The organism is Actinoplanes sp. ATCC 53533, from assembly GCF_003947245.1.
In genome coordinates this window covers 57,370-112,764 of sequence record NZ_QHHV01000014.1, presented here as the reverse complement: position 1 = coordinate 112,764, position 55,395 = coordinate 57,370, and the positions used below count along the sequence as shown (strand labels likewise).

The 55,395-nt window shown below is 71.6% G+C and carries 60 protein-coding genes (2 of these 60 cut by a window edge); 27 read left to right on the top strand and 33 right to left on the bottom strand.

What is annotated here, in order from left to right:
- The 4 genes from DMB66_RS05510 to DMB66_RS05495 form a co-directional block, all read right to left on the bottom strand.
- Positions 1-29, bottom strand: partial view of a hypothetical protein gene (locus tag DMB66_RS05510; protein WP_125802906.1) — the 5' end (the start) only. Its footprint begins 271 nt before the window's first position; 29 of the gene's 300 nt are visible here — the first part of the coding sequence; the start codon lies at positions 27-29; its stop codon lies beyond the left edge, outside the window.
- A gap of 145 nt (positions 30-174) precedes the next feature.
- On the bottom strand, positions 175-720 hold the full coding sequence (locus DMB66_RS05505; protein ID WP_125802905.1) for a DUF4190 domain-containing protein: 546 nt from the start codon (positions 718-720) through the stop codon (positions 175-177).
- Between the two features lie 189 nt (positions 721-909).
- Entirely contained in the window at positions 910-1,413 is a 504-nt protein-coding gene (locus tag DMB66_RS05500; protein WP_125802904.1) for a hypothetical protein, read from the bottom strand.
- 89 nt (positions 1,414-1,502) lie between these two features.
- Positions 1,503-2,678, bottom strand: a complete 1,176-nt coding sequence (locus DMB66_RS05495; protein ID WP_233624325.1) for a CdaR family transcriptional regulator — start codon at positions 2,676-2,678, stop codon at positions 1,503-1,505.
- A gap of 95 nt (positions 2,679-2,773) precedes the next feature.
- Between DMB66_RS05495 and DMB66_RS05490 the strand changes: the two genes are divergently transcribed.
- Genes DMB66_RS05490 through DMB66_RS05480 form a run of 3 tightly spaced genes read left to right on the top strand, consistent with a single transcriptional unit; the run spans position 2,774 to position 6,351 of the window.
- On the top strand, positions 2,774-3,832 hold the full coding sequence (locus DMB66_RS05490; protein WP_125802902.1) for a ferredoxin reductase: 1,059 nt from the start codon (positions 2,774-2,776) through the stop codon (positions 3,830-3,832).
- Between the two features lie 42 nt (positions 3,833-3,874).
- A complete protein-coding gene (locus tag DMB66_RS05485; RefSeq protein ID WP_199752018.1) occupies positions 3,875-5,083 on the top strand; it encodes an acyl-CoA desaturase in 1,209 nt (402 codons plus the stop codon).
- Between the two features lie 23 nt (positions 5,084-5,106).
- Positions 5,107-6,351, top strand: coding sequence for a D-arabinono-1,4-lactone oxidase (locus DMB66_RS05480; protein ID WP_125802901.1), 1,245 nt, complete (start codon positions 5,107-5,109; stop codon positions 6,349-6,351).
- Between the two features lie 16 nt (positions 6,352-6,367).
- On the opposite strand, the gene DMB66_RS61025 is transcribed toward DMB66_RS05480, so the two are convergent.
- From DMB66_RS61025 to DMB66_RS05470, 3 genes are all read right to left on the bottom strand, one after another.
- The gene (locus tag DMB66_RS61025; RefSeq protein WP_158647146.1) at positions 6,368-6,538 is read right to left on the bottom strand and encodes a hypothetical protein; all 171 of its coding nucleotides are present in this window, start codon (positions 6,536-6,538) and stop codon (positions 6,368-6,370) included.
- Between the two features lie 51 nt (positions 6,539-6,589).
- On the bottom strand, positions 6,590-7,507 hold the full coding sequence (locus tag DMB66_RS05475) for a transporter substrate-binding domain-containing protein (RefSeq protein WP_125802900.1): 918 nt from the start codon (positions 7,505-7,507) through the stop codon (positions 6,590-6,592).
- A 91-nt stretch (positions 7,508-7,598) separates the two neighbouring features.
- On the bottom strand, positions 7,599-8,300 hold the full coding sequence (locus DMB66_RS05470) for an SDR family oxidoreductase (protein ID WP_125802899.1): 702 nt from the start codon (positions 8,298-8,300) through the stop codon (positions 7,599-7,601).
- Positions 8,301-8,377: 77 nt separating this feature from the next.
- Between DMB66_RS05470 and DMB66_RS05465 the strand changes: the two genes are divergently transcribed.
- Both DMB66_RS05465 and DMB66_RS05460 read left to right on the top strand, forming a co-directional pair.
- Positions 8,378-8,995: a TetR/AcrR family transcriptional regulator gene (locus DMB66_RS05465; RefSeq protein ID WP_125802898.1), complete on the top strand. Its 618-nt coding sequence runs from the start codon at positions 8,378-8,380 to the stop codon at positions 8,993-8,995.
- 186 nt (positions 8,996-9,181) lie between these two features.
- Positions 9,182-9,871 carry a uridine kinase gene (locus DMB66_RS05460; protein WP_125802897.1) on the top strand — a complete coding sequence of 230 codons (690 nt, stop codon included), beginning with the start codon at positions 9,182-9,184 and terminating at the stop codon, positions 9,869-9,871.
- Between the two features lie 53 nt (positions 9,872-9,924).
- On the opposite strand, the gene DMB66_RS05455 is transcribed toward DMB66_RS05460, so the two are convergent.
- The 3 genes from DMB66_RS05455 to DMB66_RS05445 form a co-directional block, all read right to left on the bottom strand.
- Positions 9,925-10,662 (bottom strand): hypothetical protein, encoded by a 738-nt coding sequence (locus DMB66_RS05455; protein ID WP_125802896.1) that lies wholly within the window; start codon positions 10,660-10,662, stop codon positions 9,925-9,927.
- Positions 10,663-10,894: 232 nt separating this feature from the next.
- Complete coding sequence (locus DMB66_RS05450; protein WP_125802895.1) at positions 10,895-11,224, bottom strand: hypothetical protein; 330 nt, start codon at positions 11,222-11,224, stop codon at positions 10,895-10,897.
- Positions 11,225-11,530: 306 nt separating this feature from the next.
- Positions 11,531-11,737 (bottom strand): hypothetical protein, encoded by a 207-nt coding sequence (locus DMB66_RS05445; protein ID WP_125802894.1) that lies wholly within the window; start codon positions 11,735-11,737, stop codon positions 11,531-11,533.
- 182 nt (positions 11,738-11,919) lie between these two features.
- Here DMB66_RS05445 and DMB66_RS05440 point away from each other — a divergent pair, with 182 nt between their 5' ends.
- From DMB66_RS05440 to DMB66_RS05430, 3 genes are all read left to right on the top strand, one after another.
- Positions 11,920-12,699, top strand: a complete 780-nt coding sequence (locus DMB66_RS05440; RefSeq protein WP_125802893.1) for a hypothetical protein — start codon at positions 11,920-11,922, stop codon at positions 12,697-12,699.
- 159 nt (positions 12,700-12,858) lie between these two features.
- Positions 12,859-13,308, top strand: coding sequence for an AAA family ATPase (locus DMB66_RS05435; RefSeq protein ID WP_233624324.1), 450 nt, complete (start codon positions 12,859-12,861; stop codon positions 13,306-13,308).
- Positions 13,309-13,603: 295 nt separating this feature from the next.
- Complete coding sequence (locus DMB66_RS05430; protein ID WP_125802892.1) at positions 13,604-14,089, top strand: hypothetical protein; 486 nt, start codon at positions 13,604-13,606, stop codon at positions 14,087-14,089.
- 50 nt (positions 14,090-14,139) lie between these two features.
- On the opposite strand, the gene DMB66_RS05425 is transcribed toward DMB66_RS05430, so the two are convergent.
- The 3 genes from DMB66_RS05425 to DMB66_RS05415 form a co-directional block, all read right to left on the bottom strand.
- Positions 14,140-15,009: a hypothetical protein gene (locus DMB66_RS05425; protein WP_125802891.1), complete on the bottom strand. Its 870-nt coding sequence runs from the start codon at positions 15,007-15,009 to the stop codon at positions 14,140-14,142.
- Positions 15,010-15,038: 29 nt separating this feature from the next.
- Positions 15,039-16,079, bottom strand: a complete 1,041-nt coding sequence (locus tag DMB66_RS05420) for a hypothetical protein (RefSeq protein ID WP_125802890.1) — start codon at positions 16,077-16,079, stop codon at positions 15,039-15,041.
- 224 nt (positions 16,080-16,303) lie between these two features.
- Positions 16,304-17,704, bottom strand: coding sequence for a cation:dicarboxylate symporter family transporter (locus tag DMB66_RS05415; protein WP_125802889.1), 1,401 nt, complete (start codon positions 17,702-17,704; stop codon positions 16,304-16,306).
- 110 nt (positions 17,705-17,814) lie between these two features.
- Between DMB66_RS05415 and DMB66_RS05410 the strand changes: the two genes are divergently transcribed.
- On the top strand, positions 17,815-19,389 hold the full coding sequence (locus tag DMB66_RS05410) for a sensor histidine kinase (RefSeq protein ID WP_125802888.1): 1,575 nt from the start codon (positions 17,815-17,817) through the stop codon (positions 19,387-19,389).
- Positions 19,390-19,474: 85 nt separating this feature from the next.
- Entirely contained in the window at positions 19,475-20,194 is a 720-nt protein-coding gene (locus DMB66_RS05405; RefSeq protein WP_125802887.1) for a response regulator, read from the top strand.
- 5 nt (positions 20,195-20,199) lie between these two features.
- Here DMB66_RS05405 and DMB66_RS05400 read toward each other — a convergent pair whose 3' ends face one another.
- Both DMB66_RS05400 and DMB66_RS05395 read right to left on the bottom strand, forming a co-directional pair.
- Positions 20,200-22,356: a transglycosylase domain-containing protein gene (locus DMB66_RS05400; RefSeq protein ID WP_125802886.1), complete on the bottom strand. Its 2,157-nt coding sequence runs from the start codon at positions 22,354-22,356 to the stop codon at positions 20,200-20,202.
- A 19-nt stretch (positions 22,357-22,375) separates the two neighbouring features.
- Positions 22,376-23,371: a chlorophyllase gene (locus tag DMB66_RS05395; protein ID WP_125802885.1), complete on the bottom strand. Its 996-nt coding sequence runs from the start codon at positions 23,369-23,371 to the stop codon at positions 22,376-22,378.
- Positions 23,372-23,458: 87 nt separating this feature from the next.
- Between DMB66_RS05395 and DMB66_RS05390 the strand changes: the two genes are divergently transcribed.
- Positions 23,459-24,247 carry an LLM class F420-dependent oxidoreductase gene (locus DMB66_RS05390; RefSeq protein WP_125802884.1) on the top strand — a complete coding sequence of 263 codons (789 nt, stop codon included), beginning with the start codon at positions 23,459-23,461 and terminating at the stop codon, positions 24,245-24,247.
- Between the two features lie 22 nt (positions 24,248-24,269).
- Here DMB66_RS05390 and DMB66_RS05385 read toward each other — a convergent pair whose 3' ends face one another.
- Positions 24,270-24,929, bottom strand: a complete 660-nt coding sequence (locus DMB66_RS05385) for a response regulator transcription factor (RefSeq protein ID WP_125802883.1) — start codon at positions 24,927-24,929, stop codon at positions 24,270-24,272.
- Entirely contained in the window at positions 24,917-26,161 is a 1,245-nt protein-coding gene (locus tag DMB66_RS05380; RefSeq protein WP_125802882.1) for a sensor histidine kinase, read from the bottom strand. Before DMB66_RS05380 ends, DMB66_RS05385 begins: the two co-directional genes overlap by 13 nt.
- 264 nt (positions 26,162-26,425) lie before the next feature.
- On the opposite strand from DMB66_RS05380, the gene DMB66_RS05375 reads away from it, so the two are divergent.
- Complete coding sequence (locus DMB66_RS05375) at positions 26,426-26,617, top strand: hypothetical protein (RefSeq protein WP_125802881.1); 192 nt, start codon at positions 26,426-26,428, stop codon at positions 26,615-26,617.
- 54 nt (positions 26,618-26,671) lie between these two features.
- On the opposite strand, the gene DMB66_RS05370 is transcribed toward DMB66_RS05375, so the two are convergent.
- Positions 26,672-27,112, bottom strand: coding sequence for a MarR family winged helix-turn-helix transcriptional regulator (locus tag DMB66_RS05370; protein ID WP_125802880.1), 441 nt, complete (start codon positions 27,110-27,112; stop codon positions 26,672-26,674).
- An 89-nt stretch (positions 27,113-27,201) separates the two neighbouring features.
- Between DMB66_RS05370 and DMB66_RS05365 the strand changes: the two genes are divergently transcribed.
- Entirely contained in the window at positions 27,202-27,831 is a 630-nt protein-coding gene (locus DMB66_RS05365; RefSeq protein WP_125802879.1) for an FMN-dependent NADH-azoreductase, read from the top strand.
- A gap of 216 nt (positions 27,832-28,047) precedes the next feature.
- On the opposite strand, the gene DMB66_RS05360 is transcribed toward DMB66_RS05365, so the two are convergent.
- Both DMB66_RS05360 and DMB66_RS05355 read right to left on the bottom strand, forming a co-directional pair.
- Positions 28,048-28,854 (bottom strand): alpha/beta fold hydrolase, encoded by an 807-nt coding sequence (locus DMB66_RS05360; protein ID WP_125802878.1) that lies wholly within the window; start codon positions 28,852-28,854, stop codon positions 28,048-28,050.
- A 13-nt stretch (positions 28,855-28,867) separates the two neighbouring features.
- Complete coding sequence (locus DMB66_RS05355) at positions 28,868-29,533, bottom strand: DUF4097 family beta strand repeat-containing protein (protein ID WP_125802877.1); 666 nt, start codon at positions 29,531-29,533, stop codon at positions 28,868-28,870.
- Between the two features lie 239 nt (positions 29,534-29,772).
- Between DMB66_RS05355 and DMB66_RS05350 the strand changes: the two genes are divergently transcribed.
- Positions 29,773-30,528 carry a helix-turn-helix domain-containing protein gene (locus DMB66_RS05350; RefSeq protein WP_125802876.1) on the top strand — a complete coding sequence of 252 codons (756 nt, stop codon included), beginning with the start codon at positions 29,773-29,775 and terminating at the stop codon, positions 30,526-30,528.
- Between the two features lie 125 nt (positions 30,529-30,653).
- Here DMB66_RS05350 and DMB66_RS05345 read toward each other — a convergent pair whose 3' ends face one another.
- Positions 30,654-31,337, bottom strand: coding sequence for an SDR family oxidoreductase (locus DMB66_RS05345; protein ID WP_125802875.1), 684 nt, complete (start codon positions 31,335-31,337; stop codon positions 30,654-30,656).
- Between the two features lie 106 nt (positions 31,338-31,443).
- Between DMB66_RS05345 and DMB66_RS05340 the strand changes: the two genes are divergently transcribed.
- On the top strand, positions 31,444-32,163 hold the full coding sequence (locus tag DMB66_RS05340) for a TetR/AcrR family transcriptional regulator (protein WP_125802874.1): 720 nt from the start codon (positions 31,444-31,446) through the stop codon (positions 32,161-32,163).
- A gap of 263 nt (positions 32,164-32,426) precedes the next feature.
- Positions 32,427-33,401: a right-handed parallel beta-helix repeat-containing protein gene (locus DMB66_RS05335; protein WP_370318335.1), complete on the top strand. Its 975-nt coding sequence runs from the start codon at positions 32,427-32,429 to the stop codon at positions 33,399-33,401.
- Between the two features lie 16 nt (positions 33,402-33,417).
- On the opposite strand, the gene DMB66_RS05330 is transcribed toward DMB66_RS05335, so the two are convergent.
- Positions 33,418-34,029: a TetR family transcriptional regulator gene (locus DMB66_RS05330; protein ID WP_125802873.1), complete on the bottom strand. Its 612-nt coding sequence runs from the start codon at positions 34,027-34,029 to the stop codon at positions 33,418-33,420.
- Positions 34,026-35,570 (bottom strand): DHA2 family efflux MFS transporter permease subunit, encoded by a 1,545-nt coding sequence (locus tag DMB66_RS05325; protein ID WP_125802872.1) that lies wholly within the window; start codon positions 35,568-35,570, stop codon positions 34,026-34,028. The genes DMB66_RS05330 and DMB66_RS05325 overlap by 4 nt, the downstream gene beginning before the upstream one ends.
- 3 nt (positions 35,571-35,573) lie before the next feature.
- Here DMB66_RS05325 and DMB66_RS05320 point away from each other — a divergent pair, with 3 nt between their 5' ends.
- The 3 genes from DMB66_RS05320 (at position 35,574) to DMB66_RS05315 (ending at position 37,702) form a co-directional block, all read left to right on the top strand.
- Positions 35,574-36,503: an amidohydrolase family protein gene (locus DMB66_RS05320; RefSeq protein ID WP_125802871.1), complete on the top strand. Its 930-nt coding sequence runs from the start codon at positions 35,574-35,576 to the stop codon at positions 36,501-36,503.
- Positions 36,504-36,570: 67 nt separating this feature from the next.
- Positions 36,571-36,726 (top strand): hypothetical protein, encoded by a 156-nt coding sequence (locus DMB66_RS62435; RefSeq protein ID WP_199751998.1) that lies wholly within the window; start codon positions 36,571-36,573, stop codon positions 36,724-36,726.
- A gap of 115 nt (positions 36,727-36,841) precedes the next feature.
- A complete protein-coding gene (locus tag DMB66_RS05315) occupies positions 36,842-37,702 on the top strand; it encodes a PfkB family carbohydrate kinase (RefSeq protein WP_233624320.1) in 861 nt (286 codons plus the stop codon).
- Positions 37,703-37,725: 23 nt separating this feature from the next.
- Here the strand turns inward: DMB66_RS05315 and DMB66_RS05310 are convergent, their stop codons facing one another.
- On the bottom strand, positions 37,726-39,165 hold the full coding sequence (locus DMB66_RS05310) for a serine/threonine-protein kinase (RefSeq protein ID WP_158647145.1): 1,440 nt from the start codon (positions 39,163-39,165) through the stop codon (positions 37,726-37,728).
- Between the two features lie 235 nt (positions 39,166-39,400).
- Here DMB66_RS05310 and DMB66_RS05305 point away from each other — a divergent pair, with 235 nt between their 5' ends.
- The 7 genes from DMB66_RS05305 to DMB66_RS05275 all read left to right on the top strand — a co-directional run bounded on the left by DMB66_RS05305 (position 39,401) and on the right by DMB66_RS05275 (position 46,393).
- Positions 39,401-40,711 (top strand): hypothetical protein, encoded by a 1,311-nt coding sequence (locus tag DMB66_RS05305; protein WP_233624319.1) that lies wholly within the window; start codon positions 39,401-39,403, stop codon positions 40,709-40,711.
- Between the two features lies 1 nt (position 40,712).
- Positions 40,713-41,339: a class F sortase gene (locus DMB66_RS05300; protein ID WP_125802869.1), complete on the top strand. Its 627-nt coding sequence runs from the start codon at positions 40,713-40,715 to the stop codon at positions 41,337-41,339.
- Positions 41,311-42,522: a VWA domain-containing protein gene (locus tag DMB66_RS05295; RefSeq protein WP_125802868.1), complete on the top strand. Its 1,212-nt coding sequence runs from the start codon at positions 41,311-41,313 to the stop codon at positions 42,520-42,522. Before DMB66_RS05300 ends, DMB66_RS05295 begins: the two co-directional genes overlap by 29 nt.
- Positions 42,523-42,664: 142 nt before the next feature.
- Positions 42,665-43,459, top strand: coding sequence for an alpha/beta hydrolase (locus DMB66_RS05290; RefSeq protein WP_125802867.1), 795 nt, complete (start codon positions 42,665-42,667; stop codon positions 43,457-43,459).
- Entirely contained in the window at positions 43,456-44,247 is a 792-nt protein-coding gene (locus tag DMB66_RS05285; RefSeq protein WP_125802866.1) for an MBL fold metallo-hydrolase, read from the top strand. The genes DMB66_RS05290 and DMB66_RS05285 overlap by 4 nt, the downstream gene beginning before the upstream one ends.
- A gap of 51 nt (positions 44,248-44,298) precedes the next feature.
- Positions 44,299-44,526, top strand: coding sequence for a hypothetical protein (locus DMB66_RS05280; protein WP_125802865.1), 228 nt, complete (start codon positions 44,299-44,301; stop codon positions 44,524-44,526).
- 34 nt (positions 44,527-44,560) lie between these two features.
- The gene (locus DMB66_RS05275; RefSeq protein ID WP_125802864.1) at positions 44,561-46,393 is read left to right on the top strand and encodes a hypothetical protein; all 1,833 of its coding nucleotides are present in this window, start codon (positions 44,561-44,563) and stop codon (positions 46,391-46,393) included.
- A 16-nt stretch (positions 46,394-46,409) separates the two neighbouring features.
- On the opposite strand, the gene DMB66_RS05270 is transcribed toward DMB66_RS05275, so the two are convergent.
- The 9 genes from DMB66_RS05270 to DMB66_RS05230 form a co-directional block, all read right to left on the bottom strand.
- Positions 46,410-47,243 carry an NAD(P)H-binding protein gene (locus tag DMB66_RS05270; RefSeq protein WP_125802863.1) on the bottom strand — a complete coding sequence of 278 codons (834 nt, stop codon included), beginning with the start codon at positions 47,241-47,243 and terminating at the stop codon, positions 46,410-46,412.
- Positions 47,244-47,254: 11 nt separating this feature from the next.
- Positions 47,255-48,166: an ROK family protein gene (locus tag DMB66_RS05265; protein WP_125802862.1), complete on the bottom strand. Its 912-nt coding sequence runs from the start codon at positions 48,164-48,166 to the stop codon at positions 47,255-47,257.
- A 25-nt stretch (positions 48,167-48,191) separates the two neighbouring features.
- Positions 48,192-49,649 carry a M81 family metallopeptidase gene (locus DMB66_RS05260; protein WP_125802861.1) on the bottom strand — a complete coding sequence of 486 codons (1,458 nt, stop codon included), beginning with the start codon at positions 49,647-49,649 and terminating at the stop codon, positions 48,192-48,194.
- On the bottom strand, positions 49,646-50,482 hold the full coding sequence (locus DMB66_RS05255) for a carbohydrate ABC transporter permease (protein ID WP_125802860.1): 837 nt from the start codon (positions 50,480-50,482) through the stop codon (positions 49,646-49,648). The genes DMB66_RS05260 and DMB66_RS05255 overlap by 4 nt, the downstream gene beginning before the upstream one ends.
- On the bottom strand, positions 50,472-51,356 hold the full coding sequence (locus DMB66_RS05250; RefSeq protein ID WP_199751995.1) for a carbohydrate ABC transporter permease: 885 nt from the start codon (positions 51,354-51,356) through the stop codon (positions 50,472-50,474). Before DMB66_RS05250 ends, DMB66_RS05255 begins: the two co-directional genes overlap by 11 nt.
- Positions 51,353-52,165 (bottom strand): alpha-L-fucosidase, encoded by an 813-nt coding sequence (locus DMB66_RS05245; RefSeq protein ID WP_199751992.1) that lies wholly within the window; start codon positions 52,163-52,165, stop codon positions 51,353-51,355. Before DMB66_RS05245 ends, DMB66_RS05250 begins: the two co-directional genes overlap by 4 nt.
- Before the next feature lies 1 nt (position 52,166).
- Positions 52,167-53,414 carry an ABC transporter substrate-binding protein gene (locus DMB66_RS05240; protein ID WP_158647144.1) on the bottom strand — a complete coding sequence of 416 codons (1,248 nt, stop codon included), beginning with the start codon at positions 53,412-53,414 and terminating at the stop codon, positions 52,167-52,169.
- Between the two features lie 112 nt (positions 53,415-53,526).
- A complete protein-coding gene (locus DMB66_RS05235; RefSeq protein WP_125802858.1) occupies positions 53,527-54,714 on the bottom strand; it encodes an ROK family transcriptional regulator in 1,188 nt (395 codons plus the stop codon).
- Between the two features lie 98 nt (positions 54,715-54,812).
- Positions 54,813-55,274 carry an anthrone oxygenase family protein gene (locus tag DMB66_RS05230; RefSeq protein ID WP_125802857.1) on the bottom strand — a complete coding sequence of 154 codons (462 nt, stop codon included), beginning with the start codon at positions 55,272-55,274 and terminating at the stop codon, positions 54,813-54,815.
- Between the two features lie 65 nt (positions 55,275-55,339).
- Here DMB66_RS05230 and DMB66_RS05225 point away from each other — a divergent pair, with 65 nt between their 5' ends.
- Positions 55,340-55,395, top strand: partial view of a MarR family winged helix-turn-helix transcriptional regulator gene (locus DMB66_RS05225; protein ID WP_125802856.1) — the 5' portion only. The gene runs 445 nt beyond the window's last position; only the first 56 of its 501 coding nucleotides appear in the window; it begins with the start codon at positions 55,340-55,342; its stop codon lies off the right edge, out of view.

Here is a 55,395-nt window from a genome sequence, read left to right as displayed (position 1 = left end):
GCCAATTCCCACTCTTGCTGCGCATTCATCGTTTCTCCCCTGGTGACGTGAGGTTGCCACCATATGGGGTGCGATCTTGCCCCGACCAGGGACAAATGTCCCGGCTCGCCCGGTCACCGCCCGCCCACGGCCATGGGGGCGGGCGGTGACCGGGCGGCGGTCAGCCGCGCTTGCTCAGCCGCCGATGGTGCACAGCGAGTCGATGGTCGCGCCGTCCGCGGCGATCTTCTCCTGGAGGCCCGCCGGCAGCTTGCCGGTCGCGATGCCGTCCCGCATCTGCGCGTAGTCGTCGGCGAGGGCCGTCATCGCCGCGCGCACGTCGTCGTGCTTGGCCTTCGCCGCGGCTGCGTTGAGGCCGTCGATCGTGGTCTTCAGCGAGGCGGGGTCGACGCTGGTGCCACCGCTGACGATCGCTGCCTTGCCGGCGACGCAGCCCGGGTCGGCCAGCGTCGAGTTGGCGGCGAGGACGACGGCCGTCGTGGCGCCGCCGATGATGAGCGTCGAGACGATCAAGCCGGCGACCGCCAGGCCGCGGCCCTTGCTGCGGCCCTTGCCGGTCTTGAAGACGGCGATCAGGCTCAGGATGAAACCGACCGGCGCCATCAGGAAGGCGAGGATGAGTCCGGCGATGGCCAGGCCGCTGGTGCCCCGCGGCGGTGGCGGCGGGGCCTGATAGCCCTGCTGGTCATAGGGGTGGGGACGCTGCTCGTCGAGCGACATTGTCTATAGTCCAATCCGAGAAATTCGAGCGTTCTGCGCCACGCGACCATAGTGGTTGCGCGGTCGGATTTCCGCCCCGTTTCTCCATCGTTATTTGAGGGCGGATAGCTCGATGACCTGGCACTCCGCTCCCCCGTTGGACTCATAGGTACCGCAATCGGCGACCCGGCGCCCGGCGGCTGTCAGGGATCAGACGACTCGATGGGCGTTCGGTGGACGGCGCTGCCGGGGCAGGTGGCCGGCGGCCAGGGCGGCGACCACCGCGGCGGCGAACGCCTCCCGGTCGCCGCGGGAATACCCGTGGTCGGTGGCCGCGTTGGTCGCCGCCGTCCACACCTCGCGCAACTGCACATGGTCGAAGGCCGGCACCGGGGTGTCCGGCACCTGCGCCAGCGCGTCGATGCGGGGCCGGCGCCACAGGTCCAGCAGCGCCGCGATCCGGCCCCGCCCGGCGGGCGCGGGCCTGGCCGCCGATTCCCCGGCGGCCAGCGAGACCACCGTCTCGGCGACGAAGCCGAGCACGAACGGCGCCCAGGTGCCCTGCCGGCCGCCGGGCGGCTCACCCGTCAGGGTCCAGGGCGCGATCCGGTACGCCTCCAGCACCGAAGCCACGTACGGCAGCTCGCCGGGCGCCAGCGCCGCCAGCACCTCCCGCACGACGTCCTGCCCGGTCCGCAACGAGTCGTCATCCACGGCACGCCCCCGTTCGTCGAGTTAGCGCTGACCATAGGCAGGCCGCGCGGGTCGGGACCACGGTGGTCATTCGTTCGAAGGACACCTGCTCACGCGGGGTCGGTGGTGGCCAGGGCCACGGTCAGCTGCAGCAGCCACTTGGGGTCGCGCAGGCGGTCGCCGTACAGCTCGCGCAGCCGGGTCATCCGGTAGCGGACCGTCTGGGGATGCACGAACAGCGCCGCCGCGACCTCGTCGCGCCGGCCCTGGTGCTGCAGCCAGGCGCGCAGCGTGTCGACCAGCTTGGCCGCCGACGGTTCCTTCTCGCCCGCGAGCGGGGCCAGCGCCTTGGCCCGCAGGTCGGCCAGGGCCTGCGGGTCGGCGGTCACCACCAGGGTGACCAGGTGATCCTCGGTGTCGACCACCGCCGACCCGGTGCCCGGCGCGAACCGGGAGGTCCGCACGGCCCGGGCCAGCGAGTCGCGGGCCTGCAGCCAGGGCCGGACCGGGCCGACGATCGCACCGCGCCCGGCCAGCAGGCGCATGAGATGCGCCCGGGACGGGCCCGCGGCGTCCGGGACCAGCAGCACCGATGTCTCGTCCGGGCCGGCCTCGGCGACCTGCAGGGTGCGGGCGTCGAGCAGGTCGAGCACCGAGCGGGCGAACGGCTCGGGCACCAGCACCGCGGTGAGCGTCCGCGGCGGCACCCATTCCGCCCGTTCGGCCGCCGCGGTGACCACGTGCGCGGGCTCGCCGGCGAGCAGGTCCTGGGCGAGGCGGTCCAGGTGCCGGCGGCGGGCCCGGCCCGAGGTCGCCAGCTCGTCCGCGTGCCCGGCCACGCTGGCCGCGGAGAGCTCGTCGATGTACGCGAAGACCTGCTCGGCGAAGTGCGCGATGGTGGCGGAGCCCTGCCCGGCCCCGACGCTGATCGCCGCCAGCTCCCGCCAGGCGACCCGCGCCCCGAGCCGGTACGCCGCCAGCAGCGCGTCCAGGCTGCGCCCGTTGCGCGCCTCGCCCCGGCCCAGCGCGTACGCGGCCTCCAGCGCGGGGGTCAGCGGCGAGCCCCGGCCCTTGCCGGCCGAGCGGGACACCAGGTTCAGGAAGGTGGCCAGCGCCGCCCGGACCGCCTTCTCGATCTGCGGGCCGAGCTCTCCGGCGTAGGCCTTCGCGTACGCCGGCACGCCCTCGGTGATCGCCTCGACGGTCTGCGCGGCGACCGCCGGCAGGGCGTGCCGCAGCGGCGCGACCGCCTCTGCGGACAGGCGGAACTCTTTCACATCGCTCACTTCGACCCCTTTTTGTTCGCTTCGAACAATACCTCGCCCGGAAATTCCCTTGACCCGGTCAGGCATTTAGGTCGAGATCAACGCAGGCTTGTCCCATGGCGGTGACTCAAACCCTGCGATCGGGCGCTTGGCGCGTCGTGGAACTCATCACGACCCCCGTAGTGCCGGCCGACTACCTCGACGTGGTCGCGCCACTGCGCAACGCGAGCGTGCTGCGTGCCCGGATCGAGGCGGTACGCCCCGAGACCCGCGACGCGGTCACCCTGGTGCTGCGTCCGGGCCGCGGCTTCCGCCGGCACGAGCCCGGCCAGTACGTGCGGATCGGCGTCGACGTCGACGGCGTACGGCTCTGGCGCGCGTACTCGGTGACCAGCGCTCCCGGCCGGCTCTCGGTGACCGTCAACGCCGTCAAGGACGGCGCCGTCAGCAACCACCTGATCCGCAACGCCAAGCGCGGCATGCTGGTCAACCTCGACCAGCCGGCCGGCGAGTTCACCCTGCCGGCCACCCGCCCGGAGAAGGTGCTGTTCGTGACCGCGGGCAGCGGCATCACCCCGGTGATGGGCATCCTGCGCAGCGCCCTGCACGGGCTCGGCGACGTGGTGCTCGTGCACTCGGCGCCGCAACGCGAGGCCGTCGTCTTCGGCGACGAGCTGCGCGCCCTGGCCGCCGACGGCCGGATCCGGCTCGTCGAGCGGCACACCCGCGCCGACGGGCGGATCACCCCGGCGGAGCTGGCCGCCCTGGTCCCGGACCTGGCCGAGCGGCAGACCTGGGCCTGCGGGCCCAACGCGATGCTCGACGACCTGGGCGCGCACTTCGCCGAGGCCGGCATCTCGCAGCAGCTGCACGTCGAGCGGTTCCGGCCGACCGTGATCGCCACCGGTGACGGCGGCAAGGTCACCTTCGGCCGCTCCGGCACCGTCGTCGACGCCGGCGGCAGCACGCCGCTGCTCGACGCCGGCGAGGCCGCGGGCGTGCTCATGCCCTCCGGCTGCCGGATGGGCATCTGCTTCAGCTGCGTCCTGCCGATGACCTCCGGTGCCGTGCGTGACCTGCGCGACGGCTCCATCACCACCGCCGTCGAAGGCGACAACGTCCTGGTGCAGACCTGCGTGTCGGCCGCCGCCGGCAACTGCCACCTGGACCACTGAACCCCGCTCCCGCTCCCGTTCCATGAGAAATTGAGGACCGCCGTGACGACCCTGCAGCGCAAGAGCGTGAACCCGATCGCGCACCTGACACCCGAGGACATCGAGGCCATCGGCCGCGAGCTGGACGCCCTGCGCGACAAGATCGTGGCGAGCCGCGGTGAGAGCGACGCCAAGTACATCCGCAAGGTGATCAGCGTGCAGCGCCGGCTCGAGCTCGCCAGCCGCGCGGTCCTGCTCGTCTCGATCTTCCCGCCGGCCTGGCTGCTCGGCACGGCCGGCCTGTCGGTTGCCAAGATCCTCGAGAACATGGAGATCGGGCACAACGTCATGCACGGCCAGTGGGACTGGATGCGCGACCCGAAGATCCACTCGACCACCTGGGAATGGGACAACGCGTCGCCGTCCGAGCAGTGGAAGCACTCGCACAACGAGCTGCACCACACGTACACCAACGTGATCGGCAAGGACAACGACCTCGGCTACGGCATCATGCGCGTCGACGAGCAGCAGCGCTGGGCCCCGATCCACCTGGGCCAGCCGCTCTGGAACTTCGTCAACGCCTGCTTCTTCGAGTACGGCATCGCCGCGTACGACCTGGAGCTGGGCAAGAACCTCAAGACCAAGAAGCGCCGCCAGTCGCCGCAGTTCAAGGCCCGGCTCAAGCAGGTCCGCAACAAGATCGGCAAGCAGGTGCTGAAGGACTACGGCGTGCACCCGGCGCTGTCCGCGCTGACCGGCTCCTGGCTGACCACGATCGCCGCCAACGCGGTCGCCAACCTGGTCCGCAACCTCTGGACCCACTCGGTGATCATGTGCGGCCACTTCCCCGAGGGCGTCGAGACCTTCGAGCGCACCTCCATCGAGGGTGAGACCCGCGGCGAGTGGTATCTGCGCCAGATGCTCGGCTCGGCCAACATCGACGGCAACCGGGCGATGCACATCATGACCGGCAACCTGTCGTACCAGATCGAGCACCACCTCTTCCCCGACCTGCCGAGCAACCGCTACCAGGAGATCGCGCCGCAGATCCGCGACCTGTTCCAGCGGTACGGCCTCTCGTACACCAGCGGCTCGCTGCCCCGGCAGGTCGGCTCCGCCTGGTACAAGGTCTTCCGGCTCTCGCTGCCCAACCGCGGCGAGGCCAAGGCCCTGGCCGACGGCCCCCGGCCGGTCAACACCCGCAAGAAGACGCCGGCGACCCGCTGGCAGCGCCCGGCCACCGAGGCCGAGCCGGTGGTCGTCAACTCCTGACCGGGAGCGCCTAGGCTGGTCCGGTGAGCAACGTGGTGAAGAACTGGGCCGGCAACATCACCTTCGGCGCCCGCCGGCGGCACCTGCCCAGGTCCGTGGCGGAAGTGCGGGACCTGGTCGCGGCCGGTGGGCCGCTGCGCGTCCTCGGCAGCGGCCACTCCTTCAACCGGATGGCGGACACCACCGGCGACCTGGTCGATCTCCTCGGGCTGCCGCGGATCGTGGAGATCGCCGCGGACCGCCGCACGGTCCGGGTCGACGGTGGCATCCGGTACGGCGAACTGGCCGACCGGCTGGACTCCGAAGGCCTGGCGGTGCACAACATGGCGTCGCTGCCACACATCTCGGTCGCCGGCGCGGTCACTACGGCCACCCACGGCTCCGGGGTCGGCAACGGCAACCTGGCCACCTCGGTCGCGGGCATCGAGCTGATCCGCGGCGACGGCGAGCTGGTGACACTGCGGCGCGGCGACGCCGGCTTCGACGGCGCGGTGGTGGGCCTGGGCGCCCTGGGCGTGGTCACCGCGCTGACCCTGGACGTGGTGCCCGCCTTCGAGCTCCGCCAGTACGTCTACGACGACCTGCCGCGCGCCTCGCTGGAGGAGCACCTGCCGGAGATCCTCGCGGCGGGTTACAGCGTCAGCCTGTTCACCAACTGGGCGAGCGAGGACATCAACCACGCCTGGTTCAAGCGCACCGAGCCGATGCCGGAGGGCCCCTACTTCGGCGCCCGCCCGGCGGACGGCCCCCGCCACCCGGTGCCGGGAGTGCCGGCCGACAACAGCACCGAGCAGTTCGGGGTGCCCGGGCCGTGGCACGCCAGGCTGCCGCACTTCCGGATGGAGTTCTCCCCCAGCACGGGCGCCGAACTGCAGTCGGAGTGGATGGTCCCGCTCGACCGGGCCCTCGAAGCGATCGACGCGGTGGCCCGGGTCCGGGAGCGGATCGCCCCGGTCCTGCAGGTCAACGAGCTCCGCACGGTCGCCGCCGACGACCTGTGGCTGAGCATGAACTACCAGCGCGCCAGCCTGGGCCTGCACTTCACCTGGATCGCCGACACCGCTGCGGTGCTGCCTGCGGTGGCCGCGGTGGAGGAGCAGCTCGCGCCGCTGGAGCCACGCCCGCACTGGGGCAAGGTCTTCACCCAGGACGCGGCGACGGTGCGCGGTCGTTACCCCCGCTTCGCGGACTTCCGGGCCCTGGCTCAGCAGCACGACCCGGCGGGCGTGTTCCGCAACGCCTGGCTCGACGACATCCTGGGGACGTGAGCGTTCATTCGTGGCTCTACCGGCAGGCGGAGCTGCCGGCAGTCCCCGGAGCGTCGGCCATGAGCGGATTGTGCCAGTCGCCTTGGACCGGACCGAGAATAACTTGCAGGTTGTTGGCGTAGGCGGCCGCGAAACCGTCATCCTGGTTGAGGAACTCGTTGATGGTCTCGGTGAGCGCGGCGCACACCTTCGGGTGATTGTTACGAATGGCGACGCCGTACCCCTGCAGGTCGTTGCTTCACTGCTTGTCGCCGGCCGGTGGCGGGCCGGGATCGAGAATGTATCCCTCCGGGTCGACGTCCCGCGCCTGGTATTCGTTTCCGTCGAGAATCTTGAGATTCGTGTCGGACGCGCGCAGCAAACTCCAGTCGGTCGCGACATAGAGCGTCTGGTTATCGTTCTTGCGAAATTCGTCGATGCACTCGACCGTCTTCTGCCGGGTTTCGATGACCGCGAACTTGCGCTTGAAATACTGTCGCTGGAACCGGCCCGCGGCGCTCGTCGCGGTCGTTCCGGTCGCGTAGCAGAGCTTCGCCTGCGAGGGGGAGACCTTCTTCGCCGCGTTCATCCAGACGCCGGTGGTGTCGACGAAGTACGGCCCGGCCAGGTCCACCCGCTGGGCCCGGTCCGGCCGAATCGTGAAGGTCGCGATGACCAGGTCGACCTCGTTGTTCTCCAGCATCTCCAGGCGATCCCGGCCGAGCGTCGACTTGTCTTTCCAGGTCGTACCGTACTTCCTGGCGATGAAGTCGGCGAGTGCGCCGTCGAAGCCGTTTCCCGACCCGCCCCGGTTCCAGCCGTCGAGGGACCCGGCGGGAAAACCCACCCGCAATTCCTTGCCGAGATAGATCCGTGGATCGTCGTCGGTCCTGTCCCGCCACGGCGTCATGACCGCCAGCACGCCCATACCGAGCAGAACCAGCAGGCACAGGCTGCCGTTGAGCACCAGGCGCCGCTGTGTGATCACGGCGTCTCGAATCGGAGCATTGAGCAGAAAGCTGCCGAGGAAGACGGCGGCAGGAACCACCCACGCGAGTATCTCGCCACCATCCTCGAAGGTGAGATGGAGCCGGATCCCGAAGAGGATTCCGGCCACCGTCGGCGCCAGCCAGAAAGATCGCTGCAGATATTTTCTCGTCGTCTCGTCCAGAGTCACGGCCGCCCACGATAGGGAGGGACCGAGGGCCGCCGCCGCACCTCCTGTGCGGCAACGACGAGGTAGGTCCTCCGGAGTCGCTCTGCAGCAGTTACTGCTGGTGGATGGCGTCGAAGACGGCCTCCGGGTCGGTGCGCTCGACGGCCATCCGCCACGCGGTCTCGGCGATCGCGTCCGGGTCGAGGGTGGGCAACTGGTGGCCCTGCTCGGTGAGCATCCGGTGGATGTCGCCGCCGATGACCAGACCGCCGATCGTCAACGCCCCGACGTAGACGCCGCGGTCGGCGAGTGCGGCATGCAGCGTGAGGACGTACATCCGCAGGGCCGCCGACGCGGGAGCGAGGTTGCCCAGCATGGGCATCGGGTGCAGCCCGCTCAGGCCGCTCGGGAAGAGCAGCGTGCCTTCGCCCCGGTCGAGCATCGCCGGCAGCACGGCCGAGACGAGGTGCACCGCGGGTGTGAGCAGGTTTTCCAGCGGCTCGCGTACGTCGTCGGCGTCCGCCGCTGGCAGCGGCACGATGCCCCGGCTGCCGGCCACCGCTGGTCCGAAGTAGACAGTGTCGAGCGGGCCGAGGTCATCGGCGATCCGCGCGACCACGTCCCGCAGAGCGGCCGGGTCGGTGAGGTCGGCAGCATAGGTGCGGGACTTGACACCGGCGGCGGCCAGGCCGGCGCGGTAGGTCTCGTGGCGCGTGTCCGACCGGGAAACCAGCGCCACGTCGTGGCCCTCCCGGCCGAATCGACGGGCTATCGACAGGCCCAGGCCGGGTCCCACACCAAGAACAGCAATCACCAGGATCTCCCTAAGTTGAGGATTTCCTCAACTTACGCACAACCTGAGGGCATCGTCAACTTCGGTAGAGTGTGCCCATGACCCGGCCGACACCGCTACGCCGCGACGCGCAACGCAACCGCGAGCGGCTCGTCTCGGCCGCCCGTGAGGTGTTCGCCGAGCGTGGGCTCGACGTCGCCCTGGATGAGGTCGCCCGTCGGGCCGGCGTGAGCATTGGCACGCTCTACAACCGCTTTCCCACCCGCACCGACCTGGTGGCGGCCGTGTTCGCCGACCGCGAGGAGACGGTCATCCGAATCGCCGAGTACGCGCTGTCCATGCCCGACGCATGGGCCGGATTCGCGCATCTCGTCGAGCAGATCTGCCGCATGCAGGCCGCCGACCGCGGCTACAACGACCTGTCCGCTCGCCGGGTGCCGCAGGCCGCCCCGCCGCGTGGCCATGCCCTCATGACCGAGATCCTCGCCCGCGCTCGGGACAGCGGCGCCCTGCGCGCCGACTTCGTCCTCGAGGACATGGCGTTCGTGACCTGGGCGATCGCCCGCACGATCGAGGCGACCGCGAGCGTCAGTCCGGACGTCTGGCGGCGGCACCTCGCGTTCATCCTCGACGGCCTGCGCGCCCCCGCCGCCCATCCGCTCCCCGTGCCCCCGCTGCAAGCCGAGGAGGTCGCCCGGATCATGCGCGACTGCTGACCACAACTCAAGGGCCAAGGCCGGGAAGTTGGTCAGGTCGTGCGGTGGTGTTCGTAATGGAGTAGGACGAGGGCTGCGGCGACGATGTCGCCGATCTTCCAGGGGCAGAGTATGGGATCGAGGTGGGAAAATCCTTCCCCAACTGGTGTGTGCCGTGCCCATGCGACCTCTGGCATCATCGCGTCGATGACCACGATCCGGCAGCAGGTGCTCGGCGAGGTGGCCGACCGGATCCTCGCGTTGCGGCTGCGTCACCCGGCACGCGTGGGGATCGACGGCCACTCCGCAGCCGGCAAGACGACCCTGGCCGACGAACTGGCCGCGGCCCTGCGCGCGAAGACGGCGCGACCCGTGCTCCGGGTCACGATCGACCACTTCAAACGGCATGTCGACCGGCGTACCCGATATCCGCCCGGCTCGCCGGAGAGCTACTACTTCGAGATGTTCGACGTCGACGCGATCCGCGACGAGTTGCTGGTGCCGCTCGGTCCGGGCGGCAGCCGTCGCTACCGCAGCCAGATCATGGACTTCAGCGGTCTTACGCCCATCGACTCCGGCGTGCATGTGGCCCCGGACGACGCGATCCTGGTGGCGGACGGCGGATTCCTGCAGAAGCCCGTCCTGTCACGACACTGGGACTTGCGCATCTACCTGCACATCGAGTTGGCCGAGGTGCTGCGCCGCGGCACGATCCGCGATCAGGCGTGGATGGACTCGGCCGAGGCGGCAGCTGTGCGGTACAGCACCTACTACATTCCCGGCGAGGAGCTCTACCTGGCCGAGATCCGCCCGGCCGAACGAGCCGACATCGTCATCGACAACCACGACTTCGACGCACCCCGCATCATGCGCGGCCTTCCCAACCAAGGTCATTAGTTGCTGACCGTTGGCGCCGACCCCGGATGATCTCTCCGTACCGCGAGCGTCGTTCACACCCCCTGCGGGTAGCCATTCGTCAGCTGGAGCTTGTATTCCTTGGCAAGACCTTCGACGAACGCGCGGACGCTCTCCTCCCCGGTGGCCCACACCCGCTGGACCAGATCCGACGCTTCGTCGACGGCCCCGCGGTTGAGTAGCAGTGCGGCGAGCACACTGCGGGACCTGTTCTCCAGCAGCGCGGCGCCACGCCGCAGCACCTCCTCGGCTTCTGCCTCACCGTTCGGAGCGGCCAGCAACAGCGCGCCCAGCAACGCCAATGCGCTGGAGTCATCGGCAGCGAGCCGCCGACACCGCGTGACCGCGTCGGCCGACTCGCCGGGCTCGCCGAAATCGCGCAAAAATGATCCGTATCCGAGCATCGAGTGGACGTCGCCGGCGTCGATGCCCCGCCGGTAGAGCTCTCGAGACTCCACGCTGTCACCGAGCCGAGCACGGAGCATGGCCAGCGACGACAGCGACGACAGGTCACCGGCCGCAATCGCCGCGCGGTACACCGCCTCCGTCGCTGCCAGATCCTCGCGAACGCCCGGCCAGTTGACCACCAACCTGACAGCGCCGTGGTCGCCGGCCTCGGCGGCCTGGCGATACAGCGCCAGTGCCTCATCCGGCAGGCCCGCTGCCAGCAGGCCATCGCCCACGGCCAGGAGGAACGAGATGGCCCTCCGTCGTGACATCTCCCGGAACGCAGCCGTCGCACAACCTCTTGCGAGCGCGTCTGCCACAGTCATCCCACCGAGCATGGCCCGAAACGCCGTGGCGCCGATCCTCAGCCCGTGCAGCCAGCCCGCAGCCAACTCCTGGCACCACCTCATGGCGGCCCGCCCACCCGAAAGAGGCCTCACATCATCGATGGTCCCAGGCGGACGCATCCCGCCGTCCAGCATCGATCTGGGCCTCGGCGAACCCGTCTCGGCGTCCTCCACTCTGTACGTGGCACGTGATGGGGGCCGCTGCCGAGAGCTAAGGTTTCCCGGCGTGCTCGTCTGAGTGAGCTGGCAGGGGCGGGCGGTGCCGCCGGTGGTGCAGCCAGCTACGGATCCGGCGTAGTTCACCGATGGCAATGAGGAAGAGCGCGGGCCAGATCAGGTGCACCCAGCCGCCGCCCAGCAGAGCTGCGGCACCGAGCAGGGCCAGACCGCCGCTCTCCACCAACACCAGTCGAGCGGGCGTGCCGGTGGTGTCGCGGGCGTCTGTGCCGCCGTGAAGCAGCAGGGTCGCGCCGCGCAACAGCCCGAGTCCTCCGATCCCCAGTGACACCCAGCCCGCAAGCGTGGCAAACCAGTCGGGCACCGCGGCTCCTTCGCCGTCCTTGTCGCTGCGTTGGTCGAAGGTGGGCCGGACCGGGTGGCTGCCCACCCGGTTGGGTGATCAGCAGCGCGGGTCTGGACGCACTTGCCACGATATCTGGATCTGCCGCGCAGCACATGCGAGGCGCCACGGGCATAGGGGCATACCGATGAAAGACGTGGGCCGTGATTCCAACGATGGACCGGGCTGACCCGAAGGGCCGGAAGAACGCCTCGAAGTTCTCGAAGCGCTCGACCTCGCGGCCGGCGAACCAGATGACCGGCCGCGGCTCGGGCGCGGACATCACCGTTATGAAGACGTCGATGGCCACCGGCGACCAGCCGATCGGAAAAGATCCTCCACCACGACCCCCGCGTCCTCCAGGACGTCGGGTTCGAGGTACGAGATCACCTCGAGCGCCTCGTCGAACTCCGCACCGAGCAGCTCGGACGTACCGAACAGGCCGAAGCTGTGCAGCAACTCGGGCCAGCCGTCGGCGTGCCGCAGGAATCGCACATACTGACTGTCGAGAGCGTCGGCCCTCCGACCGGATGGCACGACGGCGAAGCGAGCATGCTGCACGGTGTGGCCGGACCCCACGTCATCGGCTGCGAGACGGCTGGGTCGTCGAGTGGGTGGCGCCGGCGTCCGCGGAAATGTCGTGGGCATCGACAGGTTCGATGCCGCATCATCGTTTGGTGACCTGGTCCGGCCTTGACCTGTTGGCGTCCTTCGCCCCGGACGAACGCGCGCTGCTGGGCTGGGTGGCCCCGCAGCTGGACACCGCCTCGCTCGACGAGATCGCCGCGGCCGACTACGGCGCCCACGTGCGGGAGTATCGCCAGGAGCTGACCGAACTGCTGCACAGCCCTTGGCTGCCCGACGAGCTCACCTGGAACCCGGGCGAGGTGCTGGCCTTGACGCGATCGGCGACGCCCGCCGGCCGACGCGACCACCTCAAGCGGCTGTTCGCCTGCATGTTCCTGGTCCGGGCGGCGACCCTCGGGGCCGACCCGGTGGGCTCCCTCGCCCCGCTAGTGGACTCGGCATGGAAACTCGGAGAGCCGGCCCGCGGTGTCACAGTGCGCTTTCTGGCCTGGTGCCGGCTGAACCTACCGGGCGACTGGCGCGATGACCCGTCCTCGGCGATGTTTCTGACCCTGTCGCTGCTGCTGCTGCTGCTGTCGGCGGAAACGGCCGTCTCAGCGGCGTTGGCCGCCATGCTGCTCGAGGAACTGGACACCGTGCTGACCGACCCGGACCTGCCATGGCGGAAGCGTCCCCGGTCACCGCTGTTCACCCGCCGCCCCAGCGACTCCGCCAACACCCGCCGGCTGTTCTCAGCCCTCGTGACGCGCTGCCTGGTCGACAACCCCGCACTCGTCGATCCCCGCCTGACCGCGCTGGGCAAGGCCCTCAACGGCGACACCGCCACCCCGATCGACGAACTCCGCGCACAGTTCACCGCCACGACGTAGTTCGAGTGCTGAGCACAGCGGCCTCGGTCGGCCATTCGCATCGGACACCGCCCTTGCTCAACGTGGCAAGGATTGCCTGCATGATGCCGAGATGAGGACGCGCACGAACCGGATACCTCGCCGCGCGTTCGGGCCCTCAACGGATTTTAGAATGGTGGTGTGGCGCGAGTATTGGTAACGGGTATGTCCGGTGCGGGTAAGAGCACGCTGCTCGATGAATTGTCGCGTCGCGGTTACCAAGCCGTCGACACCGACTACGACGGTTGGACATTGCCGGACGGCACCTGGGACGAGCCACGCATGGCAGCCTTGCTCGCCGGGCGGGGCGAGGTTGTCGTATCGGGAACGGTGGAGAACCAGGGCCGCTTCTACGATCGGTTCGAGCACGTCGTCCTGCTCAGCGCGCCGCTCACCGTCCTTCTCGACCGCACAGCACGGCGATCGAACAACCCGTACGGGAAAACAGCGGAGCAGGCGGCAGAGATCGAGCGTTACGTTGACGAGGTCGAACCGTTGCTCCGCCGCGTTGCCACTGCGGAGCTCGACGGCCGACGTCCGGTGGAGGAGCTCGCCGAGATAGTCGAGCAGTTGCTCGCCGCGACATCCTGATCTGCCGCGTTGAGGCAACCGCCGCTACGAAGCATGGGCCCCATGATCGCAGCGCTGGTTACGGGCAGCATCGCTTGCGCGGTCGTAGCGCTCCGTCCGGCCCTGCCCCAGGGCCGGACGCGCCCTGGTGCGAGGCCGCGGCTGTTACGGCGCCACAGAAGAAGGCGCCGAGGTACGCAGCCCTCGACATCAGGCACAGCAGGTTTCGGGAGGGCTGCCGTCCTCATGTCGTCGAGGATCGCCGTCGGCCTACGTGTCATGGCATGCGCCAGAGGTCCCGTTCGGCTGGCGGGAGATGCGCTCGCGACCGTCCATTATGCTCGTCTGTGTGACTCTGCGAGCACGGTTTCTGATGGCGCCCACCCTCGCACTCATGCTGACGGGCTGCGGCGGGAGCGGCGATGGTGCCACGCCGGAGGACGCCCTTCAGGCGCTCGCCGCAGCGGCCAACGACTCCGACGATGACGCTGTCGCGGCGCTGATCTGTCCCGAGGCACGCGCCGGCGACAAGACGATCGCCGAGACGAAGGCGCTGGCCAATGAGGCCGACCCGGCGCTCGACGATTTCGGCTACGACCTGACGGCCGGCTCGGTCACCGACCAGACCGACACGACCGCGGTCGGCACCATCACGGTCGACGTGAAGGGCACCGACGACGCTTCCCCTGCCGGTCGGCAATTTCTCGACTCGGCCGGCGCGCCCCGCCCGATCAGCCTGCTGCGCGAGAACGGCCGGATCAACCTGGTCAAACGCGACGGCGAGTGGCTGGCCTGCGAATAGCCAGATCGACGAACCGGCGCGAGGCGCGCGCTAGCCGGGCGGCTTCCCCGTCACGCCTCGTTCGCTCGGTCAGGTGGGAACAGCTGGCGTAGCGCCGGGCCGATGGCCAAGGCGAGCATGCCCTTGTCCGCACTGTACAAATCCCTGTTGACTACGCCCATCACGACGTGGGCCGAACTCGCGGTTGCGGACGCGTCCATGAGATCGGCTTCGGACAGATCGGAGAGTAGCCGCCGTACCAGTGCACCCTCACCCCATGTCGCCTCGCAAGGCGCGGAAAGCCGGCCGAGCCAGGACAACAGGGCCATCGCCCGGTCGACCGGCGAAGGCATCGCGGCGGTGAGCCGGCGGCGGGCGTCGTCCACCTGCGCGTCGGGAAGCTCGCCCGCCTGCCGGCCCGATACATCCGACAGCATGGGGTGCAGCACGTCGGGCACGCCGCGCTCGGCCAGGTACGGCAGGCCTGCCTTCCCCGCGGGCCGAAACTGCGGGCGCCCTTCGTACAGATTCAGCCGGTCGATCAGGGGCGCCTCGAACATCGCCAACTGATGGGGCACGCCGTGCTCGGCGAGGAACAGATGGAATCCCGCCGGATCCGCGACGGTCAGGTCGTTGCGCAATCGCGACCGGTCCCAGCTCACCGAGCCGTAGCCGTGAATGCTGGCACTGGCGAGCGCCTGCCCCGAGGCATCGCGGACGACAACGGTCGGACCACCATGACAACGACAGATGTCGCCGGTGAGACGGCCAGCCGTGACCAACGTCCGCAACGCGTCGACCGATGACGCACTTCGTATCTCGGCCAGCACGGCACGGCGGGCGAGAGGACCATGGTTCTCGCCCCCCGCAACGATCTGGACGACGTGAGCCTGTGACCAGACATCGCCGAGCCGCTCCCTGATCAGCACCCCGGCATCCACCGGGCAATCATGGCAGCCGCGGAACGCGGTCAGTCCGTGACGGTCGGGGCCGTCTTCGCGGCCTGGCGCAGGTCGGCCGCCTCAGCCGCGTACGGGTTGTAGGTGTAGCCCCGCGCCAGCTCCCCCGGCACGGTGAAATACTCGGCGGACAGCTTCGCCGGGTCGGTGGCGATCTCGCCGCGCCCCGGCAGGTCGTCGCCGTCGTCCCAGCCCCATGGTGCGTTCGCCGAGTTCGTGCCGCAGGAGTAGGTGCCCACGCCGCAGTCGCCGGAGTTGTCGCCCGCGAAGGTGCCGAGGTTGGCGAACAGGCCGGCGTTGTCGCGCTGGGCCCAGAGGCCGCCGGCGGCGAAGATGTCGATCAGCTCGTACCGCACGTCGCGGTCGTTGGTGCTGCTCGGCGTCTCGCCCTGGGTCGACGGGTAGTAGATCAGGCCGTCGCCGTTGATCGCGTACTGCGGGTAGGCCTTGAGGCCGTGGCCCTGCACCTCCTGCGCGGTGACCGGGTGCTGGAACGAGTCGTGCGGCGACGATTGCAGCTGCAGCGTGCCGTCGACGGTCTCCCGGCCGGTGGTCCAGGTGCTGCCGCTGGGCGTGTACGAGTAGAAGCTCGTGTGCGCCACGGTGACCGCGGAGCGCAGGATCCCGTACGTGGAGCCGTCCTTCTGGATCGCGAGCAGCACGCCCTCGCCGTCGTTCTCGTGCTCGGTCTCGAAGAACGGGTGGTCGACCCAGTCGCGCGGGTGGAAGAAGAAGTAGGTGATGTACCAGTGCGTGCCGGTCTCGGCTACGGAGTAGTACGCCGCCGCCGAGAACGACGCGCCGGACTGCGCGGCCCGGTCCCAGTTGTTGCGGCCGGCCCAGTCGCCGTCGAAGTCGACCTTGGTGAGGTAGTCCGATCTGCCGCCCAGCGCGTGGCTGCCGGTGGCGTCGACGTCCTGGTAGTGGATGGGCGCCCAGCGCAGCGCCAGTTCGGCCCGGCCGATCGCCGCGCCGGCGGGTGCCGGTGCGGCGAGGCCGATGGACACCAGCGCTGTCGACAGCGCGGCCGCGATCCTGCTTCTCCCGGGCATGTGTGCTCCCACGATCCGAAGTAGATAGATAGTGGGCAATTTATGAGATCGACGATGGTCTGTACATGACGAAGCCGCGACCCCCGGGTGGCCGCGTGCGGAAGAGCCGGAGATATGGCCACTCCGCCGCGCCTGGGGCAATTGGGGTAGGCGCGGCGGAGTGGCGATCAGGGCGGGCTCAGCTGGGTGAGCCCGCGGCTACGGGCGGCCGGGAAGCCGCGGGCTCAGCTGGGCGAGCCCGCGGTGACGGGCGGCGGGGAAGCGGCCGGCGGGCCGGCTTGCGCGTCCGGCGCGTCGTCGTGCTCGTCGAGCATCGTCGCCTCGTCGAACGGGTCCCCGCCGGCGAGCACCGTCAGGGCGCGATCCCGGTCGAACTCGCGGGTCCAGGTGCCGACCAGCACGGTGGCGACCGCGTTGCCGGCGAAGTTGGTCAGCGCCCGGGCCTCGGACATGAACCGGTCGATGCCGACGATCAGGCCGACGCCGTCGAGCAGCTCCGGGCGGTGGCTCTGCAGGCCGCCGGCCAGCGTGGCCAGTCCCGCGCCGGTGACCCCGGCGGCGCCCTTGGACGCGATGATCATGAAGACCAGCAGGGAGATCTGCTCGCTCACCGACAGCGGGTCACCGACCGCCTGGGCGACGAACAACGACGCCATGGTCAGGTAGATCGCCGTGCCGTCCAGGTTGAACGAGTACCCGGTCGGCACGGTGATCCCGACGACCGGCTTGCTGACGCCGACGTGCTCCATCTTGGCGATCAGCCGGGGCAGCGCCGACTCCGAGGAGGAGGTGGAGACGATCAGCAGGAACTCCCGGCCCAGGTAGCGGAACAGGCTGATGATGTTGATCCGGGCGACCACCCAGAGCAGCGTGCCGAGGATGACGAAGACGAAGATCGCGCAGGTGGCGTAGAAGCCCAGCATGATCTGCGCGAGGCTCTTGAGCGCGTCGATGCCGGTCGCGCCGACCACCGCCGCCATCGCGCCGAACGCGCCGATCGGGGCCAGCCACATGACCATCGCGAGTACCTTGAACACCAGCCGCTGCAGCTGGCCGACGGCGCGCAGCACCGGCTCGCCGCGCGAGCCCATCGACTGCAGCGCGAAGCCGACCAGCAGGGCCACCAGCAGTGTCTGCAGCACCTTGCCCTCGGTCAGCGCCGAGAACAGCGAGGTGGGGATGATGCCGAGGATGAAGTCCGCGGTGCCCTCGCTCGCGGTGTCACCGACGGCCTTCTGGCCGGCCGCCGCGACGTCGGGGCTCAGGTTCAGGCCGGAGCCCGGGTGGATCAGGTTGCCGACGACCAGGCCGATGGCCAGGGCGACGGTCGACATGGTCAGGAAGTAACCGAGTGCGAGCCCGCCCACCTTGCCGACCTTCGCGGCCTGGCGGACGGAGCCGACACCCAGCACGATCGTGCAGAAGATGACCGGGCTGATCATCATCTTGATGAGGTTGACGAAGCCGGTGCCGATCGGCTTCAGCTCCACCGCGAAGTCGGGCACGAGGAAACCGACGGCGATGCCGAGGAGGACGGCGACGATCACCGCCAGATACAAGTAGTGGGTACGGTCCCGCTTAGCCCCCGGGGTCGGGGCGGGCGGGGCGGGGCTCAGGCTCTCCATGCCGGAAACTGTGTCCCAGGTCTCACCACGGAGCATCATTGCGTTCATTCTGTTCACCACGCCGAAACGCGACGACCAACGACGGGAAACATGCCGAGGAGACGACGCCCATGAGGCGACGCTGGAGTATCGCCGGGCAGCTCTTCGCGCTGCAGGTCCTGGTCGTCACGCTGCTGGTGGCCGGCGGGACCACCGGTGCCGTGCTGCTCGCCCGCCGCGACGCGCGCGAGGCCGCGGTCGAGGAGGTGAGCGCGGTGGCCGAGACCATCGCCCGGTCACCCATGGTGGTCGACGCGCTGCGCTCGGCGGATCCGTCGGCGACGCTGCAGCCGTACGCGGAATCCACCCGGATCGCCACCGAGACCGACTTCGTCGTCGTGATGGCCACCGACCGCACCCGGTACACCCACCGCAACCCGCAGCTGATCGGGCAGAAGTTCGCCGGCTCGGTGGCCGGCGCGCTGGCCGGCGGGACGGTCGTGGAGGAATACACCGGCAGTCTCGGTGAATCGGTGCGCACCGTGGTGCCGGTGCGGGCCGCCGACGGCACGATCGTGGGCCTGGTGTCGGTCGGTATCACCACCGAGGCGATCAACCGTAAGCTGTTGGGTCAGGCGCCGACGGTGGCGCTCGCCACGGTGGCCGCGCTGCTGCTCGCCGCAGCGGGAGCCTGGCTGCTCAGCCGCCGGCTGCGCCGGCAGACCCACGGCCTCGGGCCGGCCGAGATGACCCGGATGTACGAGTACTACGACGCGGTGCTGCACGCCGTACGGGAGGGTCTGGTGGTGGTCGACCGCGACGGCCGGGTGACGCTGATCAACGACGAGGGCCGGCGGCTGCTCGGGCTCGCCGACGACGCGCCCACCGACCGCCCGATCGCGGAGCTGGACCTGCCCGCCGAGGCCGCGGCGCTGCTCACCTCCCGCCGGGCCACCGTCGACGAGCCGGTGCTGGCCGGGGACCGGGTGCTGGTGGCGAGCCAGCGCGAGACCCGGTTCGAGGGGCGCACCGTCGGTACCGTGCTGACCCTGCGCGACCACACCGAGCTGCGCGCGCTGACCGGCGAGCTGGACTCGGTGCGCGGGCTCACCCAGGCGCTGCAGTCGCAGGCGCACGAGGCGGCGAACCGGCTGCACACGGTACTGACCCTGGTCGAGCTGGGCCGGCCCGACGAGGCGATCCGGCTGGCCACCGACGAGCTGGCGCTGGCCCAGCAGCTCACCGACCAGGTGGTCGGCGCGCTCACCGAGCCGGCCCTGGCCGCGCTGCTGCTGGGCAAGTCCGCGCAGGCCAGCGAGCGGGGCGTGGAGCTCACCGTGGACGACGCCTCGCGGGTCGAGGGCGAGCCGCTGCCGAGCCGGGACCTGCTCACCGTCGTCGGCAACCTGGTGGACAACGCCCTGGAGGCGGTCGCGGCGGCGGCGCCGCCACGCCGGGTGCGGGTGCTGGTCCGCGAGCAGGACGGCGCGGTGCTGGTCCGGGTCACCGACACCGGTCCGGGAATGTCCGCCGAGCAGGCCGCCGCGGCGTTCCGCCGCGGCTGGACCACCAAGTCCGGGCAGGGCCACGGGGTCGGGCTCGCCCTGGTGCGCCAGGTCGCCGAGCGGTACGGCGGCAGCTACGACGTCGCCCCGGCCACGGGCGGCGGCGCGGTCCTGACCGTCCGGCTCCCGGTACCGTCATGACCGCCTGCACCGAGCGGCACCCAGCCGCACCGAACGACGGCCTCGCAGGCGAGGGCCAGAAGGGCATGACCCAGGTGGCACCGTCATGACCGGGCCGGGCGGCGTGCCCGCGCGGCCGGCGGGGGCGGCTATCCGGGTGCTGGTGGTCGACGACGAGCCGCTGATCGCCGACGCGCACCGGGCGTACACCGAGCGGATCGCCGGCTTCGAGGTCGTCGCCGTCGCGCACACCGCCCAGGACGCGATGTCCGCGCTGCGGGGCGGCGCGGTCGACCTGGTGCTGCTGGACCTGAACCTGCCCGACAAGCACGGCCTGGAGATCGCCCGGGCGCTGCGGGCGGCCGGCAGCGGCACGGACGTGCTGGCGGTGACCTCGGCGCGGGACATCGCGATGGTCCGCGCCGCCGTCGCCCTCGGCGTGACGCACTACCTGCTGAAACCGTTCACCTTCGCGGCCTTCCGCGACAAGCTCGACCGCTACGCGCAGTACCGCAGCCAGCTGCGCGACACCGGCGAGGTCGCCGCCCAGCACGAGATCGACCGGGTGCTGGCCACGCTGCGCGGCGCCCCGCAGGACTCGCTGCCCAAGGGGCTCGATGCCCGTACCCTCGATCTGGTCCTGGCCGCGCTCCGGGCGGTGACCGGCCCCGCCGGGCTCTCCGCCGCCGAGGTCGCCGCCGTCATCGGGGCCTCCCGGGTCACCGCGCGCCGCTATCTGGAGCACCTGGCCGACGGCGGCCGGGTGGTCCGCAGCTCCCGCTACGGCGGCCCGGGCCGGCCGGAGGTCGAATACCGGCCGGCCTAGGCGGCTCAGGGCGTCTTGAATTCCTCTTCCGGCTTGTCCTGCATGTAGTCGGCCACCGTGCGGTAGACAGCCGGGTTGACGATGCCGTGCGACATCCGGTCGGTGTGCTCGGGCCAGTCGGGGTTGACCAGGTAGCCGGCCACCACGAGCTGCTGGGTGCCGACCACCAGGGAGGCGGTCTTGTCGTTGTCGGTGGTGCCGGACTTGCCGAAGACCGGGTGGCCGACGACCCGGCGGGCGTTCGGCTCGGTGGCGCCGCCGCAGCTGCCGAGCTGCGCGCGGTCGCCGAGCGGGCAGCGGGCCGCGTCCAGCGCCTTGCGGGCGACGTCCTTGCTGGTGGCGCGGTTGCACTTGGGCTGGCCGATGTCGACCTTCTTGCCGTCCTGGGTGTATATCTGCTGGATCGGTGTGGGCGCGCAGTACATGCCGTCACCGGCCAGCGTCGCGTAGGCGTTCGCGATGTCCAGCGGGGTCGACGCCGAGACGCCGAGCGTGAAGGCACCCCACTGGTTCGCGGACTCCTCGTTGTTGGCCATGTCCGCGTCGTTCTTCGACCGGAACTGGACCCCGAACCGCTTCGCCACGTCGACTACGTTCTCCGCGCCGACCTTCTCCTGCAGCGGCACGAAGTACGTGTTCACCGAGCGGCCGAAGCCGGTCCACATGTTGGCCGGCCCGGCCTGGCTCGGCGAGGAGTTGCCGGGGCAGTAGAAGTGCGTGCCCGGGCAGGCCGCGTCGGAGCTCGGCGAGATGATGTAGTTGGACTTGTACCGCTCCGGGGCGTTGATCGTGTAGCTCGGCTCGAGGCCGCTCTCCAGCGCCGCGACCATGGTGAACATCTTGAAGACCGAGCCGGCCTGGTAGCCGTTGATGTCGCCGCCGCCGGTGATGATCGGGTTGGTGGTGTTCGGGTAGGTGCCGCGGATGCCGTCGGCCGCCTTGCGCGGGTCGGAGGAGATCTTGTTCTGCGGATCGGTGGGGCTGTCCAGCTTGTACTTGCGGTTCGCCGCGAGCGTGCGCACCCGGCCCGAGCCGGGCTCGACGCCGGCCAGCAGCAGCGCGTTGCGGTTGGTGTCCTTGATCTGCTTGGTGATCTCCTCGCGGGCGGCGCTCTGCGCCTTGACGTCCAGCGAGGTCACGATCCGGTAGCCGCCGGTCTTCAGCTGCCGCTCCCGGTCGTACGCGGTCTTGCCCAGCGCCGGCTGGCTCAGCCACCAGCGGTAGAAGTAGTCGCAGAAGAAGCCCCAGTTGTTCTTCGCGACCGAGACGCAGCCGTTGCCGGGCCGGTTGGTGGTCTTGCCGAGCTTGACGGCCTTGGCCTTGGTGGCCGCCGCGGGCGTCAGGTAACCCAGGTCCCGCATGTTGTCGATGATGTAGTTGCGCCGGTCCAGCGCCTGCGGATAGCCGCTGGCGGTGGTCGGGTCGAACGAGGTCGGCGCCTTGACCATGCCGGCCAGCAGGGCCGCCTCGGCGACCGAGAGATCCTTGGGCTTCTTCTTGAAGTACACCTGGCTGCCGGCGTAGACGCCGTACGCGCCGTTGCCGACCGGGGCGATGTTCAGGTAGCGCTCGAGGATCTGTTGCTTGGTCAGCTCCTTCTCGAGCTGCAGCGCGTACTTCATCTCCGAGAGCTTGCGTTCCGGAGTGTCCTTGGTGGCGTCGATGGCGTCCTGCGGGGTCTTCGCCGAATACGCCAAGGTCATCCGGACCAGCTGCATCGTCAGGGTCGAGGCGCCCTGCTTGTCGCCGCCCTGCTTGTTGTTCACGAAGGCGCGGGCGACACCCTTGAGGTCGACCCCGTTGTGCTTGTAGAACTGGTGGTCCTCGGCGGCGACGATCGCGTTCTGCATGTTGACCGAGATGTCCTTGAGCGGGACGTCGCTGCGGAACTCGTCGTACATGACCGCGAGCTGGGTCTTGTTGTCCGCGGCGAACACCCGCGTCACCTGCGGTGCCGTCTGCTGCTCCAGCTCACCGGGCAGCTGCGCGAACGTCTCCGATCCGGCCTTGGCCGCCAACCCTGACATAGCGACGGCGGGGAACGAGGCAGCGGCGACCACGACGCCCGCCAGCAGGCCGCAGATCAACAGTGATCCGGCGCTGGCGAACTTGTTCCGGTCGCGGGGAGGCGTTGGGGAGGTCACTCGAAACAGGTTAGCCATGAAGATCCGAAGGTGCCTCTCAGAGGTCGGTCTCGAGAGTGGCCACCTCGCCGGTCTGCGCGGCGGCCGGAACCCGGGCCTTGGCGGTACTGTCACCGTACAGCGCCCAGCGTAGGAACTCGGTCGACGTGCCGGTAGTGGCCTCGAAGTCGGCCGCCTTCGTGACGTGCCCGCCGTCGGTGATCGACAGCATCGCGCGTGACCAGGGAACGGCCGCGAAGACGGTGTGCCCGGCGCGGTAGGTGACCGTGTTGTCCTTGCGGCCGTGCACGAAGAGCATCGCCGCGGACGGGCCGGTGAAGGGTGCGCCCTGGAAGTCCGTACCGGCCAGCACTACGCCCGCTTTGAGACGTTCATCACGATGCGCGCTGAACAACCCGACGGTGGTGATTCCCCCGCCGGAGTGACCCGCCGCGGCGAGCCGGTTCGGGTCGATGATCGCGCCGAGCGGGTCGGTCAGGGCGAGCAGCGAGTCGAGCACCGCGGAGGCGTCCAGCGGCTGGTTGACGATGTCCAGGGCGTCGAAGTCGGCGGCGCCGTACGAGGTGCGCGGGTACTTCGGGCCGGCCACCACGAAACCGGCCTGAGCCCAGCGCGAGAGCATCGCGGCGTAGTCCTCCGGCTGCGAGGTCAGCCCGTGGCTGAACAGCACCACCGGGAACCGGCCGGCGGCGGCCGGCGCGCCGTCGACCGGCGCCGGGCTGCTCGGCGCCGCACCGGCGGCCGGATACCAGACCGTGGTCGGCACCGGGCGGTCCGCGCCGCGGGAGAACTGCAGGACCCGCTTGCCGACCGCGAAGGAGCCGGCCGGGGCGGTGCCCGGTGGCGGCGTGTACGGCGCCGTCACATTCTGCGCCGCCAGCGACGACGCGGTCGTGGAGGCGAGGATCGGGGCGGCCGAGGCGGACGCGGTGGTCGCACCGGACATGCCGATGTCGGTCTCCGCGGTGCACGCCGTCAGGGCCCCGGCGCCGGCGGTGGCGGCCAGTCCGGCCAGCAGGGTCCGTCTACGCATGGTCACCATCTTGCGGCACGAACCTGTGCTGACCTTGAGAAACACCCGAGCCAAAGATCACACTCCGTACGGGATTAGGCTTCGATCATGACCTCCAGGCCGGTAAGGATCGGGCTGCAGCTCCAGCCCCAGCACGCGGACTACGCCACCATCCGTCACACGGCGGCCCAGGCCGAGGAACTCGGCGTCGACGTCCTTTTCAACTGGGACCACTTCTATCCGCTCTACGGCGAGCCCGAGGGGCTGCACTTCGAGTGCTGGACGATGCTCGCCGCGTGGGCCGAGGCGACCTCGCGGGTCGAGATCGGCGCCCTCGTCACCTGCAACAGCTACCGCAACCCGGAACTGCTCGCGGACATGGCCCGCACGGTCGACCACATCAGCGACGGCCGGCTCATCCTGGGCATCGGCTCGGGCTGGTTCGAAAAGGACTACCAGGAGTACGGCTACGAGTTCGGCACCGCGGGCGGCCGGCTCGACGACCTCGCCGGGGCCCTGCCGCGGATCGAGTCACGCCTCGGCAAGCTGAACCCGCCGCCGACCCGCAAGATCCCGGTGCTGATCGGCGGCGGTGGCGAGAAGAAGACGCTGAAGCTGGTCGCGCGGCACGCCGACATCTGGCACAGCTTCGGCGACGCGGCGACCATCGAGCACAAGCTCGGCGTCCTGCGCGGGCACTGCGCGGACGCGGGCCGCGACGCCGCCGAGATCGAGGTGTCGGCTGGCGTGGGCGACCCGAAGGGCGACCCCTCGGCCGCCGGTGCCGCGCTGCGGGAGCAGGGTGTCTCGCTCTTCACCGTCGGCGTGGGCGGCCCGAAGCCGGACCTGGGCCCGCTGCGGGAGTGGCTGGCCTGGCGCGACGAGCAGAACGCCTGACCAAGACGGCCGGGGCGTTCGCTCAGGAAGCGCGCTCCCGGCCGTCCAGGTAGCGCAGCACGGCCGCGACCCGGCGGTCCGAGCGGTCGTCGGGTGCCATGTCGAGCTTGTTGAAAATGCTCCGGATGTGCTTGTGCACAGCCCCCTCGCTGACGAACAGCCGCTCGGCGATGGCCACGTTGCCCAGTCCCTCGGCCATCAGCGCCAGCACGTCGCGCTCGCGCGGGCTGAGCCGGTCCAGCCGAGCGTCCGGGCTGGTCCGGGCGAACAACTGCGCGACCACCTCGGGGTCGACGGCGGTGCCGCCACCGGCGACCCGGTGCAGCGCCGCCAGGAATTCCTCGACCCGGCCGACCCGCTCCTTGAGCAGGTAGCCGAGGCCCCGTGTGCCACCGGCGAGCAGCTCGGTGGCGAACATCTGCTCGACGTACGCGGACAGCACCAGCACCGCCAGGCCGGGCCGGCGCCGCCGGGCCTCGACCGCCGCGACGATTCCCTCGTCGGAGTGCGTCGGCGGCATCCGCACGTCGACGATCGCCACGTCCGGCGCGTGCTCGTCGACGGCGGCCAGGAACCCGTCCGGGTCGCCGGCGGTGGCCACCACGTCCAGTCCCTCGGCGCGCAGCAGCAACGCCAGCCCCTCGCGCAACAGGGCGTCGTCCTCGGCGATCACGATCCGCACGGCAGCTCCACTTCCAGGGTTGTCGGCCCGCCGGGCGGGCTGGTCACGGTCAGGCCGCCGTCGAGCGCCTCGATCCGGCGGCGGATGCCGATCAGGCCGGAACCGCCGGCCTCGTCGGCGCCGCCCACGCCGTCGTCGGTGATCCGCAGCCGCAGCCGGGCGCCGCGGCTGCGCACCTCGACCCCGGCGTGGGTCGCGGCGCTGTGCTTGGCGATGTTGGTCAGGGCCTCCGCCACCACGAAGTAGGCGGTGGACTCGACCGAGGCGGCACAGCGGCCCGGCACCTCGACCTCCATCCGGCACGGCACGGCGCAGGTGGCGGCGAGCCCGCTCAGCGCGCCGGCCAGCCCCCGGTCGGCGAGCACCGGCGGCAGGATGCCCCGGGCCACCGCCCGCAGCTCGGCCAGGGCCTGCTCCGCCGAGCTCTGCGCGCGTTCCAGCAGGGCCTCCGCCTCGGCCGGGTCGCGGGTGAGCATCCGGCGGGCGGCGCCGAGCAGCACGGTCGTCGCGACGAGCCGGTTCTGGGTGCCGTCGTGCAGGGAGCGCTCGATGCGGCGCAGCTCGGTGGCGTGCGCGTCCAGGGCGGCGGCCCGGGTCGCGGTGAGCTCGGCGATGCGCAGCGACAGGTCGGTCTCCGGGCCGGGAGCGAGCAACCGCCGGCCGCGGTCCGCCTGCCACCGGGCCATCGCCGGGGTCAGGCCGACGGTCAGCACGGCCCAGCAGAGGCCCATCAGCGTGACGGTGGCGACGCCCGGCCAGTCGTCGACCGTCCACAGTCCCAGGCCGGGGGTCGCCTGGTCGGCCGGGATCAGCTGCCACCACAGCGCGAACGTGCCGTCGCGCACGGCCCAGACCGGCAGCTGGATCCCGAACGCGCCGAGCAGCAGGCCGACGGTGGCGTGCCCGGCCAGCCAGCTCAGCTCGCGCCGGGTCGCCGGGTCGGCACGGGCCTCGCGCCACCGGTGCGGCAGCGGGCCGGGGCTGAGCACCTCCGCGCCGCGCCGGGAGAGCCGGGCCCGCTCGACGTTCGCGACGGCGTGCAGGGCGCGCAGCGCCGAGGGCAGCAGCGGCAACCCGATGCCGATCAGGCTGGTGGCGGCCACGACGATGAGCCACAGCAGCAGGACGAGGGCCAGGGCGGCGGTGCCGAACCCGCCGAGCAGGTCGCGCAGCGCCCGCAGGGTGGACCTGCGGGCCTCCCCGGCCAGCCGCCGGATCTTCGTCGCTTCCATGGCCGCTGACCCTAGGGCCAAGGCGCCGCGCGCGGCAGGGCCGGGTCCGGAAAGTACAGCCTGCTGTACCCCGAAGGGGCAGGTGACGGTATCGCCGGCGCACTCGCCGCCGCCTAGCGTCGATTGCAGCACCAGGCCACACCATCCGCATCGCATCCGCATCGCATCCGCATCGCATCCGCATCCGCATCCGCATCGCATCCGCATCCGCATCCGCATCCGCATCGCATCGGCATCGCATCGCATCGCATCGAGGAGACCGTCATGATCGTTTCTGAGCGACCCCGCATTTCCCGCACCCGGACCGTGGCCTGGGCGCTGCTGCTGGTCTGCGCCGCGGGCAACATGGCCGTCTCGGTGCTGGGTGGCGCATTCGCCGTGCACGCCGTGCTGGGCGTGGCCACCCTGCTGTGCATCGCCACGCTGGTCGCGCCCTACCTCCGTGGCACCCGCTGACCGCGATGCGCCGGGCCGCGACCGCGACCCGCCGCTGCCGACCCCGACGTCCGCTCAGGAACGGTGCAGCGCGGCGAGAACCTTCTCCAGTGCGGTTGCCACGCCGCGCGCCTCGGCGGCTCCCATTCGCGAGGTGAAGTGCCGCTCGATGCCGCCGAGATAGACCGGCGCGGCGGCGCGCAGCCGGGCCCGCCCGGCCTCGGTGATCGTCGCGTACGCGGACCGGCCGTCGTCCGGATTGGCCTCGCGGGTGACCAGCCCGGCGCCGGCGAGCTGGTCGACGACCCGGCTGACCCGCGAACGGCTGACCACCGCCACCGCGCCGAGCTCACCCATGCTGAGCCTGCGCCCCGGCGCCGAGTTGAGCTCGAGCAGGACGTCGTACCAGGTCAGGGGCAGTCCGCAGGCCGCCTGGAGCTCGCGGTCGAGCTGCGGCACCAGGGCGGCGTGCACCCGCAGCAGGGCCGCCCAGGCCGCCACGGAGGTGTCGCTCATCACCGCAGCCTAGCAACTCTTGTGCGTGCGCACGCATCGGCGCAAGAATGTGCGTGCGCACGCATTCAAATCTGCCGAGGAGGGCCATCGTGTCCAAGCTCCTGCACATCTCCGCCTCCCCCCGCGGCGAACGGTCCGAGTCGCTGGCCGTCGCCGCGTCCTTCCTGGACACCTTCCGGGCCGAGCACCCGGACGTCACCGTGGAGACGTACGACCTCTGGGACGGCACCCTGCCCGCCTTCGGCCCGGACGCCGCCGCGGCCAAGATGGCGATCTTCGCCGGCGAGCAGCCGGTGGGTGCCGCGGCGCAGGCCTGGCAGTCCGCCGTCGACACCTTCCGCCGCTTCGACGCCGCCGACCGCTACCTGTTCAGCGTCCCGATGTGGAACGCCGGGGTCCCGTACGTGCTCAAGCAGTTCATCGACGTCATCACCCAGCCCGGCCTGGTCTTCGGTTTCGACCCGGAGCGGGGCTACACCGGCCTGCTGACCGGCAAGAAGGCGGCGGTGATCTACACCAGCGCGGTCTACGGGCCGGATCGCGGGCCCGCGTTCGGCGCCGACTTCCAGGCACCGTTCCTCACCGGCTGGCTGCGCTGGGCGGGGGTCACCGACGTCAGCGAGGTCCACTTCCGGCCCAACCTGGCCACGGCCGACGCGGAAACCGCCCGCGGGTACGCCCACGACCAAGCCCGTGACCTGGCCAAACGCTTCGCCTGACCCAAAAGCACCGCGAGCCACCGCGAGCCACCGCGAGCCACCGCGAGCCACCGCTATCCACCGCGAGGCCCCGCGGACCACTGCGAGGCACCGCGAGACACCGCGATCCACCGCCAGGCACCGCGATCCACCGCCAGGCACCGCGAGGCACCGCGAGGCACCGCGTCACGCGAGCCGCCGCCGGCAGGCCCGGTCAAGGGCCTGCCGGCAGTGCCCTCAGCACCCCGCGCGGTCGAGGGCGGCGACCTCACGCACGGCCTCGGCGACGGCGTGGAAGTCCTTCCTCAGGATCGCACCGTGATTGCTGGCGACCTTCGCGCTGAGCCGGATGTTCGGATTGCGCTCGAACACCTGATCGAGGCCGGCGCGAATGCGTTCCTGCTCGTCGCCCTTGCTGCCGAAGGACGTCCCCGAAGCCAGCACATACCGCACCGGGACCGTGACGGCGTCGAGCACGGCGCCCAGCTCGCGCTCGCGGCCGAGCTTGCCGAGCTCGATGTTGCTGTCCGCCATCTGGTCGGCCGTCATCCGCGGGGTCAGGCCCGTCGGGCGCAGCAGCGGCAGGAACCAGCCCATCCGCCGGAACATCGTCCGGATCCGCCGCTCCATGGCCTCGTCGAGCCAGTCGTAGGGTTGCGCGCCGTCGACCAGGACCGCGCCCAGGGCACGCTCCGGATGCCGGCTGGCCCAGTGCGCCCCCACGAACGCCCCGTAGGACCAGCCCACCAGCAGCGCCCGGTGCACACCCCGGGCGGCGAGAACGGCGTCGACATCCCGGACGGCCGCCTCGAAGGAATAGTCCGCGGAACGCTTCGACTTCCTGCCGCGGGCCCGCTCGTCGTAGGTGATGTGCCGCCATCCCGTCCCCAGGTCGGCGATGACCCGCCGCCAGTATCCCTGGGTGGCGAACTGGCCGTTGAGATAGATCACGGGGATGCCGGGACCGCCGGTGTCGGTGACGGCCAGGGCCGTGTCGTCGACCGGCAGCATGCCGGTCCAGGTCGAACTGGTCGAGGTGGTCATGTGTGCCACTCCTCTACAGGCTGCGGGCGGCGATGTCGCCGTGGGACGTGGTGGCGCGGATGTCGAGTTCGGCGGTGCCGTCGTTCTTGAGGGCGTTGCTGATGCGGCCGTAGCCGGTGCCGGCGTCCAGGGCGGCCGAGACGCCGGCGGCCGCGGCCACCGAGATGTCGCCTGACTGGGTGCGGAGCACGACCGTGCCGCGCACCGCCTCGGCGATCCGGATGTCGCCCCGCGCGGTGCTGATCTCCGCGGGGCCGTTGAGCCGGCCGACCTCGACGTCGCCGTCGATCGCGGTGAGCCGGAGGCTCGCGGCCTCGTCGATCTTGATCCGGCGGTACGCGCCGTCGAACGCGACGTCGCCGAGGCGCCCGACGCCCCGCAGCTCGGCGCTGGCGGTCCTGGCCTCGATGCGGGAGCCGGCGGGCAGCTGAACGGTGACCTCCAGGGACCCGGACGGGCCGAGGAGCTGGTTGCCGGCGGTCGGGGCCGTGATCCGCAGGACGCCGTCGGCGTACGCGACGGTGGTCTGCTCGGCGGCCTTGGTGTCGCGGCTCTTGGCCGGGTCGACGGGCCGGACCTCGACGGTGGTGTCGGCGCGGTCCGCGGCGACGAACTGGATGCGCCCGGCGGGGATGTCCAGGACGGCGGAGATCGGGGCGGGGGTGTCGAACTTCTGCATCGTGCTCTCCCGGGCTCGTTCCTTGTTTCTGATACCGGAAACGCTACGTTGCTTTCCAAAAGCCGACAACAGATCTATTGCATAGTGGCGGTGTATTCGCAGGTGAACACCACAAAAGTGTTGCAACGAGCTCGAAATTAATGCAACGACAACCGCATCGATCATTGCAATGGGTCAGAGGTGAACGCTATGCTGGGCGCACCAGCGGACCACTACGGGGCAACACCGAGGAGATCGCGATGCCGGGAGGCAGACTCACCCAGCAGGAACGTCAGCAGATCGCGCTGGGGCTGGCCGACAGCCTTCCGTATGCCGAGATCGCCCGGCGCCTCGACCGGCCGACCTCGACCATCACGCGTGAGCTGATGCGCAACGGCGGCCCCGCCGCCTACCGCGCCGACCTGGCCCACCGCGCCACCGAACGCCGCGCCCAGCGGCGCCGGCCCGCCACCTCCCGAGGGGCGGAGCCGCTCCCCCAGCCGCACGGACGCGACGCCGGGGCCGTGGCCGAATACGAGGACAGGCTCACCACCGTGCTCATGGCCTCGGGCCTGACCAAGATGACGGCCCGGGTGCTCACCTGCCTGTTCACCACCGACGCGGGCAGCCTCACCGCGTCCCAGCTGGCCCAGCGCCTGCGGGTCAGCCCCGGGTCGATCTCCAAGGCGATCGCCTTCCTGGAGGGCCAGAGCCTCGTCCGCCGGGAACGCGACGAACGCCGCCGCGACCGCTACGTCGTCGACGACGAGCTCTTCTACCAGGCGACGATCGCCACCGCCCGGGCCAACGACCAGCTCGTCGAAACCGCGCGCCAGGGCGTCGCCATCCTCGGCCCGCACACCCCCGCCGCCGCCCGCATGGAGAAGATCGCCCGCTTCCTCGACTTCATCAGCGAGAGCATGACCCGCGCCGCCGAGCAGGCCCGCACGGTCCTGCACACCAGGCCCGAGACAACCGCGAACGCACCAGGTTCGGAGATCTCCTCAGCCAACTGATCGACCGCCACTCCCTGCCCATGCGTGGATGCCGCCCTTCGCGACTCCGGGGATACGACATCTCGTCCCATCGCTTCCCGGCCCGGGCCCGACGACGTGGGCCCCGACCGGGAGCGGACGAGCTCTCAGCTCTGCAGGGCCGTGGCCAGCCCGGCCTTGACGCTGCGGCTGATGTCGTCTGCCAGGATCTCCGGCCGCCCCGCCGCGACGCCGTCCAGGGCCAACGTGGCCACCAGGGCCGGGTCGATCTTCTGCTCGGCGGGGACGCCCGCCGCCATGTCGGTGTCCATGAAGCCGACGTGCAGGGCGGTCACCGCGATCCCCCGAGGCGCGAGCAGGTCGCGCAGCGCGTTGCTCTGCGCCCACTCGGCGGCCTTGGCCGCGCCGTACGCCCCGAACGGGCCCGGGTGCAGCCAGGACAGCACCGACAGCACGTTGAGCACCGCGCCACCGCCGTTGCCTTCGAGCACCGGCACGAACGCCCGGGTGACGGCGAGCGTGCCGAAGTAGTGGGTCTCCATCTCCTGACGGATCTCGTCCAGGTCGCCCGTCAGCAGATCGGCACCGAGGCTGGTGCCGGCGTTGTTGATCACGAGGGTGGCGTCCTCGGCGGTTTTGGCGGCCTGCGCGACCGATTCCGGGTCGGTGATGTCGAGCCGCACCGGGATCACGCCCGGCAGGTCGATGGTCTCGGGGCGCCGGGCGGCCGCGTACACCTTGGCGCCGCGCCGGACGAGCTGGGCGGCGAAGTGCCGGCCGAGGCCGCGGTTGGCGCCGGTGACCAGGGCGACGGAGTTCTCGAGCTGCATGGTGGTTCCTTCCGTTGGTCCGATGAGATTTAGATTATGCTCGTCATCTAAGTGCCGCAAGCCTTAGATGACGAGCGTCATATAAGATGGATGCCGGAGGTGCGGCATGGCACGGGTGTCCCGGGCGCAGGCTCAGCAGAATCGCGAACGTGTGATCGACGAGGCGGCGCGGTTGTTCCGCGAACGCGGTATCCAGGGGGTCGGTGTCGCCGACCTGATGGCCGCCGCCGGGCTCACCCACGGCGGCTTCTACAAGCGATTCGCCTCCAAGGAGGCGCTGGTCGCCGAGGCGGTCGGCCGGGCCTTCGGTGAGCTGGGTGAACGACTGGCCGCCCTGGACGAACGGCACCCCGGCGACCACCCGGCAGCCAGGCGCGAGCTGCTCGACTTCTACTTCTCCGCCGAGCACCGGGACCACGCCGGGCAGGGCTGTCCGGCCACCGCGTTCGGCGGCGACCTGGCCCGGGAGGCACCGGGCAGCCTGGCCCGCGAGCCCTACGCGGCCGGGCTGAGCGGCTTCGCCGGCTGGCTGGCCGACAGAGTCGGCACCAAAGACCCGGCGGCCGACAACGGCGGCCATGAGGAAGCGGCGGACGACGACGGCGATCTGGTGGCGGTCGCGACTATGGCGGGCGCCCTGATGCTGGCGCGGGCGACGGCCGGCACAGAGCTCTCCGACCGCATCCTCACGGCCGCCCGCCGGTCGCTGGACGACCGGGCCCGGGGCTCGAACCGGGGTGGGCCGGACGGAAGCACCATGCGAACCGCTCCACCGCCGCCCTCGGCGATCCCTGCCGGTGCGTCCGAGCCCGACGGCCGCCCCTGACAAACCACCGCGGCGACGGGGTGGCGGCGCGAGTGATCTTCTGCTTACCTACGCCGGGCGTTCCCGGAACGGCCATCGGTATCGAAGCCGCCCACAACACATGGCGACATTGCCAGGACTGGAGCCACCGCATGTCACCCACGAACGACGGGGCACCACACAGCCGTCGCGGCCTGATCACCGGATCGCTGGCGGGAGCCGGTCTGGCCGCCGGCGGGGTGATCTTCGGCTAGCCCACCGCCGCCCTGGCCGGCACGGCGGGGATGGACGTGATCACGCCGAGCGGGGTAACCGGCGGTGCGACCGACCGGGCGGCCATTCAGGGCGCGCTCACGCCCGGTGGCGCCCAGGTGCTGCTGGCCCCGGGCGATTTCTACATCGACGAACCGATCGTGCTGTACAGCAACCAGCGGCTGATCGGATCCGGCGCCGGCGCTACCAAGATTCATCAGGTCGGGACCGGCCACGGGATCACCTCCACGACCGCGGGAAGCATCAACTATGTGACCATCGCCGGTCTCACCCTCGTCGGGACGAAGGCGCCGGACAGCTGCGGCATCCGGCTGGTCCCGTCCCCGACTCAGGCGAAGCCCGGCGAACTCGCCAACATCACGAACATCACCATCGAGGACTGCGTCACCAAGGGCTGGGGTGACTGCGGCGTCTATCTCGCCGCACCGATCGCCTCGAGGATCACGCGGGTCCAGTCGGCCGACAACACGGGTGACGGGTTCTACGTGACGACCGCCCAGCTGGGCGTGGACACTTCCACGATCAAGGCAGCGACGTCCCTCGTCTTCGAGGCGTGTTACGCCCTCGGCAACACCAAGAACGGCTTCGAGCTGGACACCGTGAGCTACTCGTCCCTGACCGGATGCGCCTGCGACCACGGCAGGCGCGGCTACGCCCTCTACGACTGCCGGGCCGTCACGCTCACGAGCTGCGGCGCCGAGTCGTTCTCCGAGGCGGGTTTCCTCCTGCAGAGCAGCACGAGCTGCAGTTTGTTCGGGGCGTACACGTTCGGCGGAAGCAAGGTCGGCATCAGTGTCACCCGCTCGACCGCACACCAGACGATCGGCGGCGCCGTCCAGTCCAAGCCCACCGTGGACACCCAGAACTTCATCCGCACCGAGGCGGGGACCTCGACAGTGCTCTGGGGGGTGTCACGACCAGCTACGACAGGATCCAGCACCAACACCCTCGACGGCCAGGTGACCAATCTGGACGGCTCCGCCTGACGGACGCCGGACCCGGTCAGATCGCGGGCGGCCCGAGGGGAAGGCCGGCCTGCAGCAGGGCCAGCGCCCGGTCGAAGTCCTCGAAGTACGAGACGCCCTGGGCCATGTTCAGCCCGTCCCGGGTCGCGGCGAGCGCCGCGCCGATGACCGCGCCGGCGAGCACCCGGGCGGAGAAGTCGTCGGCCGGCAGCCCGGCGCGCTCGGCGACCACCTCGGCGAGCAGGACGATCGAGTCCGCGTACTGCTGCTGGGTGCGCATCCGCAGCTCGGGGACGGTCTGGATCAGCTGCTGCCGGCGCCGCTCCTGCTCCCACTGCTCCTCGGTGAACTGGCTGAACAGCCCCCGGATGCTGCGCCGGATGGCCTCGACCGGGGGCAGGTCGGCCGGCTGGGCCCGCAACGCCGCGACCAGTATCGGGTCGTAGTCGTCGCTGAGGACCACGTCCTCCTTGGTCGGGAAGTAGCGGAAGAAGGTGCTCTGGGAGACGTCCGCCGCCTCGGCGATCTGATCGACCGTCGTGGCGGCGTACCCCTGTTCGTCGAAGAGCCGCATCGCGTGCTCGCGGATCGCGGCCCGGGTCTTGGCTTTCTTGCGCTCGCGCAGCCCGGTCGGCAGGGACGACGTCATGCCACCGATTCTGCCGGTGCCGGCAGCGATCCGGGCGCCCGGGGCGCGATCCCGGGGTCCGGCGGCGCCGGGCGGGCCGGCAGGAAGAGCAGCGACAGTACGGCGCCGGCCACCGCGACCGCGCCGGCGACCAGCAGCGCCCGGTCCATGCCGGCGGTGAACGCGGCGTGCACCGAGCCCAGCAGTACGGGGTCGCCCAGCCGTTCCGCGACGGCGGCTCCGGCGGTGGCGCTGTCGCGCACGGCGTCGGCGGCCGTGGCGCTCAGCCCGGTCACGTCCGCCTGGTCGCGGTACGCGCCGTTGAGCACCGTGCCCAGCACCGTCACCCCGATCGCGCCGCCGACCTGGCGCATCGCCTGGATCAGCCCCGAGCCGACGCCGCTGCGCTCGGGCGAGAGGGCGCCGAGGGCCGCGTTCATGGCGGGCGGCATGGTGAAGCCGAGCCCGAGACCCGCGACGGTGACCCAGCCGGCCACGTAGCCGTACCCGGTGTCCGGGCCGGTCGCGGCCCCGACGAACAGGCCCGCCGCCATCAGCACCAACCCGGCCGTCACGAGCACCTTCGCGCCCAGCCGCGGCTCCAGCCGGCCGGCGACCCGGGCGCCCACCAGCAGGCCGCCGATCACCGGCAGCAGGCGCAGGCCGGTGCCGAGCGCGTCGCTGCCGCCGACCGCCTGGAAGAACTGCGGGAGCGCGAAGAGCATCCCGAACATGCCGAAGCTGGCGACCGTGGACAGCAGCGCACCCCAGGTGAAGGAGCGGGAGCCGAACAGCGCGAGGTCGACCAGCGGTGCCTGGGCGCGGCGCTGCCAGGCCACGAAGAGCGCCAGGACGGCGATCCCGCCCAGGGCGGTGAGCAGGGACCGGGGATCGGTCCAGCCGCGCTCGCCGGCCTCGATGACGCCGTAGGTGAGCGCGACCAGGCCGGTCGTGGACAGGATGATGCCGGCCGGGTCGAAGCGGCGGGCCCGGTCGCCGTGCGACTCCGGCACCCAGAGCGCGACCGCGACCACGCCGGCCAGCACCATCGGCACGTTGATCAGGAAGACCGAGCCCCACCAGAAGTTGTCCAGCAGCCAGCCGCCGGCCAGCGGCCCGAGCGGGACGCCGAGCGCGCTGGCGGTGACCCAGATGGTCAGGGCCTTGGGGCGCTCGGCCGGATCGAACAGGACCGTCAGCACGGCCGAGGTCAGCGGCATGACCACGGCGGCGCCCAGCCCCAGCAGGGCGCGGGCGGCGATGAGCTGGCCGGTCGAGGCGGCGTACGCGCAGGCGACCGACGCGGCGCCGAAGACGACCAGCGCGCCGAGCAGCATCCGCTTGCGGCCGAACCGGTCCCCCAGCATGCCGGCCGGCAGCAGGGCGGCGGCCATCACCAGCAGGTAGGCGGTGGTGATCCATTGCAGGTCACCGGTGGTGGCCCGCAGGTCACCGGCGAGGGTGGGCAGCGCGACGCTGAGCACCGTGCTGTCCAGCCCGATGGCGAGGGTGCAGAGGGCGAGCGCCGCGAGCGCCCACCAGCGTATTTTGGAAGTAGCCATGAAATGACAGTAACACCCAAAAGATGGTGGCTGTCAGAATGTGACGTAGGAGATGATCGGGTGGTGAACGACTTCCTCAGCGAGCTCGGGCTGCCCGGCCTGGCGGACGTGCACACCCATTTCCTGCCCGAGCGGATGCAGCGCCGGGTGTGGGCGCACTTCGACGGGGCGGGGCCGCTCATCGGCCGGCCGTGGCCGATCCGCTACCGCGGCACCGAGGCCGAGCGGGTGGCCGAGCTGGGTGCGCTCGGCGTGCGGATGTTCTCGGCGCTGGCGTACGCGCACCGCCCCGGGATGGCCGCCGACCTCAACACCTGGACCCTCGACTTCGCCGCCCGCACGCCGGGCTGCCTGCCCAGCGCGACGTTCTTCCCGGAGCCGTCCGCGACGGCCGACGTCCGCGCGGCCCTGGGCCGCGGCGCCCGGATCTTCAAGCTGCACCTGCAGGTCGGCGGCTTCGACCCGCGCGCCGACCTGCTGGACGAGGCCTGGGGGCTGCTCGCCGAGACCGGCACCCCGGTCGTCGTGCACGCCGGCTCCGGCCCGGTCCCCGCCGGCTTCACCGGGCCCGGCCCGATCGGCGAGGTGCTCGCCCGCCACCCGCGGCTGACCATGCTCACCGCCCATCTCGGCGGGCCGGAATACGCCGGCTTCCTCGAGCTGGCCGAGCGCTACGAACGGGTCGGCCTGGACACCACCATGGCGTGCACCGACTTCTTCGAGCAGTTCGCGCCGTACCCGCCGGCGCTGCTCCCCCGGCTGCGCGAGCTGGGACTGGCGGGCAAGGTGCTGCTGGGCAGCGACTTCCCGAACATCCCCTACCCGTACGCCCACCAGCTGGCGGCCCTGCGCCGGCTGGAGCTGGGTGACGACTGGCTGCGCGCGGTCTGCTGGCACAACGCGACCCGGCTTTTTGGTATCGAACAGGCGTAGCCGGCCACCTGACGTGCGCGACTGTGCCACGATCACATCGATCAAGACCCACGAGACGAGGTGTGCCATGAAGAAGGCCGTCGGCTGGATCGTGCTCATCCTGGTCATCTACTACATCGGCACGAACCCCGGCCCCGCGGCGGACATCGCCGACGGCATCGGCGAGGGCGTCGCCGAGGTCTTCCGGAACATCGGCGTGTTCTTCTCCGAGCTGGCCAGCTGAGCCGACCCGCGGCGAAACCCATGCAAGATCGCGGCTGGGCTCACCCGCGGCGGAAAACCCACGCAAGATCGCGGCTGAGCTCACCCCCGGCGGAAAACCCATGCAAGATCGCGATTTGAGCGGCGGTTCCGCCGTGCACGTCGTCTGCGTGGGCCTGGCCACCGTGGATCTTGTGCAGCGCGTCGAGCGGCTGCCCGGCACGGACGCCAAGGCCGAGGCGCTGAGCGCCGACGTGGCCGCGGGCGGGCCGGCCACCAACGCCGCCATCACCGCGGCCGCGCTGGGCGCCACGGTCACGCTGGTCACCGCGGTCGGCGCGCATCCGCTGGGCGGCCTGATCCGGGCCGACGCCGAGGCGTACGGGGTGACGCTGCTCGACGCGACGCCGCTGGCCCGGACGATGCCGCCGGTCTCGGCCGTCACGGTGCTGGATGCGACCGGCGAGCGCACGATCGTCAGCCGCAACGCCCGCGGGTTCGAGGCCGCCGTGCCGCCGGGCCTGTCCGAGGTGCTCGCCACCGCCGACGTGGTCCTGGTCGACGGGCATCATCCGCTGCTGGCCCGGGCCGCCGCGGGCAGTGGCCGGCCGCTGCTGCTCGACGCGGGCAGCTGGCGGCCGGTCTTCGCGGAGCTGCTGCCGCTCGCCGACGTCGTGGCCTGCTCGGCGGCGTTCCGCCCGCCCGGCGCCGCCGGAGTCCGCGACGCCCTGCGGGCCGCCGGGGTGCGGCGCGGGGCGATCACCCGCGGGCCGGACCCGGTCAGCTGGTGGTCCGGCGACGAACACGGCGAGGTGGCGGTGCCGGCGGTCGCGGCGGTGGACACGGCGGGCGCCGGCGACGTCTTCCACGGCGCGCTGGCGGTCGCACTGGGCCGCGGCGAGGACCTGGTCCCGGCGCTGAGCTACGCGGTGGGCATCGCCGGGATCCGGGTCCGGCACGCCGGCCCGCGCGCCTGGCTGGGCGCCCTGCGGAAGTAACCCGAACAACGTCCAGTAGCAGGCTAGGCGCCCGGCACCGGCCCGACGCTGTCCAGCACCACGGCCAGCTTCGGCAGTTCGGCGGACCAGGCCGGCGCCGGCGCCTGCCATTCGATGAGGTAGGTGTGGCCTGCCGCGGTCAGGACCCGCCGCAGGCCGTGCATCGGCCCGCGGCGCGGGTCCCGGAACGTGTACTCCCAGACCGCGTTGGGCGGCTCCGGCAGCGCCTCCATCCGCAGGCGCCGGTATGCCGTGAGCCGCACGCCGTTCTCCTCGGTGATGAGCGCCGCGACGACGTCGCGCGGCGGCGCGGCCCACCGGCTGATCCGCACGCTCGGCCAGCCCGACGGGGCACGGAACTCCAGCGCACCCGCGATGCCCCGGCTGCGCCGCCAGGCGCCCGGCACGGCCACCCGGAACTCCTGGCCCTTGGTCCACCATCGGAAGTCCCGCGGCAGCAGGAGCGGAGCCGGCGGCGACGCGGACGCCGCGGCCCCGAGCTGGCCACCGGCGCGGCCACCGCCCCGGGTGGCCGCGGCCCCGCCACCCAGCGCGGCGACGACGGCGAGCACCGTGCCGAGGGCCGCCATCCGGCCGACGAGCGGCCGGGCCCGCGACCGGGGCACGGCTGCGCGGACCGGCGGGCTCGCGACGGGAACGGCCGGCCGGTGCTCCACGCGCCGGAGCCGAACTTCCACCTCGGACGGTGGCAACCGGTCGGCGGGCTCCCGCCGCAGCAGGCCGGCCAGCACGCCGGCGAGCGGGCCCGCCTGCCGGGGCGGGTCCGGCGCGCTCTCGGCGACGGCCTTGAGGGTGTCGGCGACGGTCTCCCGGACGTACGGGGGACGACCCTCCACCGCGTGGTAGAGCGTCGCGCCCAGCGACCAGAGGTCGGCCTGCGGGGTGGAGACGCCGCCGGACAGCCGTTCCGGCGCGATGTACTTCGGGGAGCCGAGCACGATCCCGGCCTCGCTCAGCGCGCGGACGCCCTCGTCGGTGACGGCGGGGCCGAAGTCGGCCAGCACGATCCGCCCGTCGTCGCCGATGAGCACGTTCGCGGGTTTCACGTCCAGATGCAGCACGCCGACGCCGCGCGCGGCGTTCAGGCCGTTCAGCACGGCGAGGCCGACGGCCGCGACCCGGGCCGGCGGCAGCGGGCCGGACTCCTGGATGACCTGCAGCAGCGAGCGGGAAGCGATGTATTCCATCACGATCCACGGCTCCTCCTCGCCCGGCACCAGGTCGAGGACGCGGACCACATTGGGGTGGACGATCCGGGCGAACGCGCACGCCTCCCGCACCGTCAGCCCGCGGATCAGCCGCTGCTGGGCGGCGCTGAGCCCGTCGGGCAGCGCACACTTCTTGATCGCGACCCGCCGGCCGAGCGTCTCGTCGACGGCCAGCCACACCCGGCCCAGCCCGCCGACGGCGAGGGTACGCAGCAGCCGGTAACGGCCGGCCACCAGTAGTCCTTCCGGCGCCATCCCGTCACCCCGGACGTTTACTCAGGTCAGCAGCACCCTGACGATACTCGATGGGGTCCCTCCTCCGGTGTCTCCTTGCGAGGATTTCGGGTGATTCGACGGTGTCCACAAGGGTGGAGAGGATCTCCGCTCGGAGGACTCAACCACCATCGATGCAAGCGTATGGTGTCTGCGATATCACCAACAGCAACCATCCGGTTGGGCGATGAGGCGCATGCAGAGACGCAGGCTCGGTCATCACTGGCGGCTGCTCCCGACGCTGTGCGTCGGGTTGGCCGCGGTCCTCGCGGCCGGGCCGGCCGCGAGCGCGACGCACCGCCCGGGCACCCCGGCCCCGGCCGGCCACGACCAGGCCCGGCATCAGGGCGCGCCGGTCGATCTGTCCCGCGCCACCGCCGCCGACCTGGCCGTACGCCTGCAGGCGCTGCTCGGCCAGCACTCGATGCTGGCCGCCGACCTGATGCGCAGCCGGATCCGCGGCGACGACAACTTCGTGCAGGCCGCCGACGCCGCGCTCGGCGAGAACACCGACGCGATGACCGACCTGATCGGGCGGCTCTTCGGCGCCGCCACGGCGAAGAAGTTCGCGCCGATGTGGTCGGAGCACGTGGTGGAACTGGTCGCGTACGCCGCGGCCGTGGCCGATCAGGACGCCGCCGCCCTGGCACACGCCCGCGAGGAGCTGATCGAATACGAGGAGGAGCTCGCCGACTTCTTCGCCGGAGCGTCACAAGGCCGGCTGTCCTCGGCGGCGGCCCGCGGCGCGGTCCTCATGCATGTCAATCATCTGACAATGCAGGCCGACGCGTACGCGGCGCGGGACTACGCCACCGCCGACCGGCTGTACCGCGAGAGCTATCAGCACACCTACGACCTGGGCCTGACCCTGGCCCTGGCGCTGCTGCCGGCGCGCGACCGCGCCACGCTGCGGGAGCCGATCTGGCGGCTGCGGTCCCAGCTCGGCAAGCTGCTCGCCGAGCACGCCGTGCTGGTGCAGGACGTGACCAGGGCTGCGGTCACGAACACCCCCGACTTCGACGCCGCCGCGGCGATGATCAACGGCAACACGCGCGACCTCGCCGCCGCGATCGACACCCTGTTCGGCGCGCCGGTCGCCAAGCGGTTCCAGGCGCTGTGGGCGCCGCACGTCGAGCAACTCGTGGCGTACGCCGGCGCGACCGCGGCGGGACAGCCGGCCCGGCAGCAACAGGCCCGGGCCGCGCTGCAGGAGTTCGAGCGGGGACTGGCGGCGCTCCTCGCCCCGGCGATCGGCGGGCGGATGACGCCGGCCGGGCTGTCCGCCGCGCTGCACGAGCACGACCTGCTGCTGCTGCGCCACGCCGACGCGTACGCCGCCAAGGACTACCGCGGCGCCCACAACATCGCCGATCAGACGTACGAGCACATGTTCGAGCTCGCCCGCCGGCTCGCCGACGGGTTCGGCGCCGAGGTCGCGGCGCGCCTGCCGCGCGGCGGCCCGGATACCGGCCGGGGCGGTCTCGCCGACGTCGTCGAGAACCGCTGACATGCGGGCGTACGCCCGCCTCGGGTCTCTCGCGGCCGTGACGCTGGCGGCGGTCACGGCGCTGGCCGGCGCCCAGCCGCAGGCCGCTCGCCGGCCCGGGGTGAGCGGCACGCCCGTGGCCGGCGCACCGGCCGGCGACGCGCCGATGGTGGCGGACGCCTTCCGGTCGGCGCGCACCTACCAGGCGGTGGCCGCCCCGGTCCGGCTGCGGATCGGGGCGCTGCGCGTCGACGGCGCGGTGCAGCGCCTCGGCCTGCGCGCCGACGGGACCATCGCGGTGCCGAAGCGCACGGACGTCGCCGGCTGGTACGAGCTCGGCCCCCGGCCGGGCCAGCCCGGCCCCGCGGTGATCCTCGGCCACGTCGACTCCCGCACCGGACCGGGAATCTTCGTCGACCTGCGCACCGTGCGGCGCGGCACGCTGATCCGCGTCGATCGCGCGGACGGCAGCAAGGTGATGTTCCGGGTGCGCGAGGTGTCGCAGGTGTCCAAGACCAGTTTCCCCACCGACCTGGTGTACGCGCCCACCCTGGATCCCACTCTCCGGCTGGTCACCTGCGGCGGAAGCTTCGACCGCGAAAGAGGAAGTTACCGGGACAATGTCATCGTGTTCGCGGATCAGGTCTGAGCGCCGGCGGGCGCGCGTCGCGGCGCTGGTGTGCGCGCTGGTCGCGGCCCCGTTCCCCGGCGCCGCGGCGGCGGCCGCACCGGCCCCGCCGGTCCCGCTGCCGGTGGCCGCCGTCCTGGTCAGCGGCGCGCGGACCGCGCTGGTCGTCGACCTGAGCGCGAGCACCCGGCCGGGCCGCCGGAGCGTCACCGTGACCCGCGACGGCGCGGCGCAGCGGGCGACGCTGGTCCCGGTCATGGCGGACGGCCTGGCGGTCGCGCTGGTCGTCGACACGTCGGTGGCCGGTGCCGCGACGCTGCCGGCGTGGCTCAGCGCCGCGGCCCGGTTCATCCTGGAGGCGCCGGCCAGCACCCAGGCGGTCGTGATCGCCGATTCCGCGCCCGCCGCGGTGACCGTCGGACCGCAACGCGGTCCGACCGGTGTCGTCCGCGCGCTCACCTCCGTGCGCGCCCGCGGCGAACGCGACACGGCCGCGGCGCTGGGGCTGGCGGTGCGGCAGTTCCCGGGCACCGCGGCCGGCCGGCGGGTGGTGGTGCTGTACACGACCGGGGCCGACGCGGGCGGCGAGGGCGCCCGGGCGCTCGCCACCCGGTTCCGGGCGAGCGGGACGATCCTGGTGGTGGTCGGAACCGTCACGGACAGCCCCTACTGGGCGAGCGTGGCGGCGGCGACCGGGGGCTTCTTCGCGCCCTCCGGCGATCCCGTCGTCATCCCCGCCCTGGATCAGGTGAAGACCACGCTCAACGGCCGGTATCTGGTCCAGTTCCCGACCCCGCCGGTGTTGCCGGCCCGGGTGTCCGTCCGGATCGACACCGGCGACCTCAGCATGACCGGCGACGCGATCGTGACGGCCCCGGCGGCCGCGTCGCGGGACACGACGGACCGCTCACCGATCAGGGCCGCGCTGGTGCCGGGGCTCGCCGTCGCCGGCCTGGCGGCGATGGTCATCGCGGCGGTCCTGCTGCGCCGACGCCGCTCCCGGCCGCTGCCGGCCGCACCACCCGACGAGTACGCCGCGGATCCGCCGCCGCCGTGGGTGGTGCGGGGACGCGCCGCGGTGCCCGGGGTGGCGCCCGGCGCGCTGCCCGAGGTGACGCCCGGCCCGGTGCCCGGCACGATGCCGGGGGTGGTGGCACGCGGCCGCGCCACCGTGCCGGAGGCCTCCCGGGCCTCGCCGGAGTGACCGGGCGCGCCAGACGTTACGTAGTCCTACGTACGCGAGGCGCGCAGGCGCGCTCCTACGGTGAATCGCAGGACGGCCCGCACATTCCGTCAACGGCTCGGCCACGACCTGCTCGACTTCCTGTCCGGAAAGGACGCCTGACATGGCACCCGACACCATCGTGCTCGTCCATGGATTCTGGGTCACCCCGCGCAGCTGGGAGAACTGGATCAGCCACTACGAGAGCAAGGGCTTCCGGGTCATCGCGCCCTCCTACCCCGGCTACGAGGTCGAGGTGGAGGCGCTCAACGCCGACCCCACGCCGATCCTGAACTCCACCGTCCCGCAGATCATCAGCCACTACGAGAGCGTCATCCGCGAGCTGGACACGCCACCGATCATCATCGGCCACTCGGCCGGCGGCGCGTTCACCCAGATCCTGCTCGACCACGGCTTCGGCGCGGCCGGCGTGGCGATGAACTCGGCGCCCACGGAGGGCGTCCGGGTGGTGCCGCTGTCGCAGGTGAAGTCGACGTTCCCGGTGCTGAAGAGCCCGGCCAACCGGCACAAGGTGGTGCCGCTGACCTTCGAGGAGTGGCAGTACGCCTTCACCAACACGTTCACCGAGCAGGAGGGCCGGGCGCTCTGGCAGCGCTACGCCATCCCGGCCAACGGCGGCATCCTGTGGGGCAGTGTGCTGGCCAACTTCCAGCCCGGCCACCAGGACACCTGGGTCGACTACCACAACGACGACCGGGCCCCGCTATTGTTCGTCTCCGGTTCGGAGGACCACATCATGCCGCCGGCCATCCAGGAGTCGAACTGCAAGCACTACAAGTCCGACACCATCACCGAACGCAGGGAGTACGCGGGCTACGCCCACCTGCTGCCGGCCCAGAAGGGCTGGGAACAGATCGCCGACGAGGTCCTCGACTGGGCAGTGCGGCACGCCCGATGACGGACGCGCGGATCACCCACGTCGGCGGTCCGACCACGCTGATCGAGGTGGCCGGCTGGCGGATCCTCACCGATCCGACCTTCGACGCCCCCGGCCGGACCTACAAGTTCGGCTGGGGCACCGCGTCGCGCAAGCTGACCGGCCCGGCGGTGCCGGCGGAATCGCTCGGCGGCATCGACCTGGTGCTGCTGACCCACGACCACCACGCCGACAACCTGGACGACACCGGCCGCGCGCTGCTGCCGGCCGCGGGCCAGGTCGTCACCACGGTCGCCGGCGGCCGCCGGCTCGGCGCGCCGGTCACCGGGCTCGGGCCCTGGCAGCGCACCGAGCTGGCCTCGGCCGGCCGGCCGACGATCGAGATCACCGCGACGCCGTGCCGGCACGGGCCGCCGCTGAGCCGGCCGGTGACCGGCGAGGTGACCGGCTTCGTGCTGCGCTGGGAGGGCCAGCAGCACGGCCCGCTGTGGATCACCGGCGACACGGTGCTCTACCCCGGGGTGCGGCAGGTGGCCGAACGGTTCGCCATCGGCACGACGGTGCTGCACCTGGGCGCGGTGCGGTTCGGCCTGACCGGCCCGCTGCGCTACACGATGACCGCGGCCGACGGCGCCGAGCTCTGCGCTCAGGTACGGGCCCACACGGTCGTACCGGTGCACTATGAGGGCTGGGGCCACTTCAGCGAGGGCCGGACGGCGGTCGAGGCCGCCTTCGCCGGGGCTCCGGGCCCGGTCCGGGAAAGCCTGCACTGGCTCACCCCGGGCGCCGCCACGGCGCTCACGGTCTGACTGCCGGCGGTTCGTGGGTGAAATGCCGCCGGACCGGGCAGGATCGACGCTGTGGTCACGTTCCCGGGGTCCGGCCGGCCGGCGCGCAAGCCCTGCGCCCGGTGCGGGCATCCGACCCGCGTCGACCGGATGGTCCACGGCTTCGGTGTCGACTGCGCCGCGAAGCTGGGGCTGATCGTCGGCACGCCGCGGCTGCGGGTGGACGACCAGACCGGCACGGATCTGCTGGCCCTGCTGGCCGAGGAGCCGGAGGACTGCTGCGACGGCTGGGACCGCTGACCGCGGCTGGCCGCCACCGTACACAATGGCGATCGTGAGCGACGCTGAGGATCGGGTACGGCGGGCGTTCGCGTCCGGCGACAAGGTGGCTTTCGACGCCGGGGACGAGGTGCCCGCCGCCCTGCTCGCCGAGCTGCTGCTGTCCGCCCAGGTGCCCGGCCGCGGGTTGTGGATCAGCGGTGCCACCGTCACGGGGACGCTGGACCTCCAGTTCGCCGAGGTGCCCCACGCGATCCGGCTGGAGGACTGCGACCTGGCCGAACCGCCCAACCTGTCCTGGGCGACGCTGCGGTTCGTCAGCTTCGCCGGTTCCCGGCTGCCCGGCCTGCACGCCTCCGCCGCGACCGTCAACGGCGACCTGTCGCTGCGCGGCTGCACGGTCGGCGGCGAGATCAAGCTGTACGGCGCGAAGATCGCGGGCAGCCTGCGGATGCGGAAGATCCGGGTGCGCAACCCGGCCGGGCCCGCCGTCATGGCCGACCACTGCACGGTCGGCGGCGACCTGGCGGGCAACGGCGGCGAGTTCGACGGCTCGGTGCACATCTATCACGCCCGCTGCGCCGGCGGCGTCGAGTTCGACGACGCCCGGATCACCGCGCCCGGCCGGATCGCGCTCGCCGCCGACAGTGTGCTCATCGACAGTTCGCTGTTCGCCCGCCGGTGCCGGGTCGAGGGTGAGATCCGGCTCCGGCACGCCCGGATCAGCGACGGCCTGATCCTGTCCGGCTCGGTGCTGCACAATCCCGGCGCGGTCGCGGTCCGGCTGGACCGGGCCACCATCGACGGCGGGCTGTTCCTGAGCCGCGGGCTCGTGGCGCACGGCGAGGTCCGGGCGGTGAGCGCGCGGATCGGCCGGACGGTCGCCCTGGGCGACGCGGAGTTCGTGACGCCCGGCGGTGTCGCGCTGCGCCTGGACGCGGCTGTCGTCGACGGCGTGCTCGACGGCGGCGACAACCTGCGGGTCCGAGGTGAGTTCCGGATGGAGGACGCCACCGTGCACGGCCCGGTCCGGCTGCGGGGCGCCGACCTGGACAACCCGGGCGGGGTGGCGCTCAACGCCATCGGCGTGCGCGCGCACTCGACGTTCCACTGCTGCGACGGCTTCCGGGCCACCGGCACGCTGCGCTTCGCCAACGTCGTGGTCGGCAGCAAGCTGTGCTTCGACGGCGCGGCGCTCGACGCGCCCGGCGGGGTCGCGCTCAGCTGCTGGCGGGCGCAGGCGGCCGAGCTGACGCTGTGCTGGGTGCGGACCCCGGCCGGCCGGGTCGACCTCCGTCACGCGCGGATCGGGGTGCTGCGCGACGACCCGGCGGCCTGGCCGGAGCGCATCGACCTGGACGGCCTGACGTACGAGATCCTGGAGCCGCAGACCGACGCCGCGCAGCGCATCGACTGGCTGGCACGGGACCCGGACGGCCACCACCGGCAGCCGTACGAGCAACTGGCCACCGTGCTGCGCGGGCAGGGCAAGGGCGACCAGGCGCGGCTCGTGCTGCTGGCCCGGCAGCGCCGCGACACCGCCGGGGCAGGCGTCCTCACCAAGCTGTGGGGCCTGCTGCAGGACGTCACCGTCGGGTACGGCTACCGCCCGCAACGCGCCGCCGTCCTGTTCGCCGGCCTGCTCGTGGCGGGCGCGGTCGTCTTCGGACTGCACCCGCCGGCCGCCGGGGAACCGGCCAAGGCGCCGCCGTTCAACGCCCTGGTCTACACGCTCGACCTGCTGCTGCCGGTGATGGATTTCGGGCAGCAGAGCGCCTTCGTGCCCAGGGGCGCCTACCAGTGGATCTCGTACTTCTTCATCCTCGCCGGCCTGGTCCTGGCGACCACGATCGCGGCGGGCCTGTCCCGGTCGTTGCGCCGCACCTGAGCCACCCGCTCGGGGGCTAGAACGCTTCGGCGTGGTCGAGGACCCAGTCGTGGTAGCTGCGGGCGGGCCGGCCGGTGACCTTCTCGATGTCGGTGGCGATGGCCGGGGAACGACCGACGGAGGCAGCCCAGATGGCGAAGATGCTGTCCAGGATGGGCCCCGGCAGGTGGGCATCCATCTGCTGGCGCACGGCCTCGGCGGGCAGTTCGGCGTAGCGGATCGGCCGGCCGAGCGCCCGGCCCAGGATGGCGGCCTGGTCGGCGTGGGTCAGCCACTGCGGCCCGGTCAGCCGGTAGACCCGGCCGGCGTGCCCGTCCTCGGTGAGGGCGGCCACCGCGACGGCGGCGATGTCGGCCTCGTGCACCGGCGCGAACGCGGCCTCGGCGTAGGCGCCGCGGATCACGTCGCCGGCCTTCGTCTGGCCGGCCCACGTCAGGGAGTTGGCGGCGAACCCGTCGGGGCGCAGGAACGTCCACGCGAGACCGGAGCCGCGCAGGGTCTGCTCGATCTCGGCGTGGTAGACGGCGATCGGGGTGTCCCGGACCTCCGAGTCGTCGTCGACCCCGATGGAGGACAGCAACACGACCCGGCGCACGCCGGCCCGCCGGGCGGCGGCGGCGAACGCGGGCCCGCCGCCCGGCACCGCGAACAGGAACACCGACTCCACGCCGGCCAGGGCCGCGTCCAGCGACCGCGGGTCGGCCAGGTCGCCGGGGACCACGTCGGCCCCGGCCGGCCACACCGCCCGCTGCGGGGCCCGGCTCAGCGCACGCACCGCATGGCCGTCGGCGATCAGCAGGCTGAGCACGTGGCGGCCGACGTTTCCGGTGGCGCCGGTGACGAGGATCATGACGTTCTCCTTCAGTGACGGGACGGCCGGACCGCCGATCCGGCGGCGATGGTGGCGCCCCAGGCGCCCGCCCAGACGCCGAGGGCGGCGGGCACGATCGGCGGCAGCCGGTGAAAGGTAGCCCCGTCGACGGTTTTGCGCACGGCGGGCTCGAAGATCCACTCGTGGGCCTGGGCGAGCCCCCCGCCGACGATGATGAGGCCGGGGTCGAGCAGCGCTATGACGCCGAGCAGGCTGCGACCGAGCGCGGTGGTGGCCCGGTCCAGCAGCGTGACGGCCCGCTCGTCGCCCGCGGCGGCCGCCGCCACCAGGTCCTTCGCCGTGCCTCCCGCGGGGATGCCGCCGCCCGCCTCGTGCCACCGGGCGACGAGTTGGTCCCCGCCGATCTCCGATTCCAGGCACCCGCGCTGCCCGCAGCCGCACCTGCGCCCCTCACCGGTGCCCATGTGCCCGATCTCGCCCGCCGCGTTGTGGGCGCCGCGGCGCAGCACCCCGTCGACGATGTGCGCGCCCGCGATGCCGGTGCCGAGGGTGAGCACGAAGATGTCGTCGATGTCGCCGTGGGCGCGAGCGGCGCCGAGGGTCACCTCCGCGGTGGCGGCCGCGTGGCCGTCCTGGACCGCGACCCCGGCGACGCCGAGCAGGCCGGTGAGGTCGCCGACCGGGTCGGTGCCGTCGAGCCAGGGCAGGTTGACGCTGGTGACGACCCGGCCGGTGGCCTCGTCGAGGATGCCCGCGATCGTCACCCCGAGCGCGGCGGGCCGCTCGCCGTCGAGGAACCCGTCGACCTGTTCGGCGAGCCGTCGCAGGGCGCCGGGCCCGCGGTGGGTGGGAAACTGCGCCTGCCGCACCGCGGCGCCGTCGCGGGCCAGCAGCAGCTTGCTGTGCGTGCCGCCGTAGTCGATGCCGAGCAGCAGGCTCATGCCATCGCCTCCGCGTGCGGCGCGGTCACAGCATTCTCGCCGTCAGGTCGGGGCGCTCGGCGAACGCGTCGAACGGGAACATCGGCCGGTTGATCCGGTGGTGGCCGAGGCGTTCCAGGTCCTGGTCGACCGGGCCCGGGGTGAGTGCGAGCGTCCAGTTCTGCCCGCCTCGGGCGAGGTCGTACAGCGTCGGCTCCAGGTATCCGATCTTGGTGACGATGATGTCGGCGGCGGCCGGGTCGAGGCCGATCGCCGCGAAGTCGCTGGTGGCGTGGTATGCCTTGCGGAATTCGGTGACCACGGCGTGCAGCCCGCCGGCCCGGATGACCGCGATGCGCCCGGCGTCCGGATCGCCGGTGTACCGGCCGGCGAGGATCCCGCGCACCTCCACCCGGTCGGCGCCCACGGTGACCGCCACCTCGGCGCCGATCCCGGCGGCGAACAGCACGTCGATGGCGGCCGCGTCGAACACCGACGCCACGTAGGTCACCGGCGCGCCGGGGCCGGTCAGCTCGGGAACGCGCAGCAGTCGACCGAGGGTCGAGCTGACGTCACCGCTGCCGCCCGCGCCCGGGTTGTCGCCCGAGTCGCTGACGAGGTAGGGCTTTCCGGGAGACCGCAGGGCCCGGGCTACGCCCTCGGCGAGGGTGCCGGCCGGGCCGACGAACCCGAATTCCTCCCGTACGTCCCACAGCCGCGCGGCGAGCGCCTCCGCCTCGGCCGCGACGACGGCCGGGTCGTCGCCGGTGACGAGCACGGTGGCGTGGCAGCGCGGCTCGTCCGCCCACGCGTACCCGATCCAGATCGACGCGTCGGTCACGCCGTCCTTCGCCTCCGCCGACGGCAGCAGCCCGTACAGGCTCCTCGCCGGCTCGACCCGGGTGGACGTCTTCTCCCCCGGCAACAGGATAGGCACCGGGATCCACGCGCGGTGGACCGTGCGCGACCCGCCGGCGAGCCGGTCGCCCAGGACGTCGACGAGGTTGCGGGCCGCCCGTTCCCGGGTCTCCCAGGCGTCCTCGTGCGGGGCGAGCCGATAGCAGGTGGGCAGCTCGACGGCGCGGGCGAAGACCTCCGAGACGTTGCCGTGCAGATCCAGCGGCGCGGACACCAGCGCGCCCGGCGGGATGACGGCGCGAACGGCGGTGACGAGGTCACCTTCGGCGTCGTCCATGCCCTCGACACTCATCGCGCCGTGCACGTCGAGGTAGAGCCCGTCGACCGGCCCGGCGGCCCGCAGCCCTTCGACGATGCGGGCCTTGAAGTCGTCGTAGACGGCCCGTTCGACCCGGCCGCCGGGGATGGACCGGGCGTAGAACACCCCGATCCACCGGGCGGCGTCGCCGAGTGGCGTGCCGGGCGCGAGGAACGCGTACCGTTCCCGCACCTCGTCGGCGGTGAGGACGGTGAAGTCCCGGTAGCCGGCCCGGTGGGTCGCGTAGGCGCTGGACTCGATCGCCAGGCCGGCGACGGCGATCCTCATCGGCCGCCCAGTCCGGAGGTGGCGATGCCGCGCACGAGGTGCCGCTGCAGCGCGAGCACAATGATCGTGGTCGGCACCATCGAAATGATCGTGGCGGCCATCTGCAGGTCCCATCGGGTGCCGGTCTGGCTGGAGAAGCTGGCGAGGCCGATCGGCAGCGTGCCGAGCGACGCGTAGTCGTTGATGGCGATCAGTGGCCACAGGTAGCTGTTCCAGTAGTTGAGGAAGGTGAACACCGCCAGGACCGCGAGGGCGGGACGGGCGAGCGGCAGCACGATGCGCAGGAACGTGCGGCCCGGCCCGGCGCCGTCGACGCGGGCCGCCTCCTCCAACTCGTACGGAATGGTGCGGAAGAACTGCCGCATGAGGAACGTGCCGAACGCGGTGAACGCCCACGGGAAGATCAGCGACGGGTACGAGTCCACCCAGCCGAACCACTGCATCACCACGAACATCGGGATGACGAGCACCTCCTGCGGCACCATGAGCGTGCCGAGGAAGAGCACGAACACGACCTCCCGGCCGGGCCAGCGCAGCCGGCCGAAGGCGTACCCGGCCGTCGCGGAGACGAACAGCACCACCAGTACGCCCGCCACCGAGACCAGCAGCGAGTTGCCGATGTAGGTGGTGAACGGCGCGTAGTCGAACACGTCGAGGAAGTTGTGCCAGCGCACCTCGCTGCCGAACAGCCGCGGCGGGCTGAGCAGCACCTCACGCGACGGCTTCAGCGCCGACAGGAACGCGTAGGCCAGCGGCGCCACGAACACGAGCGCGGCGAGAGTCGCCACCACGTAAGCGACGGCCTCGCGCAGGCGCGACCGCTCAGTGTTCATAGTGCACCCACCTCTTCTGCGCCCGGAACTGACCCGCGGTGACCCCGATGATGAGGACGAACAGCAGCCAGGCCGCGGCGGCGGCGAGCCCGAGGTCCTGGAACTGGAAGCCGGTCTCGTAGATGAACATGACCAGCGGCAGGGTGCTGGTGCCGGGCCCGCCGCCGGTGAGCAGCTGCGGCTGGGCGAACACCTGCAGCGAGCCGATGATGGTCATCACGGCCGCGAAGAACAGCGCCGGCGAGATGAGCGGCAGCACGACCTTGCGCAGCATCATGAAGCCGCCGGCCCCGTCGATGCGCGCGGCCTCGATGACCGTGCTGGGCAGTTGTTCCAGCGCCGCGGTGAGGACCAGCATGTTGTAGCCCATGCCGGCCCACACGCTCATCACGACGATGGACAGCATCGCCCAGTTCTCGTCGACGAGGAAGTTCGGCATGGTGACACCGAACCATTCGGTGGTCAGCCCGTTGAGCAGTCCCTGCGGCTGCAGCACAAGCTTCCACACCAGGGCGTTGGCGACCATCGGGGTGACGACCGGGATGAAGAACAGCACCCGGAAGATCGCCCGGCCGCGCATCCTCGGCCCGAGCAGCAGGGCCAGGCCGAGGGACACCACGAGGTTGAGCGGCACGTACAGCACGGTGAAGACGACGGAGTTGCGCAGCGCCGGCCAGAAGTCGGGAGTGTCGGTGAGCAACCGGGTGTAGTTGCCGACACCGGCGAACTCGCGCTCGCCGAAGATCGGCCAGTCGAACAAGCTCATCACGATGGCGAGGACGGTCGGCAGCACGGTGAACACGCTCAGGCCGATGAGCGCCGGGCTGATGAAGGCGAACGCGGAGCGCCGCTCGGCCTTGCGGAGGCTGCTCACGGGCTGTCCCACAGGAGCAGTTCGATGACCGGCAGCGCGACCTCCGGCTTGCGCGTCGGCAGGGTGAGGGTGAGCGTGCCGGGCGGCGGCGCGGCGGGGTTCATGTTGAACGCCTGCTGCGCCTGCGGGATCTCGCGCATGCGCAGCTCGGACCCGTCGTGCAGCAGGCGGGCGAAGCGCACCCGGCCGGCGAGGTCCGGCAGGTGCAGCAGGCCGAACGGCCAGTCGAACAGGCAGGCGTAGAGCCGGTCGCCGCGCTGGGTGTAGGTGACGCCGGAGGGCGCGGTGAACGCCGACGGCCCGGCGCCGTGCACAGCCCGCCGGTGGCGGTGCATCCACTCACCGATCGCGGCGAACAGGGCGGCGTCCCGGGGCGCGGTCTGGCACGCCTCCCACAGCACCGGCACGCCGTCGCGTTCCAAGGGCCGGGACGGCTGGTACTGCTCCGGGGTGACCAGGTCGCCGGGGATGCCGAGCCGGTCGTTGACGATCATGTGCGGCTGCAGCTCCCGGCACATCGCCATGAGCGCCTCGGCGGCGCTGAAGTCGGTGGTGGCGGTGTCCCACAGGCAGAAGCCCTCGTGGTGCTTGGCGGTCAGCACCACGTACCGCGCACCGGCCTGCTTCGCCGTGCGGGCCAGCGCGGCGGCGTCGAACAGGTCGGGGTCGAACACGTCGGCGTACCGGGCGTAGCGCTCGGCTTCGATCTCCTCCCGGTTCATCACCCACTCGTGGCGGGCGGCGACGGCGTACAGGCCGAAGTGCACGAACATGCCGAAGCGGTCGTGGACGAACCAGTCGGTCCGCACGTCACTCGCCGAACTTGGACTGCAGGTTGCCCAGCGCGTCCCGCATGGACGACTGTCCGGTGTAGACGCTTACCAGCTCGTTGGGCATGGACGAGGCGACCTTCGTCCATTCCGCGGTGACCCGCTGGGCGTTCACGCCCTCGAAGCCGGCCTTGAACGCGGCGGTCAGCAGGTCGCGGTTCTCGGCGGGCAGGGCGGCGAAGTAGCCGGCCTGGTTCTCCAGCCGCGCCGGGTAGTTGCCCTGCTTGGCGAGCAGATCCTCGGACTTCGCGCCGGCGAGCGCGCCGAGCACCTTGAGCGCCGCGTCCTTCTGCTCGCAGTTCTTGGCGATGCCGTAGCCGGAGCCGAGCACCACGCCGTACGGGCCGGACCCGCCGGCCGGGATGCGCACCGCGCCCGCCTTGAAGGGCAGGTCCTCGGCGGTGTACTTGGCGGCCTGCCAGGTACCGTCGATGATCATCGCGGCCTTGCCGTTCTGGTACTGGGTGACCTCCCAGCCGGTCTCGGAGGCCGACGGCACCACGTCGGACACCTTCGCGCCGGTGACGAGGTCGCCGTACCACGTGGCGGCGTCGACGAACGCCGGGTTGGTCAGGTCGAGCTTGCCGCTGTCGTTGACCGGCTGCAGCCCGGAACGCGCCATCGGCAGCGTCAGCCACTGGAACTCGTCGATGGAGACGGCGAAGCCCTTGACGCCGGTCTTCGCGGTGATGGTCTTCGCGGCGTTCTCGAAGTCGGCGATGGTCCAGGTGTTGGTCGGCAACGCGACGCCGGCCTTGGTGAACAGGTCGGCGTTGTAGAACAGGAACATGGTGGCGGTGTCGTACGGCAGGCCGTACAGCTTGCCGCCGCTCTCCATGACGCTGAGTGCGCCGGGGTTGTAGTCGGCGCGGGCGAGGCCCGCCTTCTTGAGGTCGTCGTCGGTCAGGGGCTGGAAGGCCTGGGTGTAGTCGGCGAGGCGCTGCCCGTTCATGGCGGTGACGCAGGCGAGCTTGCCGGCGGCCATGTTGCCGTTGAGCTTGGTGAAGAAGTCCGCCCACGGCGCGGTCTGCAGTTCGATGGTGATGTCGGCGCCGACCACCTCCTGCGCGACGGCCATCTGGTCGCGCAGCTTCTTGGTGGACTCCGTGTCGCCCGACCACATGTTCCAGACGATCGTCGTCTTGCCGTCGGTGGACCCCTCATCGCCGGAGCCGCACGCGGTGAGCCCCACCGCGCCGACGACGATCGCAACCAGTGCCGCAGTCATCCTGTGCATGGTGTCCCTCTCCTATGGAGATTCGCTGAGGCCGCGATCCTAGGCACGAGGAGAGGCTTTCCTGCGATCCTGTAATAGCCTTTTTACACCAATCGCAGATTATTCATGACCTTACTGCGGTCTTCGAAGAAAGTGTCGCGTCGATCCGGGCCGGATCCAGCAGCTCGTCCAGCACGATCGCGGCGACCCCACGCGCGCCCACGTCCGCGCCGCCGGCCGCCACCGCGATGTCCAGACCCTCGGTCGACATCGGCAGACACTGGTCGTACACGCTGGAGCGCACGCTGGCGACGAACGCGTCGCTGGAGGACAAGCTGCCCGCGAGCACCAGGCGCTCCGGGTTGAAGAACCCGACCAGCGTGGCGAGAACGACCCCGGTCCGCGAGCCGGCCTCGCGCAGCAGCCGGGTGGCGAGGGGATGCGCGTCGTGGGCCAGGGCGGCGACGTCGGCGACCTCCTCGACCGCCACCCCCGAGCGCTGCAGCGCGAGGACCATCGACCGGCCGCCCGCGACCGCGTCGAGGCAGCCCAGCCGCCCGCACGAGCACAGCACCTGGGAGCCGCCGGAGACCGCGGTGTGGCTCACGTCGCCGGCCATTCCCCGCATGCCCCGGTGCAGCGCGCCGGCGCCGATGATGCCGGTGCCGATGCTCGCGCCCGCCTTGACCAGGATCATGTGCCTCGTGACCCGCCCGGTCGCGACGAACTCCCCGAAGGCCATCGCGTTGGCGTCGTTCTCGACCCGGACGGGCACGCCGGCGAGTTCCTCCAGGATCACGGACGGGGCGAGCCCGTTCCACCCCGGCATCCGCGACGGCGAGATGACCCGCCCGTCCGGCGCGCTCACGGGCCCGGGCAGCGCGAGGCCGATCGCCGCGAGCCGCCCCCCGCCGGGCAGCGGCGCGATCAGGCCGGTCAGCTCATCGTGGATCGCACCCAACACGGCCTCCGGCGGCCGCGCGATGTCCAGCGCGACCCCACGCCCCGCCACCTCGGCGCCGCCCAGGTCATAGACCCGCAGGGTGGCGTGCCGCGCGCCGAGCTCCACCCCCGCCACCAGCCGCGATCCGGTCGCCACCCGCAGATTTCGCGGCCGCCGGCCGCCCTGCGAGCGCCCGTCCCCCGACTCCAGGACGTAACCGAGCCGGATCAGCTCCTCCACCCGCAGCGCCACCGTCGACGCGGCCAGCCCGGTCAGCCTGGACAGCTCCGCCCGCGACGCGGCCCGCCCGTCCCGGATCAGCGAGAAGATGCCACCCGCGCTCGCGAGCATCGCGTACGGTGCCGCCATGGTTACTCCCTCGAATGATTCGGACCAACTTCCTCCGATCATCGCACTTAGTCGCTCACGAATCGAAGGCGCAGGTCATCAGCACGGGGGGCTGCCGGTTATCGGCTGCGGAAGGGTGCCGGTGCGGCGAAAGCGAGGAGTGCGAAGGCGAGGACCGCGGCCGCCGTCCGAGCGGCATGGGCGATCTGCCAGCGGTCGCGCACGTCGGTCCAGTCGGCGGGTGGGGACGCGGCGTTCCAGTGGAGCTGGTCGGCGTTGATCGGCAGGTTGACGGTGATCGTCAAGGCGACGATGAGGACCAGGAGGATGAGGGCGCCGACGATCGGCCACCGGGTGCTCGTTCGGAGGGCCCGCCAGGCCAGCACCGCTGTGGCGATCAACGCCGGCAGCAGCGTGGCGACCGCGAGCTTGTCGAGGGAGTCGAGTTCGACCAGCCGGACCTGGGTGTAGACCATGCCGTCGGCGCCGCGCAGCGACAACTCGAGGACCAGGACCGCGGTGAGGAATCCGGCGAACAGCCCGGCGAACAGCAAGCTGGCGACGCGTGCGTACTTCGTCATGACTCGCCCTCTCTGAGTCGTATCATATGAGACTCAAACTACATGTGCTTTGGAGACCAAACAATATGAGTCACGTAACATCCGGAAGCGGACGCGCCCGCCGGCAACTCACCACCCAGAT

Bases quoted from the DNA above. Each gene is read 5' to 3' on its own strand.
- DMB66_RS05410 (WP_125802888.1), top strand. From the start codon at position 17,815: ATGAGGCGACGCTGGAGTATCGCCGGGCAGCTCTTCGCGCTGCAGGTC.
- DMB66_RS05415 (WP_125802889.1), bottom strand. From the start codon at position 17,704: ATGGAGAGCCTGAGCCCCGCCCCGCCCGCCCCGACCCCGGGGGCTAAG.
- DMB66_RS05330 (WP_125802873.1), bottom strand. From the start codon at position 34,029: ATGACGTCGTCCCTGCCGACCGGGCTGCGCGAGCGCAAGAAAGCCAAG.
- DMB66_RS05375 (WP_125802881.1), top strand. From the start codon at position 26,426: ATGATCGTTTCTGAGCGACCCCGCATTTCCCGCACCCGGACCGTGGCC.
- DMB66_RS05400 (WP_125802886.1), bottom strand. From the start codon at position 22,356: ATGGCTAACCTGTTTCGAGTGACCTCCCCAACGCCTCCCCGCGACCGG.
- DMB66_RS05295 (WP_125802868.1), top strand. From the start codon at position 41,311: ATGTCATCGTGTTCGCGGATCAGGTCTGAGCGCCGGCGGGCGCGCGTC.
- DMB66_RS05355 (WP_125802877.1), bottom strand. From the start codon at position 29,533: ATGCAGAAGTTCGACACCCCCGCCCCGATCTCCGCCGTCCTGGACATC.
- DMB66_RS05370 (WP_125802880.1), bottom strand. From the start codon at position 27,112: ATGAGCGACACCTCCGTGGCGGCCTGGGCGGCCCTGCTGCGGGTGCAC.
- DMB66_RS05235 (WP_125802858.1), bottom strand. From the start codon at position 54,714: ATGGCGGCACCGTACGCGATGCTCGCGAGCGCGGGTGGCATCTTCTCG.
- DMB66_RS05320 (WP_125802871.1), top strand. From the start codon at position 35,574: ATGACAGTAACACCCAAAAGATGGTGGCTGTCAGAATGTGACGTAGGA.
- DMB66_RS05270 (WP_125802863.1), bottom strand. From the start codon at position 47,243: ATGATCCTCGTCACCGGCGCCACCGGAAACGTCGGCCGCCACGTGCTC.
- DMB66_RS05490 (WP_125802902.1), top strand. From the start codon at position 2,774: ATGGCGGTGACTCAAACCCTGCGATCGGGCGCTTGGCGCGTCGTGGAA.
- DMB66_RS05455 (WP_125802896.1), bottom strand. From the start codon at position 10,662: ATGACTGTGGCAGACGCGCTCGCAAGAGGTTGTGCGACGGCTGCGTTC.
- DMB66_RS05360 (WP_125802878.1), bottom strand. From the start codon at position 28,854: ATGACCACCTCGACCAGTTCGACCTGGACCGGCATGCTGCCGGTCGAC.
- DMB66_RS05290 (WP_125802867.1), top strand. From the start codon at position 42,665: ATGGCACCCGACACCATCGTGCTCGTCCATGGATTCTGGGTCACCCCG.
- DMB66_RS05300 (WP_125802869.1), top strand. From the start codon at position 40,713: ATGCGGGCGTACGCCCGCCTCGGGTCTCTCGCGGCCGTGACGCTGGCG.
- DMB66_RS05260 (WP_125802861.1), bottom strand. From the start codon at position 49,649: ATGAGGATCGCCGTCGCCGGCCTGGCGATCGAGTCCAGCGCCTACGCG.
- DMB66_RS05285 (WP_125802866.1), top strand. From the start codon at position 43,456: ATGACGGACGCGCGGATCACCCACGTCGGCGGTCCGACCACGCTGATC.
- DMB66_RS05340 (WP_125802874.1), top strand. From the start codon at position 31,444: ATGGCACGGGTGTCCCGGGCGCAGGCTCAGCAGAATCGCGAACGTGTG.
- DMB66_RS05350 (WP_125802876.1), top strand. From the start codon at position 29,773: ATGCCGGGAGGCAGACTCACCCAGCAGGAACGTCAGCAGATCGCGCTG.
- DMB66_RS05345 (WP_125802875.1), bottom strand. From the start codon at position 31,337: ATGCAGCTCGAGAACTCCGTCGCCCTGGTCACCGGCGCCAACCGCGGC.
- DMB66_RS05305 (WP_233624319.1), top strand. From the start codon at position 39,401: ATGCAGAGACGCAGGCTCGGTCATCACTGGCGGCTGCTCCCGACGCTG.
- DMB66_RS05335 (WP_370318335.1), top strand. From the start codon at position 32,427: ATGGACGTGATCACGCCGAGCGGGGTAACCGGCGGTGCGACCGACCGG.
- DMB66_RS05380 (WP_125802882.1), bottom strand. From the start codon at position 26,161: ATGGAAGCGACGAAGATCCGGCGGCTGGCCGGGGAGGCCCGCAGGTCC.
- DMB66_RS62435 (WP_199751998.1), top strand. From the start codon at position 36,571: ATGAAGAAGGCCGTCGGCTGGATCGTGCTCATCCTGGTCATCTACTAC.
- DMB66_RS05420 (WP_125802890.1), bottom strand. From the start codon at position 16,079: ATGCCCGGGAGAAGCAGGATCGCGGCCGCGCTGTCGACAGCGCTGGTG.
- DMB66_RS05505 (WP_125802905.1), bottom strand. From the start codon at position 720: ATGTCGCTCGACGAGCAGCGTCCCCACCCCTATGACCAGCAGGGCTAT.
- DMB66_RS05240 (WP_158647144.1), bottom strand. From the start codon at position 53,414: ATGACTGCGGCACTGGTTGCGATCGTCGTCGGCGCGGTGGGGCTCACC.
- DMB66_RS05395 (WP_125802885.1), bottom strand. From the start codon at position 23,371: ATGCGTAGACGGACCCTGCTGGCCGGACTGGCCGCCACCGCCGGCGCC.
- DMB66_RS05390 (WP_125802884.1), top strand. From the start codon at position 23,459: ATGACCTCCAGGCCGGTAAGGATCGGGCTGCAGCTCCAGCCCCAGCAC.
- DMB66_RS05265 (WP_125802862.1), bottom strand. From the start codon at position 48,166: ATGAGCCTGCTGCTCGGCATCGACTACGGCGGCACGCACAGCAAGCTG.
- DMB66_RS05405 (WP_125802887.1), top strand. From the start codon at position 19,475: ATGACCGGGCCGGGCGGCGTGCCCGCGCGGCCGGCGGGGGCGGCTATC.
- DMB66_RS05430 (WP_125802892.1), top strand. From the start codon at position 13,604: ATGCGCTCGCGACCGTCCATTATGCTCGTCTGTGTGACTCTGCGAGCA.
- DMB66_RS05230 (WP_125802857.1), bottom strand. From the start codon at position 55,274: ATGACGAAGTACGCACGCGTCGCCAGCTTGCTGTTCGCCGGGCTGTTC.
- DMB66_RS05460 (WP_125802897.1), top strand. From the start codon at position 9,182: ATGACCACGATCCGGCAGCAGGTGCTCGGCGAGGTGGCCGACCGGATC.
- DMB66_RS05325 (WP_125802872.1), bottom strand. From the start codon at position 35,570: ATGGCTACTTCCAAAATACGCTGGTGGGCGCTCGCGGCGCTCGCCCTC.
- DMB66_RS05465 (WP_125802898.1), top strand. From the start codon at position 8,378: ATGACCCGGCCGACACCGCTACGCCGCGACGCGCAACGCAACCGCGAG.
- DMB66_RS05255 (WP_125802860.1), bottom strand. From the start codon at position 50,482: ATGAACACTGAGCGGTCGCGCCTGCGCGAGGCCGTCGCTTACGTGGTG.